Consider the following 57,671-nt stretch of genomic DNA (forward strand, 5'->3'; position numbering starts at 1 on the left):
GAACTGGAATCCCAGTAAGTGTAGGCTTTGCGCCAACAAAAGCTTTGGCAAAAGTAGCGAATAAAATTGCTAGAAAATTTGCCGAAAGAACTCAGAATGTTTACATAATCGATACGGACGAAAAAAGAATCAAAGCGCTAAAGTGGACAAAAATAGAAGATGTTTGGGGAATAGGGAGAAAGCATGCAAAACGTTTAAAAGAAAAAAACATCTTAACAGCGTATCAGTTTACACAACTGTCAGATGCTTGGGTGCGTAAAGAAATGGCAGTAGTTGGACTTCGGTTAAAACATGATTTAGAAGGGAAACCAACACTAGATTTAGAAGGACCTAGAAGTAAAAAGATGATATCGACTACTCGTTCATTTGAAACAAAATATACGACTTATGATGAAATTTCAGAAAGGGTAAGCACTTTTACTGCTTCATGTGCCGAGAAATTAAGACGGCAGAATTGTCATTGCAATATGGTCACAGTTTTTATTCAAACCAACTATTTAGCAAACGATCAATCGCAATATTCACGTAGTATTACCATAAATACAGATTTTCCCACCAACTCAACTATTGAACTGAATCAAGCTGCACAAAAAGGATTAAAAGAAATTTACAAAGCAGGATATTCATATAAAAAGGCAGGAGTCGTTGTTATGGGCTTAACGCCAAATAACGAAACGCAACTTAATTTATTCAGTACATCCAATCCAAAACACCAGCCCTTAATGAGTGTTATCGACAAAATGAATTTAAGCTACGGAGATAACAAAGTTAAATTTGGAGTGCAATCATTAGGCAGACAATGGAAGATGAAGCAAGAGCGATTATCTCCAAAATTTTCAACTAAACTTAAAGAAGTTATTACGATAGAAGTCTAACAGGGATTTCTTGTTTATCTAAAGGGGACGCGGATGACGCGGATCTCTAAAAGTTATTTATAAAAGAGGAAAATCCGTTTTTATCCGCGTCATCTGCGTTCCGTTTCATCACAAACTTGTCTTTCTGACGAAGGAAGAATCTTCGCAAGAAACTAACGCAAAGTAACTCCAGATTGTCGAGCTATAAATGGAGATTACTTCGTCTATTCGCTAAGGCTCGGGTCTTTCTTCGTCAGAAAGACAATATTATGGTTAATTCCTTTAAGGAAAATCCGCGTCATCCGCGTTCCGTTTTCAAGTATTACTGTTCAGTACATATAAAATTATCAGTGAAAAAAATATAGTGTATCTTTGATACTTCAAAATATCAGATGATTTCAAAAACGCACATATTGCTTTTTATTTTCTTGCTTGGCTTCTTTTTTACGCCAACGCAAGTAGAAGCATGTAATATGAAATCTGAAAAAAAGAAGCATACCACCGAAAAGGCGCACTCAAAAACAGCTGATAATTGTTGTAATTCTAATGCAAATCAAAAAGGCAAGAAAAATTGTGGCGACAAGTGTAGCCATTCTAATTGTCGTTGCGTTACGATTATTTCATTACTGACTCCAGAAAAATGGGATGATGGCGCATTGAATTGTTTCAACTTTTCGGATAAAGAAGAATCTTTTTATATTCAAACAGCCAGTTTATCTTCAGGCTTTTATACCATCTGGTCTCCTCCAAAAATAAGCTAAATGTTTCTGTTACAGCCATAAGTGCGTCTAATAGAAAAATGGTAACTTTAGGTATTCAAAAAAAATAACATTAATAATGTTCAAGGATTTTTCAATTCTTGAGCTATAAAACATAAAAAAATGAAATCAATAAAAATTTTATTGATAGCAGTCGTTGTATTGCTATCAATTACTTCATGCGATGCAAAAATAAAAAATGCAAAAACGGAGACAGTAAAAATATTTGGCAACTGCGAAATGTGTAAAAAAGTAATTGAAAAAGCAGGAAACGTAAAAAATAGTGCTGAAGTAGATTGGAATGAAAAAACTAAAATGGCAACGCTTACTTACGATGCAACAAAAACAAATAAAGACGAGATCTTAAAACGTATTGCATTAGCGGGATATGATAGTAATGAGTTTCTAGCGCCAAATGATGCTTATGCAAAGCTTCCTGAATGTTGCCAATATGAGCGAAATAACAAAAAAATGGCAATGGTTCTTCCTGCGGAGAAAATGAATCATGATGCGCATTCAAATCATAAAGTATCTTCTTCGGATGTTGATAAGAAAGACAATGTTTTAAATCCTGTTTTTGATGCTTATTTCGGAATCAAAGATGCATTGGTTAAAACAGATGGAGCTACTGCTTCGGCGAAAGCCAAAATATTAGTAACCGCTATTAATGCAGTGAAAATGGAAAGTTTGCCAATGGATGTACATATGGTTTGGATGAAAGTTCTAAAAAACTTAAAAGAGGATGCACAACATATTGCTGATACAAAAGATGCGACGCACCAAAGGGACCATTTTGGAACATTATCTAAAAACATATATGCTTTATTAAAAGTTTCAAAAACAGGAGAGACAACCTATTATCAATTTTGTCCAATGGCAAATAATGGAAAAGGAGCCAACTGGTTGAGTAAAGAAAATACAATTAAAAACCCGTATTATGGTTCAAAAATGATGAGCTGTGGAAGTACTGTAGAAACGATTAAATAAATGAAGTTATACATTAAAAACATGGTTTGCAGTCGCTGTAAAATGGTAGTGAAGTCAGAGTTGGAAAAACTCGGGCTTCATCCTATTTCAGTTGAACTAGGAGAGGTAGAAATACAAGAAGCAACAATAGCTCTCATAAAAGAGGATTTGGTAAATGTTTTGGAGTCTCTAGGCTTTGAACTTATTGGGGATAAAAAAAATAAGATTATCGAGAAAACTAAAACCTTGATTATCGATTTGGTCCACCACAAAAACAATGAACTTACTACCAATTTATCTGATTATTTAGCAAGTGAATTGCAACACGATTATAATTCGTTAAGTAACCTTTTTACGGAAGTAGAAGGTACAACTATTGAAAAATATTTTATTTCTCAAAAAATAGAAAAGGTAAAAGAGCTACTCATATACAATGAGCAAAGCCTGAGTGAAATTGCTTTTCAGCTTCAATATAGTAGTGTAGCACATTTGAGTAATCAGTTTAAAAAGATGACAGGATTTTCTCCAAGTTATTACAAGCAACAAAAGGATAGAAAACGTAAGCCAATAGAGGATTTGTAAATCTTATAAATCATTACCAAAATTGTACAAGCTTTATAGGAGCATTATTATAGAACTTTGTTAAGTTAAAACCCATAAAAAATAAAGCAATGACTCATACTTATACAATAACAGGAATGACTTGTGATGGATGCCGTACTAAAGTAGAAAAAGCACTAAATTCGATTGAAGGAGTTGAAGCAAATGTTAGTTTAGATCCTCCGTTGGCAACTATTGCAATGGAAAAACATATTCCAACAGAGCAATTTCAAGAAGCGTTAACTGCTGTTGGAAAGTACACTATTGAAATGACAATGAATCATGGGCATAAAAAACCTGCTGCTAAATCATGTTGTAGTACTGTTGCTGGTCATGATCATAAAAAAGTAGCTGTACCACATAACAGTGCAGGAGGGAAATATTATTGTCCGATGCATTGTGAAGGGGATAAAATGTATGATAAGGCAGGATTTTGTCCAGTTTGCGGAATGGATTTAATTCAAGAGCTAGCTCCTGTTCAGGTACAACAATATACTTGTCCGATGCATCCAGAAGTGATAACCAATAGACCGGGTTCATGTCCGATTTGTGGAATGGATTTAGTACCAATGGAACCAACAGATTCAAAAGAGAATAAGGTGTATAAAGAGCTGTTGCAAAAAATGAAAGTAGCAATACTCTTTACCGTTCCTATCTTTTTTATTGCCATGATTGAGATGGCACATAATAATCCGTTGTTGAAAATAATGGATGTTGGGAAATGGAATTTAGTACAATTGTTGTTCTCACTTCCAGTTATGTTTTATGCAGGTTGGATGTTCTTTGTTCGCGCATGGAAATCAATAGTAACATGGAACTTAAATATGTTTACCCTTATCGGAATTGGTACAGGAGTGGCATTTTTATTTAGTATTGTTGGAATGTTTTTTCCAGAAGTGTTTCCCGAAGAGTTTAAATCAGATCACGGAACGATTCACCTTTATTTTGAAGCAGCAACAGTAATTATCACGCTCGTTTTATTAGGGCAATTGTTAGAGGCAAGAGCGCACAGTCAAACAAGTGGAGCGATAAAAGAATTATTAAAATTAGCTCCAACAGAAGCGACTTTAGTTGTTGATGGAGTTGACAAAGTGATTTCGATTCATGATATTAAAAAAGGAGATTTATTACGAGTAAAACCGGGAGACAAAATTCCTGTAGATGGAAAAATTACCGACGGAGAAAGTACGATAGATGAATCTATGATTACTGGCGAACCAATTCCAGTAGATAAAAAAGTGGATGATTCAGTTTCATCAGGAACTATAAATGGGAATAAATCATTTATTATGATTGCCGAAAAAGTAGGATCAGAAACCTTGCTTTCGCAAATTATACAAATGGTTAATAATGCTAGTCGATCAAGAGCTCCAATTCAGAAATTAGCGGATAGTATTGCAAAATATTTCGTTCCAATTGTTGTAATTATCTCTGTGCTTACTTTTTTCATTTGGGCAAATTTTGGTCCAGAACCAGCAATGGTTTACGGATTTATTAATGCTATTGCAGTATTGATAATTGCTTGTCCGTGTGCATTAGGTTTGGCAACGCCAATGTCTGTAATGGTAGGAGTTGGTAAAGGGGCTCAGTCAGGAATTTTGATAAAAAATGCCGAAGCTTTGGAGAATATGGATAAAGTAGATGTTCTAATTACTGATAAAACAGGAACAATTACAGAGGGGAAACCATCGGTAGAAAAAATTGTTGCATTAGAATATTCAGAGCAAGAATTGCTACAATATATTGCTTCTTTAAATCAGTATAGCGAACACCCTTTGGCGGAAGCCGTAGTGAAATTTGCTAAAGCTAAAAATATCTCTTTGACAAAAGTAAATGATTTTGAGAATATTGCTGGAAAAGGAGTTGTTGGTACTGTTGTCGATAAGAAAACAGCTTTAGGGAATAAAAAATTAATGGAGCAAGTAGGAGCAGTTATTTCTGATGCTATTGAAAATAGAGTTATTACGGAACAAAAATTTGGAAAAACAGTTTCTTATATCGCTGTAGATAAAAGTGTAGTAGGATTTGTAACAATAACAGATGCTATAAAAGCTACAAGTGCGGCTGCTATAAAAGAATTAATGCGTCAAGGAGTTGAAGTAATAATGCTAACAGGAGATAATGTAAATACAGCTCAAGCAGTTGCCAATGAGTTGCATTTAACCTCTTTTCAAGCAGGTTGTTTGCCAGAAGACAAATTAAAAGTAATTGAAAAATTGCAAGCCGAAGGAAAAATTGTGGCCATGGCAGGAGATGGTATAAATGATGCGCCAGCTTTAGCACAATCAGATATTGGAATTGCAATGGGAACAGGAACAGATGTTGCAATAGAAAGCGCTAAGATTACTTTGGTAAAAGGGGATTTACAAGGGATTGTAAAAGCAAAAAACCTGAGTCATGCTGTAATGTCAAACATCAAACAAAACCTATTTTTTGCTTTTATATACAACGTATTAGGAGTGCCAGTTGCGGCAGGAGTTTTATATCCGTTTTTTGGAATATTACTTTCTCCTATGATTGCTGCTTTGGCAATGAGTTTTAGTTCTGTATCTGTTATTGTGAATGCATTGCGATTGAGAAGCTTGAAACTTTAAAAGCTAAGAGATGAAAAATTATTTAATACTTATACTATTGCTTTTTGCAATAAGTACAACCGCACAAAAAATAGTGCGGTATGATTTATATGTAAAAGATACGCTGGTAAATTTTACAGGAAAATCCAAAAGAGCAATTGCTGTTAATGGACAGATTCCAATGCCAACGCTCACTTTTACAGAGGGAGATATTGCCGAAATTCATGTGCATAATCAACTAAAGGAAGGGACATCTTTACATTGGCACGGTATATTTTTACCAAATCAAGAAGATGGAGTTCCTTTTCTTACTCAAATGCCAATTGCGCCCGGAACGACACATGTGTATAAATTCCCTGTTATACAAAACGGAACACATTGGTATCATAGCCATAGCGGGATGCAGGAGCAAATCGGAATGTATGGATCTTTAATAATGAAGAAAAAAACAGACGATCCAGAGTTTAGAAAAGGAATTGATGATTTGCCTACAGTTCCAGTTATTTTAAGCGAATGGACCGATTATAATCCTGATAATGTGCATCGAATGTTGCATAATGCATCGGATTGGTTTGCAATAAAAAAAGGAACAACCCAAAGTTATACCGAAGCTATAAAAGCAGGTCATTTTAAAACTAAAGTCAATAACGAATGGAAACGTATGTTGGCAATGGATGTAAGCGATGTGTATTATGATGCATTTTTAATTAATGGGCAAAAAGAAAGTGAATTTCCTGGGCCATTCAAAGCAGGGGATAAAGTTCGTTTGAGAATTTCTAATGGAGGAGCATCTTCTTATTTTTGGTTAACTTATGCTGGAGGAAAAATAACGGTCGTAGCCAATGACGGAAACGATGTCGTTCCTGTAGAAGTAGATAGACTAATTATTGGTGTATCTGAAACTTATGATGTTGTTGTCACAATTCCCGGAGATGATACTGCTTATGAATTTTTGGCAACACCTGAAGACCGAACAAAATCAACTTCTATTTATTTAGGAAATGGAATAAAACAATTAACCAGTCCATTGCCAAAACTTAATTATTTCGAAGGAATGAAAATGATGAATGGCATGATGAACATGGATGGAACCATGAACGAGATGGGAATGGGAATGAGTTTGCAAAAGATGGACATGAATGCTGTGATGTATCCTGAAATAACTGGAGGCGGATCTAAAGAAATGAAACATACTGCCGCTGGACCTATGAAAATGGAAGGTGATGAAAAAATGGATCATTCAAAACATCAAATGGGGAGTCCGACAGATATTGTAACCCTAAATTACAGTATGCTTAAATCACCAACCGTAACCACATTGCCAAAAGATGCTCCAGTTAGGGAATTACGTTTTGAATTAACGGGGAATATGAATCGGTATTTGTGGAGTATGGATAATAAAGTACTGTCAGAGTCAGATAAGATTTTAATAAAAAAAGGAGAGACTTTACGAATTGTACTGTATAATAATTCGATGATGCGACACCCAATGCATCTGCATGGTCATGATTTTAGAGTATTAAATGGTCAGGGAGAATATTCGCCACTAAAAAATGTTTTAGATATTATGCCAATGGAAACCGATACGATTGAGTTTAGTGCAAATGCCGATGGAGATTGGTTTTTTCATTGTCACATTTTGTATCATATGATGGCGGGAATGAACCGAGTTTTTAGTTATGAAAATGCAGCGCCAAATCCGTTATTGCCAGACAAAGAATGGGCGTATAGAGAATTGCAGAAGGAAAGCAATATGAGTCATATTATGGCTGAAAATGATTTTGCAACAAATGGGAATGACGGTAGAGCAATGGTTCAAAACGCACGTTGGAGCTTTGGTACCGAATGGAGATTAGGATACAATGACAAACATGGTTATGAAACCGAAACTCATATTGGACGTTATATTGGAAAAAACCAATGGTTCATGCCATTTATAGGATTTGATTGGCGCTATAGAAAGTTTGGACATGATGAGGTCGAAAAAAACATGTTCGGACAAAAGAATACCAAAGACAATCGTTCGGTATTAAGTATTGGTGCCGATTATACTTTGCCTTGGTTAGTTATAGCTCAAGCCGAAGTTTTTACAGACGGAAAAGTGAGAATGCAATTATCGAGAGAAGATATTCCAATTTCGCCAAGAATACGAATGGCTTTTATGGTCAATACAGACAAAGAATATATGGGAGGATTAAAATATATTCTAACCAAGAATTCAGGAATCTCCACACATTATGATAGTGATATGGGCTGGGGATTTGGTTTAACGCTTAATTATTAGAATAAAAAAACGACATTCAGAAATTACTTCCGAATGTCGTTTTTTATTTGTGTTGCTTTTTTTTCGCAAGCAATTCCACAATATTGTAAAGTTACTATTTAGTTATTCTCCGTGATTGCTTCTACGCAAAACAACCCCAAACTTGTCTTTCTGAGGAACGAAGAACCTCCACAAGAAATTCCATAATCTTCGTCAAGCTACGATTAAAATCATTCTAATCATTTTAATCTGTGGCTAAAAGCAACATTATAACTTATACAAATAGCTTTTCTTACGCATAATTTTTCCGTTCTCGGTTTCTTTAAATTGAGGAACAAAAATAATTTCTTTAGGTTTTTGATATTTATCGAGACTATCAAAAATAGCATCATCAATAGGTTGTTTTTCTCCTTCAATAACCAAAACTAATTTCTCGCCAAGAGCGGTATCAGGAACACCAGTAACAAAATAGCGAGCATTAATTTTTCCAGAAAGCTTTTCTTCAATTTGCTCAGGAATCAATTTTATTCCTCCGCTATTAATAACGTTGTCAATTCTTCCTAAAAAGACAAACTGGTTATCGTTTACAATTTCTACTATATCATTAGTGACGATCGTTTCATCAGAAATAGTTGGAGCATTAATAACGAGGCAATTTCTGTCGTCTTGAGTTATTTTTATATGAGGTAAAACCGTAAAAGCTTTTTCACCCACTTGTTTAGCTGCGATGTGTGTAATAGTTTCGGTCATGCCGTAAGTTTCATACACTTTAGTTTTTAGTTTTGATACACTTTCTATGAGCGTAGCATCCATTGCAGCGCCACCTACAATAAGTTTTTTTACATTTTTAAGAGCGGTTAAAGAGTTTTGAACCTGTAAAGGAACCATTGCAACAAAATCGTATTTGGTGTTGTTATTTGTAAGCGGATGAAGACTAGGCGCAACAAAGTCAACATCTAAACCTAGAACTAAACTTCTTACGATCATCATTTTTCCAGCAATATACTGAGTAGGTAAGCAATGTAATGCTTTGTTTCCAGGATGTAAATCAAAGAAATCTCCCGTAGCAAGAGCCGACTCAATCATGGCTTGTTTTTGAAGTTTAATTACTTTTGGAGCTCCAGTAGTTCCCGAAGTTGTTATCTCGATATAAGATTTATTATCAAACCAATCTAGGATAAATTCTCCAATAGCTCTTTCATAGGCTTGACCTTCTTTAACGAAGCTATACGCTATCTGTGATAAGTCTTCTCCATTAAAATGATCTCCATTTAATTTGAAGAAATTGTGGACGTTTTTATATGTTATTTTTGACATTGTGAGTTTGGTTATAGTTTAATTCTTTTTAGACTTAATTTTTAATTACGATTTCACCCGTTAGTTTTTCTTTCCAATTCGTCCAGTTATATTTTTTGCTAAAAACAAATAACAGGATAGGATAAATGATAAGTACTGGTAAAATAACATCAATACCCGCAGAAGGTTCAGAAATATCTTTAAAAACAGAATGTGTTTGGAATACTGACCAATCCGAGGTAACCAATAGCGCTCCCACTAAATTATTGGCAGCATGAAAGCCAAGTGCTAGCTCTATTCCTTCGTCCATTAAAGTGATGATTCCTAAAAATAAGCCCGTACCAATGTAGTAGATCATAATAATATATCCCATTTTAGAAACTTCGGGATTAAAAATGTGCATCATTCCAAATATAATAGAAGTCATTAGGAGCGGAAACCATTTGTTTCGAGCCAAATTTGCAAATCCCTGCATTAAATAACCACGAAAAACATATTCTTCGGTACTCGTTTGAATAGGGATTAAAATAGTTGCAATAACAAATAAAATAGCAAACGGAATAGGCTTGAAATTAATTACAAAATCGTCAGGACTTAGGTAATAAAACAAAACAGTAAGTACTGCGGTAAAAGTGCCCCAAAGTCCAAATGAAAACAAGATGCGATTCCAATCGACTTTTGGTCTAGATGTTGTTACCGATAAAAAAGTTTGATGATGTATATAACGCACGGCAAAGTAAACACCTGCCAAAGCAAATACAAACGAAATCAAGATTAGAAACAAAGTTATATTAGACTCAAAAATCGTCATTATTCCTGCTTCGCTAGCTGGATATGGCATTTTATTGACAATAGTTTCGTATGCTATAGCAAGCGTAAGCGGAATTTGACCAACAAAGGATGCTGTTATTATAAAAACAGAACCTAGTAAATATTTCCAAAATTTATTTTCGTTTTTAACTCCTTGCTCTAGAAACATGTATTTAAATTTAAAATAGTACTTCGATTTATTGCATAAATCTTATTTTTGCTTGCACTAATTTACCTTTTTTTATTTCAAATAGCTTTACTTCTTTAAAAAAATAAATATGATACAAATATATCACAACCCACGTTGCGGGAAATCAAGAAATTGCCTGGCTTTTATCGAAAACACAAAACAAGAATTTGAGATAATCCCTTACCTTGTTGACACGCCTTCATTTGATGCGTTAAAAGAATTGCTTCAAAAATTAAGTTTAAAGCCAATAGAATTAGTTCGTACCAAAGAAAAAATATGGATCGATAATTTTAAAAATAAAACAATGACTGATGCCGAAATTATTCAAGCAATGGCCGATAATCCTATTTTAATCGAGCGTCCAATTGTCGTTAAAGATGGCAAAGCAATCATAGGAAGAGATTTAGAATTGGTAAAACCTTTTTTAGAAACATTCTAAAGAAGCCCATTAACATATTATTATGATTTTTCATTTTAAACCTCCAGTTACATTTGCAGTCTAAAAGCCAAATAGAAACTACCCAAAATGAAAAAGAATCAATTAATCATGCTTGTATTACTTTTTACAAGTATTTTCAGTTTTGCCCAAGAACCTGGAGCACAAAGACTGAAAGTTAAAGTTACCGGTAAGGTTGTCGAGAAAACAACTAACCAACCACTTGAATATGCTACAATTACTTTGGTGAATACCAAAAATCCAAAAGCACTTGCAGGAGGAATTACCAATAATAAAGGAGAATTTAGTGTAGATGCTAGCCCAGGTGTTTATGATATTAAAATTGAATTTATTTCGTTTAAGGTAATCGAAATTAAACAAAAGAAAATTACAGAGAATACCAATTTAGGGCAACTTGCTTTATCAGAAGATGCTAATCAACTTAACGAAGTTGTCATTCGTGCAGAGAAATCTACAGTTGAAATTAAACTAGACAAAAAAGTATATAACGTAGGTCAGGATATGATTGTAAAGGGCGGAACAGTAAGTGATGTTCTTGATAATGTACCCTCAGTTTCTGTTGATACAGAAGGAAATGTAAGTTTAAGAGGAAGTGATAACATCCGAATCTTGATCGACGGAAGGCCATCAAACGCGATAAACGTTGCCGAAGCATTACGACAAATTCCTGCCGATGCAATTGATAAAGTTGAGGTAATTACAAATCCCTCAGCTCGTTATGATGCCGAAGGAGGATCTGGATTAATTAATATTATCCTTAAAAAAGGAAAAAACCAAGGTTTTAACGGGACTTTTATTGCTTCAACAGGAATTCCAGAAACGTACGGAGTAAGCGCAAATGCAAATTATAAAACCGAAAAAATAAACTATTTCACGACAGCTGGATACAATTACAGAACTAATGAAGGAGGAGGTTTAACAAATACTCAATATTTTAATCCTGACGGAACTACTAAAAGTTTTTTAGATGAAAGTAGAGATACTGAAAGAATTAGAAAAAATTTCAACGCAAGAGCAGGAGTAGAGTGGATAATTAATCCAACCACTTTTTGGACAAATGCTATAAATTACCAAAAGAATTCAGGAGACGATACCGATTTAATCAATTATAATGAATTTGATGCTAATCGTAACTTTACAAATGCAACATACCGTTTAAATGATGGTGTTACAGCTAGTGAAAACATAGAATACACCTCTAATTTGATTAAAAATTTTAATGATAAAGGGCATAAACTTACTGTAGATGCATCGATTTCACGAAATACAGATGATAATGATGGTGTAATTACAGGAACTCGAGGAGGTAATAATACGTTAAATAACCAGATTCAAAAGCAAGTACAATTGCAAGCAGACTATGTACTTCCGATAAGTGAAGGAAGTAGATTTGAAGCTGGATACAAAGGGAGCTTTGGTGATCTAAACAATAAATATCTCGTTTTAGATGCGTTAGGTGATAGAATAGATACTTTAGAATATAAAGAAAATATAAACGCATTTTACACTCAATTTGGGGCTAAAATTAAGGACTCCAAATTTTCTTATCTTTTAGGATTGCGTTGGGAGGATACTAATATTCAAGTCAATTTATTAGATACAAAAGATTTCAATACTAAAAAATACAGCAACTTGTTTCCAAGTGCATTTCTAAGTTATGAAATATCAGATCAAAGTAATTTTACAGCTAGTTACAGTAAACGTGTTTCAAGACCAAGAGGACGTTTTATGAACCCAGCGTCTAACTACTCAAGTAATATTAATATTTTTCAAGGTAATCCAGATTTAGATCCTTCGTTAACTGATAAATATGATATAGGATATATCAAGCGTTGGGATAAAGTAACGTTTAATACGTCGGCTTATTTTGAAAATACAAAAGACGTGTTTAGTTTCGTTCGATCTCCTACAGGTGAAGTTGTAACTCCAGATGGTGAGGTCGTAACTCCTACGCCAGGTAATCCAGCAGTTGGAATTCCAGTTATCTTAAGCAGGCCAATTAACTTAGGAAAAGAGCAAAAATTTGGTTTCGAATTCACGCTAAATTATACACCGTTTAAATGGTGGAGAATAAACAGTAACTTCAATTTTTATAACGTAGAAACTACAGGAGAAAATAGATATATTGATGCAAACAATGTTGAGGTTGTACAAAATCTTGACAATAAAGCTAATTCTTGGTATGCAAGAATCAATTCAAAATTGACATTACCATACAAAATAGATTGGCAGTTAACAGCTATGTATAACGGAGAGCAAAAAACGGCTCAAGGTAAAAACCTTGATATGTTCGGTATGAATACTGCTTTTAGTAAAGATATCCTTAAAGATAAAGCTACGGTTGCATTTAATATAAGCGATATTTTCAATTCTAGAAAAATGAGATCTTATACCTATTTAGAGAATCAAACTTCATACGGAGAAATGCAATTCCGTAAGCGACAGTTTAATGTTTCATTTACATATAGATTCAATAAGCCTAAAAACGAAAGAGAAAAAGGTCCTAAGAATGATGGTGAAGGTGGTGGAGGAGAATTTCCAGGATAAGGAAATGACAGTATATAGAAAAGGACTCGTATTTACGAGTCCTTTTTTTATATCCAGTAATCAGATTTATTCTGCTAGGAAAATAATGTTGTTGTGTAAAAAATAATAATAACTAAGCTCTTAGATTGTAATAATTAAATGATAGTTCACAAAAATTGATCTACGGAGAAAAGTGAAGTTATAAAAGTGAATTTACTGAAAAAGCAAAAAAAAGGACTCGTATTTACGAGTCCTTTTTTATGTAGTAATCAAATTAGTTTTAAATTGATTGCTCTTTCTTTGCTTTTCTTTCTTTGTACATTTCCCATAAAGCTCCACCAATCCAATATTGAACGAAACCTACAAGAAAAAACATTAACCAAAATCCTATAGTAAGAATGGTTAAGAAAAGTAAAAAGCCTAAATACTGTGAAAATTCAAACATGTTTTCCGGAATTTTTGAATGTAGCCACAAATGTATGCCTAATATTTTTTCTTACCAATAAAAAACCAAATCAATTTTTATAAAATAGTAATTATCCGTATTTTTGAGGTCAATTTAAAATGAATATGCCTAGAGTTTACCTCTGGAGCTATTTCCAGCTGTTCGTTATATCTTTTTTTGGCTAAAAAGCCTTAAAAAAAGGATGCCACTTCCATCTGGGCTAGAGATTACCGTTACCAAATAGGAGATTTTTATATAATAACACACATAAATACACTAAAATGAAATTTAGAATAGAAAAAGACACCATGGGAGAGGTGCAAGTTCCTGCAGAAAAATATTGGGGTGCACAAACAGAACGTTCTCGTAATAATTTCAAAATTGGAGCTTCGGCATCAATGCCAAAAGAGATCGTAGAAGGATTTGCTTACTTAAAAAAAGCAGCAGCTTTTGCAAACCATGATTTAGGTGTTTTACCAGTAGAAAAAAGAGATGCTATTGCTGCAGTATGCGACGAAATATTAGCAGGTAAATTAGACGATCAATTCCCGTTGGTAATTTGGCAAACAGGTTCAGGTACGCAAAGTAACATGAACGTAAACGAAGTAATTGCAAACCGCGCACAAGTTCTTAAAGGATTTGAAATTGGCGAAGGTGAGCAATTCATAAAAGCAAATGATGATGTAAACAAATCGCAATCATCAAACGATACATTTCCAACAGGAATGCACATTGCAGCTTACAAAGCAGTTGTAGAAATTACAATTCCAGGAGTTGAAAAATTAAGAGACACACTTCATGCAAAAGCAGTTGAATATAAAAATGTTGTAAAAATTGGACGTACGCACCTTATGGATGCAACTCCACTTACTTTAGGACAAGAACTTTCAGGATATGCTGCACAATTAACCTATGGTTTAAAAGCGCTTAAAAACACTTTAGCACACTTATCAGAAGTTGCTTTAGGAGGAACAGCAGTAGGTACAGGATTAAATACACCAGCAGGATACGATGTAAAAGTAGCGGCATATATTGCTGAGTTCACAGGACATCCATTTGTAACAGCTGAAAATAAATTTGAAGCACTTGCAGCTCACGATGCAATCGTAGAATCACATGGAGCATTAAAGCAATTAGCAGTTTCATTAAACAAAATTGCAAATGACGTTCGTATGTTAGCTTCAGGGCCACGTTCTGGAATTGGAGAAATCATTATTCCAGAAAATGAGCCAGGTTCATCTATTATGCCAGGAAAAGTAAACCCAACACAATGCGAAGCATTAACAATGGTTTGTGCTCAGGTTATGGGTAACGATGTAGCTATTTCAGTAGGAGGAATGCAAGGACATTATGAATTAAATGTTTTTAAACCAGTAATGGCAGCAAACTTCTTGCAATCGGCACGTTTATTAGGAGATGCTTGTGTTTCTTTTGATGAGCATTGTGCACAAGGTATTGAGCCAAACTACAAACGTATTAAAGAATTAGTAGATAATTCATTAATGTTAGTAACAGCTTTAAATACTAAAATTGGATATTACAAATCAGCAGAAATAGCTCAAACAGCACACAAAAATGGAACAACTCTTAAAGAAGAAGCAGTTCGTTTAGGTTATGTAACACCAGAAGATTTTGATGCTTGGGTAAAACCAGAAGATATGGTTGGAACTCTTAAATAATTAATTATTAATTATGGATTGTTAATTGTTAATGATACTTGATAAAAAACCGTCGCGGTCGTGGTTTACAGTCTCAGTTTGCAGTCTCAGTTTGCAGTCTCAGTCTCAGTTTGCAGTCTCAGTCTCAGTCACGGTAATCAGTAACAGTTTATAGTCACAGTTGCAGTGTTTCTCTGAGTGTATACGAAGAGTAGTAACTGTTAATTGTTAGTTATAAATTATTAATTGTTAATCATTCATAATAAATGAAAAAACCCTGTAATGTACAAACGTTGCAGGGTTTCGTTTTATATGTCTGTTTTGTCAGTAAAAAAAGTGACATAATCAGCGATTGATAATTAACCATCACTCATTAATTGTTTAATTATAAAATGTTAATGATGCGTAATAAATAAACAGTCGCAGTGACAGTAATCAGTCTCAGCATCACCCATTAATTGTTAATCATTCATAATAAATGAAAAACCCTGCAATGTACAAACGTTGCAGGGTTTAGTTTTATATACTATCTATTGTCTTCCTGAGCGGAGTCGAAGGATTATGGATCTAGTGTTCAGTCTTAGTTTACAGTTTCAGTTTACAGTTTCAGTTTACAGTCTCAGTCTCAGTCTCAGTCTCAGTCTCAGTTTACAGTTACAGTCTCAGTCGGAGAGTATTAATAATTAATCATCAACAATCAATCATCAACAATCAACCATTAATAACTAATCATCAACAATTTATAATTAAGAATTAATTATTTTCCATCAACATAATCCTGTAAATAACTAAAACGAGGCGTTAGCTTACCGTTTTCTGTTATTTTGGCTCTTTGTAAGATACCATCTTTATCGCCGTTAAAAAAGGCTGGAATTACGTGTTCCATAAAAAGTTCTCCAAAACCTTCGCTGGCATCCTTAGGAATTTCGCAAGGTAAATTGTCAACAGCCATAACTACAACTGCAGCAGGATGAAAAACATCAACCTCTTTGTTCTCGCCAGGGAAATAACCATATAAAGGCTCTTCGATAGTCGATGAGCGAAGCGTACAGGCAATAGGACCATCAATGTCGCATGAAATATCGGCAACAACTTTTATTTTGCAATCTTTAGACTGAAGCATTTCTCTAGTCAAAATCATTGGTGCATCATTTGCGTGAAAGTGCCCAGCAAAATAAACATCAGTTACTCGAGTGAATCTTTCAAAATCAGAAACGTATTCTTGAGGATGCTCGTAAAAATCAGTATAATCTAAAAGTTGACCGTCTTTACGTTTGTTGTAATCCAAAACATCAAGTTGAACATAAACCGCTTGAGTGTAATTTTTAGTTAGGTAATTGTCAATTGTTACCTCTTTTATTTTAATAGCATCAAGAATCTCTTTAGCACCGCTACCAACTTTTCCGGTTCCAGTAATAACAAATTTTAATGGAGGAAGCGTAATTCGTTTTAAATGAGCAATTAAAGCCTCTTTGCCAGATAAAGTTTCAGCTTTAGGTAATTTAAACAATTCAAATTTAATTCCGAAAGCACGAATACCATTATATACACCAACAATACCAGCGTATCTTCCAAAACCAATAAGTCTTTGGTTGTGAGAATTTACAATAGTTTCATGATCGTATAACTCGATGTTTTTTTCTAAAATTGCTTGTAGCAATTTTCGATTATAAGGTTGTTTCTTGATGGTATGAGAAAAGAAAAAATAAGCTTTATCAGAAATTAAATTCTCGATAGGAACTTCTTTTACTCCAAATAATACATCGCAATCCGAAACATCATCCGTTACAGTTATGCCCAAGCTTTTGTATTGAATATCGGTAAAAATACGAATATCCGAACTTTCTACCGCAACAGTAGCTTCATGATAAAGTTGTTTCAATCGAGCCAGTTCATTAGGAGCAAATACAACCCTTCTGTCTGGTGGGCTTTTTCTTTCTTTTATAATTCCAAATTTCATTTATCGGTGTTTAGATTTTTATAAATATAACTTTATCGGTCGAATTTGTTTTAAATATAACAAATATAGTTAAAGTTTTGTTGTTTTTTTTTAATAATATCAAAGCTGATTTTATTATGACCTGATGTTCAGTGGTCTGGTAAAAGTAAAGCTTAAGACTGTGTTAAATTACGAGAATTCATCTCAAAAAGACAAATAAACAAAAGTATTCAATTCTATATATTTGTTTCCCTAGAATCCAACTCATGAATTTCATTAAAAAAGCAAATATACCACAAATCCTTTTCCTTATTTTAGTTTTAAGCTCTTGTGGAAAAGATAAAAATACAAATGCAGTAGATAGCGAAACTGTAGAAGATACACTCCCTAAAATGAAGCCATTGCTTCATGAAAAAAAACTACCTGCAAATTATGTAGCGACAATAAAAAACAAAGTTGATTCTTTTTACAACAAGAACTGGCCTAATAATTCTATGAACGGAAGTTTTTTGGTAGCAAGAAACGGCCAGATTATCTATGAAAAATACGAAGGATATGCGAATAAGAATCAAAAAACAGAGATTGATGTAAACACACCGTTGCACATAGCATCGGTTAGTAAAGTACTTACAGCAACAGCCATTTTAAAATTGGTAAATGCAGGCAAATTTGATTTAGATCAGAAAGTAAATACCATTTTAAAAACATTTCCTTATGAAGATATCACAGTAAGAATGTTATTAAACCACAGAAGTGGAATGCGTAATTATGCTTATTTTACAGATAAGGACAAAACAATTTGGGACAGACACAATCAATTAACAAATCAGGATATTTTAAATATCATGGCTACAAAAGATATTGGTTTAGAGTATAAACCCAACACTCGTTTTACCTATTGTAATACCAATTATGCGATGTTGGCATTAATTATAGAAAAAATAACAGGACTAAGTTATAAAGAGGCAATGAGCCAAATGATTTTTAAGCCTTTGGGAATGACTCATACTTACGTTTTTGATATCGATAAAGACAGAAAAACAGCGGTTCCTTCTTATAAAGGAAATAATGTTGAAATTGGAATAGATTATCTAGATGCTGTTTATGGAGATAAAAATATCTATTCAACTCCTAGAGATTTATTAAAATTTGATAGAGCCAGAAATGCGCCAGATTTCTTAAAACCTAATTTGCTTAAGCAAGTGTATGAAGGATATAGCAATGAGCGTAAAGGGGAGAAAAACTACGGATTAGGCATCCGAATGATAAATTGGTATTCTGGTCAGCATTTTTATTTTCATAACGGTTGGTGGCACGGAAATACGTCAGCGTATATTACACTTCAAAAAGAAAATGTTACTATAATTGCCTTGTCAAATAAATTTACTCGTAACACATACGCAGTTCGTAAATTGGCACCATTATTTGGAGATTATCCTTTTGTTTTTAAAGATATCGACTAATATTTTCGGTAAATAATTAAGGTTAAAAATAGAATTGAATATTTTTTGAAAAATTATTTCAATTGATGGTTCAAAAAGCGTAATTTTGCAATCTCAATTTTTAGTTGAAAAAATGGGGTCGACTGGTTTTGACAGCAAGTCGAATTGAACAGTAAGCACGTCGAGCATTGAGACCTTGCTCGTAAATATAAGATCTCAACACTTTTACACGGCGAAAATAACTACGCTTTAGCTGCATAATCCGAATTATAGTACGATTAGCCACGTTCCTATCAGATAGGAAAGCTGGATTCTCCTTGAAAGCCTTGGTTTGTGGCGGTCAATACAGGGGAACCGTAAAAATAAACCTAGATTTCCATTAGCTTCGAGTGGATTTCGAAATTAAGAAGATAAGTATTGTGTGGCTGTTCCTGGCCGAGCACAATATCGAAAATCCAATCAGGAAATAAGCGTGTAGAAAGCTCTTTAGTTGCTTGTTTGGACCCGAGTTCGATTCTCGGCGACTCCACGAAAAACCCTGTAAGTATTTGATTTACAGGGTTTTTTATTTCGAGTTGCCGTTTTTGTTGCCGTTTATTACCTGCTGATAACTTTTTTTATTGTAATAAATGCATTACCTGTAAGCTCTATAAATTATATTTATTAGAAAGAACTAATCTTTGTTCATAAGTTTGATTTTATTAAATCAAATTCTACAATAGATACAAACAGCTGTTACTAGTAGTTATTTTTCGTCAATATTCACGTATATTGTTTGAGATGTAAATTCGATTGATATTTCGTACTTTAAATACCAAGTTCTAAATATTCCGTTTAGTTCATTTCTAAAAGTATATAAATCATTTTGATTAAATTCTTTTAGATAAACAAATCTTCTCCTAATGCCCAAATCTTTTAGCAAGTGTTATGCGTTCGTGCTTATGTTCTCATTTAATCCAAAATCTTTTCTTAAAATTTCCGAGTTTATAGTAATTAATCCAATCGTTTCAAATATCTCTTTTTCATGAGCTTTTAACAAGATAATTAACTCTTTAGTTTTATCTATTATAGTGTTGTAAATACTTACACATTCAGAAGTTAATAATCCAAGTTCAACATGATTATCACTCATTTTCTTTTGTTTGACAAAATTGTAGTTGTCACAAAAAATACTAATTGGCAACATTAAAGTATTATTGAGACCTATTAAATCTGGTGATGCGAATTGAGAAATATTTGGGCTCATATATGGATGAATCTGTTTCATTAATTCATTAAAAGATTCAATTTCGGTTGTTCTAAATTCTTCTAAAACAATCGACAATAAATCAATGACTTTAGGAATAATATCGGCAATTCTCTTTTTTCCATCCATTTCAATGTCATATTTTTCCTGAAGTTCTGCGGGAATTTGTTTAAACATTCCATCCAACATAGTAAATGAATTAAATATATTTTTGAATTGTATAACAGAAGCTTTTCTATTTTCGGGATAGTAATTTGTATAAGCAATTAGATATTCTTCAAGATTTAAAACATCAGTTATTATTTTTAAATTATGCATAGGAGATTGAACCATTAGAACAAGTTCAATCGGACTTTTAGAAGTTTGTTTAATTAGATTTTTTAGATTATTATATTGCTCTAAAGAATTTTCTAATGCATATTCCACTATTATAGTGAAATAGAAAAGTTTATTTATTCTTTCTTCATTTTTTTTGGTTTCATCTTTTTCTTTATCAATTCTGTTTTGTTTAACAAAATAATAATAAGCAAAGTATGCTCCTGAAATTGCTATTATGATTGGTAAAATGAAATCTTTCAAACAATTATATAATAATGAATCTTGTACTTTTAAGTATGTAAAGAAATATATTATCGAAATCACTTGTTTAATTATTTCCATTTTTAAAACTAAATTTTATTTTCTGTGTGTTTTTTCAGAATGATGTATCACGAGTGTTGTGTGTTCATGCTTATTTATTACAATTATTCAAGCAATTTCAATGCTTTTTGTAAAATATCCGCTTTTTTCTTTTTAATTTCTAAATCAATATAATTTTTGCTTGTGTAAATTCTAATTTTAGAAATAGTATTTTGTGTTAATAATTGATATTGCTCATTACTAATATTATAAATGACATTAATACCTTGTGATTGAGAACCATTAAAACCAGTAGACCCACAACCAACACAAGTTGTTGTATATTTAATATTTTTTAGAGTTACGATTTCTTCATTTATAAGTTTCAGCATTAACTCGTCATTTTCATTTATGGAAAAGTAAACATCGCCCAGCATTATTTTAAGTTGTATGAAATATTGATTATCAATTTTACTGAATCTATAACTAGTAACTGCTTTCATTTCAAATGTTAATCCTTCCCAATTCGTTCTTTTAACGTGGTTTTTAGTAAACTCGTCAATATGGTCTTCGGATATTTTTTGAGCATTACAGTATGCAGTTAATAGTGCAAATAAAATTAAAAATAGGTTTTTCATAAGGTTGTTTTTTGGTAGCATGACGCATAACTTATTTATTGGAGCTATACATTGACTCAAGTAACACCATTTTTAATAGGCTTTATACCTTAAGTTAGTGTTTTTTTTAAGCTAATATAGGAAATATCATTATTAATTTATTCACTATAGTAAATATAAATTATACTAATTATTTATATAGTATATATTAAATTAAGCACATTTTTTTAGATGGTACATAGGTAGAACCAATTAAGAAACGATAAATGAAACATTCATTAAAAAGTCCGAAAAAGAGTTGCTTTAAAAATTTGACGACAAAAAAAATCCTACCGAAGCAGGATTTAAAATTTGGTTACTTAAAGTATAACCCTAGAATCATAATTGCCAAAACAATAAACAAGCTAATAAAACATTTGAGCATATCTGTTTTTATATCAGATAAAACCTTTGCTAAATCTTCTTTTGTTGCCATATGCATAGTATTATACTCTACCTCTTTGTCAATTTTTGATTCAATATAAGTAGTTAAACTTTCTGCGGTTTCTTTTCCAACTTTTTCACATAATATAGCGAACAGTTCTATTAGGGTTATCTTGCTCATGTTTTTTTTAAGTTTTCACGTTATTTTACATCTCTCGAGCTCGTCCCTGGTTCTTGTTTTAACGTTGTTTTAGTTCCTGCAGAAAAGATCCGGAATAGGTTTTCACGTTATTTATCTACGTAAACAATTATTATAACTGTAAAGACTTCTAAAAAAGAAAAGAAAATCCTGTACTGTTTTTTTGATTAATCTGCTTTTCATATTTATCAATTTCATTTGATAAAAATTGCTTATACTCATTCTGCATAAAATTTCTAAAAATTGAAATGTCTTCATTTTTTCGAGTTTCCACTAAAGTATTTATATAATCCTGTTTATTTTCACTATTTACGATAGCTAGAGGTAAATTATAATAAGCTTGAATATAATTCATTAATAAACGGGATGTTCTTCCGTTTCCATCATAAAAAGGATGGATACTAACAAGATTAAAATGTGCATCAAATGATAAATTTAACTGATCATCAACAGATAAGTTATTACCAATCTTTTCATTGAGAAGTTCTACCAAATTGTTTGTTAACTTTTCAACTTTATCATAATTAGGGAAATAAGAAATCCCTGCAGATACATTCCCTTTACGTAGCATTCCTTTACTAGCATCGACTTCCCCCAAAATAGTATTATATAAGTTTCCAGTGCTCTTCATCACTTTAGCATTAATTTCTTTAATAAGTTCAAATGAAATAGGTCTTTTATTCTGTGCTTCTTTAAGAACAAAAGTTAAAGCCTGATAATGATCTGTAAGCATTAAAGAGTGAATGAGGGGTTTTCCTTTAGGAGTTAAGCCATTGTTTATTAGTACTTGTGTTTCAATTTCAGTAAGAGTAGAACCTTCAATTCGAGTAGAATGATGACTAATGGAAATCATATTAAATTTCTCATAATCTAAAATATCTTCTAGATTTAAACTTTTATATTTTTCAATCAGATTTTCCATATTTTTTTAATCAATAAATTCTATTTTATTCTAAAACTACTGTAAAGATAAATTATACTAATTATTTATATAGTATAATTTTTAAATTAAACCATTTTTTAATAGTGTGCACAGGTAGAACTATCACGAAAGATAAAAACGAAATATTCATAAAAAAGTCCAAAAAAGAGTTGCTTTAAAAGTTAGAATTAAAAAATCCTACCGAAGCAGGATTTAAAATTTAGTTACTTAAAGTATAACTCCGTTCCTTAAAGTCTTCTTAAAACTCTAATTGTTTTTCGCTAATATTTATTTCTGTAAACTCAAATCCTTTAAATTAATGCTTCCACAAGGTATTTCTTTATCACTTGATTTATGGTTGCTATTTGTGCCATCCACTTTTATTCTATAAAAAAGATTTCCCTCATTTAGGTTGAGTTCTGTTCTCAAAGTTCCGTGCGCTCCTTCACTCAAGCAAAGCATTACAATATAAAAACCACTTGATTCTTTGGAGTTAATTGTTCTTTCTAACGTTGATTCTTTATGAAGATTATTGTCTAAAAAGGGTTTTAAATTCGATATGCCGTAAAGAAACATAGGTGCTTTTTCAATTGTCATTGTATCGGAAGGAATCAATATTTTATAGTATTTATTAGGCAATGACGGAACTTCATAAGAATCTAAAGGGAAATTAATTTTCAGTTCAAGAGATTTATCTGTTTCGTTTGTTATCCGAGTCCAAAATACTGCATAACTATATACTTCGCCATTTATATCTGTGTATTTCAATCCTCCTTTTGGTAAATTATTCTGTATAGTTATGCTTCCACCTTTAGAATCTGTATATTTATTTTTGGTATAAATGTCTTTATCATTTATTTTTTGACTTTGTCCGATTTTTTCTGGTGTTGATTTGCTGTTTTGATTGCAAGAAAAAAGACAAAATGTTGCCAAAATCAATATTGTTATATTTTGTTTCATTTTAAAAATTAGGTTAGATTCTCTTATTCAGCGGTAAGCAAGTGCACAAGATACTTGAACTAGGCATAAAATGGCTACAATAATAATAGATCGGATTAGCTTTATATGATATGTTTGTGTTTTTTTTAGACGAATATAGAAAATATCCTTGATTAATTATGCGATGCGTTTTAGCTTATTTTTCGGTATCGGAATCGGTGTATTCTAGATAAAGAATCTGTCTAATCTGTGTCAAATCATCTGGTTTTGGAATTGAACCCAACGAGTTAACATAGAAATAGAGCATTTAATTGTAATCTCAGGTAATTCACATAAAAAAATCCTGTAAACATTGTTTACAGGATTTTTTATTTTTCTAAGTCGTGAGTGATTTGTAGGGTTTTATTATAGAGGAGTGTATCGAATAGTATTCTTTATCTTCATATTAAACCAATAGGCATTCATTGTTAGTGCAAATTTGAAGTTGCTAGTATTAAACTACTGTAACTTCTACTGCATTTTTGCCTTTTTTTCCGTCAACTATTTCAAATTGAACAGAGTCATTTTCACTAATTTGATCTTTTAAGCCTGATGCATGAACAAATACGTCTTGTCCTGTACCTTCTTCAGTAATGAATCCAAATCCTTTTGCTTCATTGTAAAATTTTACTACTCCTGTTTTCATAATTTATTTTAAATTTATTAGTAAATGTAGAAGAAAAATAAATTTAAGTTGCTGATTATTAGTTTTTATTTTAAAAAATATTTTTATATATTTTAACGTTTCGTTAAGGAATGTCAGAATTAGCCTTTAATTTTGAACGCTAAATCAATTTTGAATCGTATTAGATAGCTGATAATGACTTATAAATCCCTAGCCCAGATCGTAGTGGCATCCTTTTTATCTTCTTTTTTTGAAGATAAAAAGATATAGCGAAGAGCTGGAAAATGCTCCTAAAAAGAAAACCACCCGATAAGAGTGGTTTTGATCTTTTAGAAAATATGTTTTAAACAGTTTGATCGTCTGTAGTTGCAGTAGGCGCATTTGTCTTTACAGATTCGATTCCGTTGTCTCTAGCAGCAACGCTTTCATACATTTCGCTAGTTCCGATAATCTGACCGTTGGTTGCTTTTAGATTAAAATAAGGTTTTCCGTTTTTAGCTGTTTCTCTTGCGAATTTAGAATCGTCTTGTGAGTTGGTCTTTACAGATTCGATTCCGTTTAAGCAACCTGCTTTTGCCGAATATCCTTCGCTTGCAAGAATCGTTTGTCCGTTGTTTGCTTTTAAATTAAATTGAAATTCTCCGTTTGCTCTTTTTGTGATAACAAATTTTCCCATTTTAGTTTTGGTTAAGATTAAATAATAGTTTTAATAGACACTTAATTTCATAAAAATACAAAAGAAAAAGAATTTAAGATAATGGGAAACAGTAAATTATTTAATTTTTAAACTAATATTCAAAAAAAAACGAGAACTTAATTTTACTTAGGTTCTCGTTATTATATAATGAATTTTTTTTTTAGAATTTAAATCCTAAGCTAATATTCGAAACAGCCGTTTTTACTTTTGCGTTAGATGCATCAATATCGGTTATTCCGCCTAGGTACCTGTAATCTAATGTTAATTTCCATAGATCAACGCCTACACCACCTATAAAACTATTATTGTTTTTTACAATATCTATGTAGTTTAGATTGTTGCTAGTGTCTATGCTAGAGTAATTTTTCCAGTTGTAACCGCCAAATATTCTAACATTTCCGAGTTTGCCTAATGGAACAATTTTGTAACCTACAATTAATGACGCTTCGGTTCCTGATAATTTATAATCTGTATTGACAAGACCAGTCTCTGAGATCGTAAATTTAGATTGTGCGTATCCAAATTCGGCTTGTCCATAAAGCATCAATAGATTTACTCTTGCAAAACCTCCAAAACCTACTGAATTGCCTGAGCTATCCGAGTGGTAGTCATTTGTTGAGATTGAAGTTATATTAGTTGATACGATAGGACCGAATTGTAGCAATTGGGCAAATGAATTTGCACTGATACATAATAGTGTAATCAAAAAAATCTTTTTCATGGGTGTAAATTATTAAGGGGGGATATAATTAAGCTATTAAAATTAACTATTATTAGTCGGAATCGAAAGACATATTTTGTTTATTTTTTATTGACTTTAGAAGTGTCATTTTTATTTATTTGGACTTTAATAGGATGAGATTTCTTTAGGAAAGTTTTAAAAGGGAAAGTTGATTGTGTTGTTGGATTTTATATAGGTTAATTCTGTGAAATAAAATAAGTAAAGAGCTATTTAAGTTGAAGTTTGTAATGTTATAAGAGGGATAAAATAATTAATTCTAAATTTGGTTTCTTAGCTAATTAAAAAGAATAACGATGACAATCAAAGAAATTCCTGCCGAAGCAACTTGGGCAATTCGGCATAAAGTGATGTGGCCTGAGATGCCTTTTGAATTTGTACAGTTAGAGGAAGATGATTTAGGGATTCATTTTGGATTATATAATGAATCGAAACTAGTTGCTATTGTTTCTTGTTTTGATGATCATAACGAAATGCAATTTAGAAAATTAGCCACTTTGACCGAGGAGCAAGGAAAAGGTTTTGCAACACTATTGCTAAATTATATTTTTCAACAAGCTAAGGATAAGGGAATAAAGCGAATTTGGTGCAATGCAAGAGTAAATAAAAAATCATTTTATGAGAAATTGGGTTTAATAGATACGAAGGTTACTTTTTTTAAATCGGGACAAGAGTTTGTAATAATGGAACTGTGTTTATAAATTTTGATTGTTTAATTAATAATGTATATCTGGTTCATATATAGTTGTTTAATGATTGTGGAACGCTATTTGTGTAGATTAAAGCTTATATTTCTGTGAGTTATAAATTTTTATTAATAAATTATCCTTTATACTTCACTAAAAAAACTATTTTTGAATTCTGTATAAATTAAGATTGAAATGCATAAAAATCAGCACGTAATACTATTTTTTTTATTTTTTATTTTTTTAGGGTGGAGTGGAAGTGCTCAAGAAAAATCACGATATCCTAAGAACGAATTTAGAGGCGTTTGGATCGCTACCGTTGTTAATATTGACTGGCCAAAAAGCAAAGTTGATAATGTTGAAAAGGAAAAAGCAGATTACCTCGAAATTTTAGAGACTTATAAAAAATTGAATTTTAATGCAGTAATTGTACAGATACGAAGTGTTGGAGACGCTATTTACCCTACAAAACTAGCTCCTTGGTCACGTTTTGTGACTGGAAAAGAAGGACAAGAACCAAAGCCTTATTATGATGTTTTGGCTTGGATGATCGAACAGGCGCATAACAGAGGATTTGAGTTTCATGCTTGGATGAATCCATACAGAGCCACATTTGATTTAAAAAAAGATAGTTTGAGTCCAAATCATGATGCAATTAAGCATCCGGAATGGATGATTGAATATGGAGGGAAAATATATTACGATCCTGCTTTGCCAGAAGTTCAGGAGCATTTAACATCTATTGTTGAAGAGGTTGTCGAGAATTATGATATTGATGCAATTCATTTTGATGATTATTTTTATCCTTATGCTGTACCAGGAAAACAATTTAACGATACAGCTTCTTATAAAAAATACGGAAGTGGTCTTAGTTTAGCCGATTGGCGCAGAGCCAATGTGAGTAATTTTGTAGAATCGATTTCGACTACTATAAAAGCGTGTAAACCTTGGGTTCAATTCGGAATTAGCCCTTTTGGTGTTTGGCGTAATAAATCAAAAGATCCTAAAGGTTCAGATACACAATCGACATCTAATTATGATGATTTATATGCAGATCCTATTTTGTGGATGGATCAAAAATGGATTGATTATATCCTGCCACAATTGTATTGGAGTATGAACAATACGAGGGCTTCTTATACAAAACTAGTAAAATGGTGGTCAGAAAACTCAAATAACACCGCTATTTACATCGGACACAGTCCTTATAAAATTAGAGCCGACAGTGATAAAAGTTGGAATTTGCCAACAGAAATTCCAAATCAGGTAGATTTTGCCAGAGGATTTAAAAACGTGACAGGGAGCGCTTATTTTAGTGCTAAATTATTGATTAATAAGAATCAAGATGTTGTGCGTCTTTTGGCTGAAAACCAATACAAATACCCAGCACTTCCGGCAGCAGTTCCAAATCTTAAGAAGGTGGTTGTTGATGTTCCTGTGGTAAATGAATTTGCAAAGGATAGTATCAATTATTCGTTCAATGTTAAATATCCATTGAATACCAAGGTACGTTATATGGTTGTTTATGGTGCAACGAGTGAAGCTAAAATTGATATCAATGATCCTTCTCAAATTATTGATAAATTAACAGTTCACGAAATAGATGGTGCTATTTACTTTGTGCTTTCAGAAAAAACAATGAAAAAATATAAAGCGTGTGCAATCACTTTTATTGATTATTATGCAAACGAAAGTGCTCCGACTAGTATCGATTTAAAAAAAGGATTTAAAGTAAACGTAGCTGAAATAACAGATGAAAACAGAAAATAATAAACCTTGGTTTTGGATACCATTATTGAATTTCGCATCAGGATTTCCTTATATAGTAATTATCTCAGTCTCTGTATTGATGTATAAAAACTTAGGAATCACCAACGAAGACATTGGTCTCTATACGAGTTTATTATATCTGCCTTGGGTTATTAAACCTTTGTGGAGCCCTTTTATCGATTTGCACGGTACGAAGCGAAAATGGTTTTTGGCGATGCAATTGGTCATTTCAATTGCCTTTTTAATTGTTGGACTTACAATTCCGCTACATAATTTCTTCATATTAACCTTAGCTATATTTTGGGTTGCGGCTTTCGCTTCCGCATCGAATGATATTGCCAGTGATGGATTCTATTTGTTGGTTTTACCAAAAGAGCAACAGTCCTTTTTCTTAGGAATCAGAAGTACATTTTACAGAATTTCAATGCTTGCCGGAAATGGATTAATCGTGCTTTTGGCAGGGTATCTAGAGCATAAATATGGTGATAATCGCAAAGCGTGGTCCTATACCATGATTTTTGTTGGTTTGCTAATGGCTGTTATAACGACTTATAATTATTTTTCTACACCTAAAACAGAAAGTACCGCAACAGGAACTCCCAAAGAAATTGCAGATCAAAGTTTTGGTTCTGTTTTTGCAAGCTTCTTCAGAAAAAAGCAAATCGTTTTAATACTTGCTTTTATCTTGTTGTTTCGTTTGGGTGAATCACAACTGATGAAAATGCTAACCCCATTTTTGGTAGATCCGATAAAATATGAATTAGTCGAATCAAGTTCGGATGAAGGTCAAGCGAAAGCATTGGCTGTTTATAATTCAAAAGTTGCTAACGGAGAGAAATTATCTGATTTAGAGTTGCAATTACTTTATTCAAAATTGCCTATAGCGGCTCAAATGGCAAATACTAAAAAAACTTTGCTAGAGGTTGAAAATAAAGATCCAAAAGAATATAAAAACCTGAACAAAGCCAGAATTAACTTTGTTGATCAGCTAGTTTTAAACAAAGGAGCTCAAAAAGAGGTTCTAAAAGGTGGAATGGGATTGGATACCGAAGATATCGGTTTGATTTACGGAACCTTTGGATTAATTGCTCTAATGCTCGGAGGAGTTTTAGGTGGAATCGCTATTTCAAGACATGGTCTTACTAAATGGATGCTTCCGATGATTTTAACCATGCACCTACCAATTATTGGCTTTGTCTTGTTGTCTTACTTTCATCCTTCATCTGTATATTATATTTATGCTGTGGTAATTCTTGAACAGTTTGGTTACGGTTTTGGTTTTGCTGCCTTTATGATGTATTTAATTTATGTTGCCGAAGGAGAATCAAAAACGTCACATTATGCCATTGCTACAGGATTTATGGCTATGGGAATGATGTTGCCAGGAATGGTAAGTGGATATATTCAGGAATATTTAGGATACGCAAATTTCTTTGTTTGGGTATTCTTAGCTACAATTCCTGGAGTAATACTTTCTAGATTTTTAATTTTCCCACAAGATTTCGGTAAGAAGATAGAATAAGATTTAATTAGAATATAACGCCCATGGAAATCAATGAAAACATACAGGTTGAACGTAACCTGAAAGCAATTGAATTTGAAAAAGAAGGTGAGATTGAGAAAGCAATTGCGTTATACGAAGAAAATAGTAATGAAGGTTTTAAAGGAAATCACTCTTATGACCGTCTGGCTACCATTTATAAAAATCAGAATGATATTGACAACGAAATTCGAATATTAGAAAAAGCGATTCTGATTTACGAAGTAATTACACTTGAAGACAGACTTGAAGGAATGCCAAAGCTCTTTCGATTTAAAAATAGACTTGAAAAAGCCTTACATACCAAAACGCTATTAGCGAAAAAGAAGAAGAGCAAGCTTAAGTGAAATAATTTATAAGTATCTGATCGTATGATTACGCTAAAAAGAACCAATTCAGAAGATATCGACTTTAAAAACTTGGTAGTTTTATTAAATCAAGATTTAAAAATTAGAGATGGAGCCGATCATGATTTTTACAATCAATTTAATGGGATAGATACAATAAAGCATGCAATTGTAATTTATGAAGATGAAGTAGCTATTGGCTGTGGCGCTTTTAGAGAAAAAGAAAATGACGTTGCCGAAATCAAGCGTATGTTTGTGCATCCTGATTATCGTAAAAGAGGAATTGCATCAGCTGTATTGAAGGAGTTAGAAAAATGGGCAACCGAAGTAGATTATAAATATACCCTATTAGAAACAGGAGTTAACCAACCAGAAGCGATTGCATTATATAAAAAACAAGATTATGCTGTAATTCCAAATTATCCACCTTATGATGTGATGGATAATAGTGTATGCATGAAAAAAAAGCTATAACCCAATGAACAAAATACCACAAACACTACAACAAAAAGTAGGACAGTTTTTCTTTCCTGCAGTTTTTATAAACGATACCGAAGAAAATATTCAGGAAACCGAACGTTTAATTCGAGAATATAATATTGGCGGACTTACCTTTTTTCATAGTCGTGCCAGTGCAGCTACAAATTACGAAGGCAATAAAAAAATTGTGTTCAATGATGATAGTTATAAACAGTTAAAAGAGCGTATCGAGCGATTCCAGAAATGTGCAACGACGCCGCTTTTAATTAGTATCGATGCCGAATGGGGATTGGCAATGCGTGTCGAAAAAACACCACAATATCCTTATGCAATTACACTTGGCGCTTTACCAGAAAGTGAATCACATTTGGTTTACGAAGTAGGGAAGCAAATAGGTTTGGATTTAAAATCAGTTGGAATTCAATACAATCTTTCGCCATTGGCAGACGTCAATAACAATCCTAATAATCCTGTTATTGGTTACCGTTCCTTTGGAGAGGATAAAGAAAAGGTAGCGCATTTTGCTTTAGAATATTTAAGAGGAATGTCAGATGTTGGTGTTTTAGGTTGTTTGAAGCATTTTCCGGGACACGGAAACACTAATGTCGATTCGCATTTAGGATTACCAGTATTAAAAGAAACTTTAGAAGAATTATTAGAAAACGAATTATACCCATTTATAAAAGGAATCGAAGATAATGTCGATTCGATTATGATTGGTCACTTAGCAGTTCCAGCTTTAAATTCAGGAAAAGATACCTCGGCAACCTTATCAAAATCAATTATCCAAACGTTGTTGCGTGAACAATTAGGGTATGATGGTTTAGTTATCTCTGATGCTTTGAACATGCATAGCGTGTCTAAACTGTATGATGTAAAAGGACAATTAGAATGGGAAGCTTTTAATGCAGGAAACGATGTTTTGTGTTTTGCAGAAAATGTACCAGAAGGAATTCAGGCAATTCTTGAAAAAGCAACACCAGAACGTATCGAAGAAAGTTTTAATAGAATATTGAAGTGCAAAGAGAAAGCAGGAATTCTTAATGAAGCAGCAATAGGCTCAGGAGTTTTAGATTTTGAGAGAACAGCGTTATTAAATGAAAAAATTGCACAAAAGAGTATCACTAAGCTAATTGATAACTCCAATTCTGAAACTGTTTTTGAAGCACATAAAAACAATACGCTTGCAAAATTAAGTTTGTATAAAAATGTAGATAATGATTTCTTCAAAACATTAAACTCCCATTTGTCAAGTCCTGAGTTTGCAATTAATGCAGGAGATATTACTATTGCTTCTGTTGAAAAAGACTTAGCTGCTTTTGATACTATAATCATTTCTTTATTTGTGCCAAAAGCAAAACCACTAAATAATTTTGATATCGAAGAATCGGTTTTGGAATTATTAGGGAAGTTGTTGACTTCAAAAAAATGTATTCTTTATGTTTTTGGAAATCCATATGCTTTGCCAATTATTCCAAACGGAAAACAGGCTTTAGGACTTATTGAAGTGTATCAAGATTTTGTTGAGTTTCAAAAAAATGCCGCAATTCAAATTATTGAAAATAAAAAATGTGTTGGAAAATTACCTGTAAATATTGACTTACAATAGGTTACAGATTTTGGAATATTTAATATAGGTAAATGTTATTGATCGATAAATTTTTATAATCGTATCCTATTGCTTCTAGGTTGATTTATGCACTATTTTTGCACCAAATAAATAATTAACTTAAAAAGCGAAAGATATGTCTTTAGTAGGAAAAAAATTCCCAAGTATTGCAGTAGATGCTATCTCAGAAATGGGAGACAATTTGAAAATCAATATTTTTGAAGAAGCAGTAAACAATAACAAAAAAGTACTTTTGTTTTGGTACCCAAAAGATTTTACTTTTGTATGTCCAACAGAATTACATGCTTTTCAAGCTGCTTTACCAGAATTTGAAAAAAGAAATACAATTGTAATAGGAGCTTCATGTGATACAAACGAAGTACACTTTGCTTGGTTAAACACTCCAAAAAACAATGGTGGAATCGAAGGAGTTACTTACCCAATCTTAGCTGATACAAACCGTAATTTATCTAACATTTTAGGAATTTTAGATATTGATTCTACAGAGTACAGCGAAGAAACAGATTCAGTTATCATCGAAGGTTCTAATGTAACTTACAGAGCTACTTACCTAATTGATGAAACTGGAAAAATTTTCCACGAAAGTGTTAACGATATGCCATTAGGTCGTAACGTAAACGAATACTTACGTATGGTTGATGCTTACACTCATATCCAAGAAAAAGGAGAAGTTTGTCCTGCAAACTGGGAAGCTGGAAAAGAAGCAATGAGCGCAGATAGATTAAGTACAGCTGAGTATTTAAGCGCAAACTAATTAAATATAAGGTACAAAGGTTCATAGGTACAGAGTAACAAAGTTTTTTGTTGCAACTATTTACACAGTGTAAAATTTTGTCCTTTTGAACCTTTGTAACTAATATAAAAACTAGAAATAAAAACTTTGCAACTTTGCGTCTTTGCAACTTTGCATCTCAAAAATATATTGATATGTTAATCGAATTAAATGAAGATACTTTAGCAGATTTAGTTGCTAAAAATGAGAAAGTTGTCGTGCAATATTCGGCTTCATGGTGTGGAAATTGTCGTATAATGAAACCGAAATTCAAAAAATTAGCGGCAGAAAAAGAAGATTTGACTTTTGTTTTAGTTGATGCTGAAAATTCACCAGAATCAAGAAAATTAGCCAATGTTACAAATTTACCAACATTTGCCACTTTCGTAAATGGTAAACTGGTTAATGAGACACAAACTAATAAACAAGAAGTTTTAATCGAGTTAGTAAATGAAATTGCTTAAATAAGATAGGTTAGACTGATTTATACTTTTGGACTTCTGGTAAAGTGGTCTAAATTTTCAAGAAAGTCTAAAGAGTCTAAGAATGTCTAAAAATCTAAGAAGTATAAAATATGAAATTACCAGTAATAAAACAATTAACGCAGTTTATAGAAGAAAATGATCAAGATTACATCATTGAAACTATTGAGGTTTTGGAAGCAATGACCGAAATTCCATCTTTAAAAGATGAAGAATTAGATGTAATTGGTGAATTAATTTCTAATATGTACGGTGCATTAGAAGTACATAAAATGGTAGTTCAAGGAACTGATAAAAAAGAAGCTTTGAATACGTTTATGAAACGTGTTTTGGGGTCAATCGATAAATAGTTGATTTAGCTTAAATAGTTAGAAAAACAGTGGTTATCTAAAAACGCATTCTTTACGGGGTGCGTTTTTTTTATGTCCAATTTTATCATGTTTAGCCAAGTAGAAGCATCATATAAGAGATGGTACAATCAAGATTAAAAAGGTTGAAATTACATGGGGTACATTCTCAGTATTGTCAAGCTGAGCGGAGTCGAAGCGTCACATAAAAACAAAATAAAATTTGCCCAACAAGCATTTTTTTTCTTTTGTCAGAAAGGTATTAAATAGCCAGAAAGCCTGTAGAAATCTATTTTATGACAATAAAATCCCTAATAATTAGTTGTTTTAAAACTCGACTAATTCTTCCCATAACCCGTAACAAAATTCTTTTAGATTCGAATTTTAATCATTACTTTTGAACCTCACAAAAAATCAAACATCATGGCATCAATAACATTAGGAGGAAATCCAATTCATACTTCAGGCGAATTACCAAAAGTTGGTTCACAACTAGCTGATTTTAAATTAGTACAGAGCGACTTATCAGTTGCTTCATTAAGTGATTTTGCAGGTAAGAAATTAGTTTTAAACATCTTTCCAAGTATCGATACTGGAACTTGCGCAACTTCAGTTAGAAAATTTAATGAAAATGCAAGTAATCTTGAGAACACTACAGTTTTATGTATTTCTAGAGATTTACCTTTTGCTCAAAAACGTTTTTGTGGTGCTGAAGGATTAGAAAATGTAGTTAATTTATCTGATTTTCAAGCTGGAGCTTTCGGTAAAGCAAATGGATTAGAAATCGTTGATGGACCTTTAACTGGTTTACACTCAAGAGTAATTATTGTTGTAGATGAAAACGGAAAAGTTACGCATACAGAACAAGTAGCTGAAATTGCAAACGAACCAAATTACGAAGCGGCACTAGCTGCACTATAAATTCTAGAAATGGAGTTTCAAAAAGATACTACTTTTTTAAAAGGAAGATTAAAAAGCGTTACTTATGCCTATAAAGGTGCTTTAAAGTTAATAAGCACGGAGCATAGTGTTATGGTGCAATTTTCATTAGGAGTTATAATGACTATTGCAGGTTTTTATTTTCAAATAACAAGTACGGAATGGCTTTTTCAAATTTTAGCAATAGGATTAGTATTAAGTGTGGAAGGATTAAATACGGCTATAGAAAAAGTAGCCGATTTTGTTCATCCAGATTATCATGAAAGAATCGGTTTTATCAAAGATATTGCTGCGGGCGCAGTATTTTTTGCAGCAATGACCGCAATAGCAATCGGATTAACAATATATATACCATATATAAAAAATATATAAGCGATTAGCACCCAAAATAAGAATGGCAAAAACAACAAAAAAAGAAACGGTAGACAATAAAAATAAATCAAAGTCTGGGACTATTGCGTCTTGGAAAATGACCAAACAGCATAATTTTGTTTTGGGATGCCTTTTGGTGTTATTTTCAGTTGCATTATTAGTTGCTTTTATTTCCTTTTATATCTACGGACAAACAGATCAGAGTGCTTTAGCTGCGCTTACTGATCGAAGCGAACCTGTGCAAAATTGGCTCGGAAAATTTGGAGCTTATCTGGCAGATTTATTGGTTTATCAAGGATTTGGTTTAGCAGCATTTATATTTGTTCGCCTATTTTTCTTAACAGGAATGTTTTTGATATTGGAGCTTTCCACAAGTAAGCTTAAGAATATCTGGTTTTGGGATTTGTTTGTAATAATTATTATATCTGTATTGTTTGGCTTTTTTGCCACATCGGCTCCTGAATTAGGTGGAACGATAGGGTATGAGCTAAATTTGTTTTTACAAGATTATATTGGTAAAACAGGAACTTTATTGAGCTTGCTTTTTGGATTGATTATTTATTTGATTTTTAAAATGAAAATATCTCCAGACAAGATTCAGTCGTTCTTTGATAATACAAAAAAAGAAATTCGCTCAGATTTAAATGCGGCTAATCCTTTAAATAAAGAGAAAGGGGCTTATAATTTAGAAGAATTCGCAATTAAAGAGAATGAAGAATTAGACGATATTCATTTAAAAACTCCGGATACTCAATTTGAAATTAATAAAGAGGCGCTAAAGCCTACTATTACTCATTCATCTGAAATTAATTTAGATCCAGGAGCAAAGGCTATAAAAATGGATGTTACTCCTGTATCAAAAGTTGTAGTGCCACATACAGAGTCGTTTGTAATAGAGCAAGCTCCAGAAGAAGATATAGTCGAAGAGAATTTGGCTTCGCGACTAGTTGCAGATTTCGGATTGTTTGATCCTACGTTGGATTTATCCAATTATAAGTTTCCAACAATCGACTTATTAAAAGAATATTCTACTGGAGGAATTACAATCAATCAGGAAGAATTAGAAGAGAATAAAAATAAAATTGTAGACACACTTCGAAACTATAAAATCGAAATCGCTCAAATTAAAGCTACGGTAGGTCCATCGGTAACACTGTATGAGATTGTACCAGAAGCAGGTATTCGTATTTCGAAAATTAAAAGTCTTGAAGATGATATTGCTTTGTCATTATCAGCATTGGGAATTCGTATTATTGCGCCAATTCCAGGAAAAGGAACTATTGGTATTGAGGTTCCAAATAAGAACCCAACAATGGTTTCGATGAAAAGCGTTATCGGTTCAGCTAAGTTTCAAGAAGCTGAAATGGAATTGCCAATTGCTTTGGGTAAAACAATTTCAAATGAAACATTTGTTGTCGATTTAGCCAAAATGCCTCACTTATTGATGGCAGGAGCTACAGGACAAGGAAAATCGGTGGGTTTAAATGCGGTCTTAACTTCTTTGTTGTACAAAAAACACCCAGCCGAAGTAAAATTTGTTTTAGTAGATCCTAAAAAAGTAGAGTTAACACTATTTAATAAAATCGAAAGACATTATTTGGCTAAATTACCAGATATTGAAGATGCTATTATTACAGATAATGCAAAAGTTGTAAATACATTAAATTCACTTTGTGTTGAAATGGACAATCGTTACTCTTTGTTAAAAGATGCAATGGTTCGAAATATCAAAGAATACAATGATAAATTTAAAGGAAGAAAATTAAATCCAGAAGCAGGACACCGATTTTTGCCTTATATTATTTTGGTAGTCGATGAGTTTGCCGATTTAATTATGACTGCAGGAAAAGAGGTAGAGGTTCCTATTGCGCGTTTGGCACAATTAGCGCGTGCAATTGGAATACATTTAATTATTGCAACGCAACGTCCATCGGTAAACGTAATTACAGGTTTGATAAAAGCGAATTTCCCTGCGAGAATTGCTTTTAGAGTTACCTCAAAAATAGATTCACGTACTATTTTGGATACGCAAGGTGCAGATCAGTTAATTGGACGAGGAGATTTACTGTATTCAAATGGTAATGATGTTATTCGTGTGCAATGTGCATTTGTAGATACACCCGAAGTAGAGAAAATTACTGATTTTATAGGTTCGCAAAAAGCATATGCAACAGCTTATTTGCTTCCAGAGGTTATTGGAGAAGAAAGTGGCATTAATCTTGATGTGGATATCTCCGAAAGAGATACTTTATTTAGAGAAGCTGCTGAGATAATTGTTAATGCGCAACAAGGTTCGGCTTCATTATTACAAAGAAAATTAAAACTTGGCTACAACCGTGCTGGTCGATTGATAGATCAATTAGAAGCGGCAGGGATTGTTGGTCCTTTTGAAGGTAGTAAGGCTAGAAGTGTGAATATTTTAGATTTAAGTTCTCTTGATCAATTTTTTAACAATGAACAAAACTAATTAAATCATGAAATCAACTATTCTAAACTTTAAAAAGAACAATGTAAACAGCCTGACTAAGAGGGTTCTTCAAATTGTTTTTTTATTCCTTGTTACTTTTTCTACTCAGGCTCAAGATAAAAAAGCCAAAGAATTACTGGATCAAGTTACAGCAAAGGTAAAAAGCTACGATAATATTGTTATTGATTTTAAATACAGTCTGAATAATAGTAAAGAGAATATTAATCAGGATAGTAAAGGAAATGTTACCATAAAAGGAAATCAGTTTGTGCTGAATTTTATGGGTGTTACAAAGATTTTTGATGGTCAGAAAACATATACAATCGTTCCAGAAGATGAAGAAATTACAATTTCTAAAGTCAATGAGAAAGATGATAATGCGATTACGCCTTCAAAAATGTTGACTTTCTTTAATTCAGGTTATAAATATACAATGGATATTGTTCAGAATGTAAAAGGAAGAAAAATCCAATACATTAAATTAATCCCAACAAGTGCTAAGGATCAGCGTAAAGAAATCCTTTTAGGGATCGATGTGCAAACAAAGCATATTTATAATTTAATCGAAATGGGAAAGAACGGAACAAAAACTACATTAACCGTTAATTCTTTTAAAACCAATCAGCCATTATCAAAAAATCAGTTTACCTTTGTGCAAAGTAAATATCCAAATTATTATATCAATAAACTAGATTAATTACGGGTTGAAAATATTAGACAAATACTTATTAAAGACTTTCCTTCTTACATTTACTACGGTATTTGTAATTCTATTTTTTATATTCATTCTTCAAACCGTTTGGCTGTTTATAGCCGAATTGGCGGGTAAAGATTTGGATTTAATTCTTGTTGTTAAATTCTTACTGTTTTCGATGCCACGAATTATTCCGTTGGTATTGCCGTTATCTGTTTTATTGGCTTCGATTATGACCTTTGGGAATTTAGCCGAAAACTATGAATTTGCTGCAATGAAAGCATCAGGGATTTCGCTACAGCGAGCCATGAGAGGTTTATTTGTATTCATATGTTTTTTGAGTATAGTAGCATTCCTTTTTGCAAACAATGTTATTCCGTACGCTGAATATAAGTTTATAAACTTCCGAAAAAGTATCGCGCAAGCTAAGCCTGCAATGGCTATAGCCGAAGGACAATTTAGCGATGTTGGGTTTTACAATATTAAAGTAAATAAAAAGTCTGGTCCAAATGGAAATCATCTTACAGGGGTGACTATTCATGAAAAGGCAAATAATAGCGGTGAGAATAAAACGGTTATTAAATCTAAAACAGGTGAATTAATAAGTAATGATAAATCTAGTATTTTACAGTTAGTACTTAATGATGGATATTATTACCAAGATGTAACCCCCAAGAAATACGAAGATAGAAGCAAAATGCCTTTTATTAAAGCGTCATTTAAAAAGGAAATCATCAACATAGATTTATCTGAATTAAACAAAGTTGAGGATAATCAAGAAGTAGGTAATACCAATGGAATGCTTAATGCTAGCGAATTACGCTATACTTTGGACTCCTTGACTAAAAATCTAAATACCGAAATTCTTTCTTTTTCAGAAAACATCAATCAAAAGGTTGGAATTGCAAAAGGAATACCAACGGTTAAGCTTGATAAAAAGAAAAAGCCATTGCCAAATGATCTTTTATCGCTTTATACCAATGAAAAAAAGGTAGAAATACTAAAAGTAGCGAATAGCAATCTTACAAGCACAATGTATTCTATCGAAAGTACAAAGAATGAATTAAAAGAAAAACAGCGAAATATTAACCGACATTTGATGGCGCTTTACGAGAAATACGTAATTGCTTTTGCTTGTTTTTTGATGTTTTTTATTGGTGCACCACTTGGAGCAATTATTAGAAAAGGAGGACTTGGATTACCAATAGTCTTTGCGGTTTTGATATTTATTACATTCCACTTTATCAATACTTTCGGAAAAAGAATCTCACAAGAAGATGGACTGACTCCTTTTATGGGGGCATGGATGTCTACTTTTATACTTACGCCATTAGCAGTTTTATTAACGTATCGCGCTACTAACGATATTGGGTTAATAAGCATGGATGCTATTTTGACGCCAATAAATAAGTTATTTAAAAAATTCTCTGAGAGGTTTATTTCTTCTCAAAACAAAACCTAACTATGTCAACAAATAAAATACAACTTAATACTATTGAAGAGGCTATTGAAGCTATTCGTCAAGGTGAAGTAATTATTGTAGTAGATGATGAAGATCGTGAAAATGAAGGTGATTTTCTTGCCGCGGCAGAAAAAGTAACTCCAGAAATGATTAATTTCATGGCAACACATGGTCGTGGATTAATTTGTGCACCATTAACAGAAAGTCGTTGTAAAGAATTGGACTTAAGGCCAATGGTTACTAATAATACGGATCATATGGAAACTGCATTTACGGTTTCAATTGATTTAAAAGGGAATGGAGTAACTACAGGTATTTCTGCTTCTGATAGATCGCAAACGGTATTAGCATTAACAGATTCTAATACAAAACCGCATGAGTTAGCAAGACCAGGGCATATTTTTCCATTGGTAGCAAAACAGGGTGGCGTATTAAGAAGAACTGGACATACAGAAGCAGCTATTGATTTTGCTAGATTAGCAGGGTTTAAACCAGCAGGTGTAATTTGTGAGATTTTAAATGAAGACGGAACAATGTCTCGTTTGCCACAATTAGTAGAAGTTGCAAAAAGATTTAACTTGAAGTTGGTTTCTATAGAGGATTTAGTTGCTTATAGAATGAAGCATGATAGTTTAATTGTAAAGAAAGAAGATTTTGATCTAGAGACTCGTTTCGGAACCTTCCGTTTAAGAGCTTATGAGCAAACTACCAATAAGCAAATTCATATTGCATTAACAAAAGGAAATTGGAGCTTAGGAGAATCAATCCTTACGAGAATTAATTCTTCGCAGGTAAATAATGATTTATTAGGTACATTAACTAATAATCCAGAGCAACAATTAGATGATATGTTTAAGGTGATTAATGAGAACGGAAAAGGAGCAGTATTGTTTATCAATCAAGATATGCAAGCTGTGAATTTATTAAGTCGAATTACAGAGCTTAAAGTATTGCAATCGCAAGGAATAATGAAAGCACCAAAAGTGATCATTGATAGTAAGGATTATGGTATAGGAGCGCAGATTTTACATGATATTGATATTTCTAAAATCCGATTAGTATCAAATACAGAACAAACAAAACGTGTTGGGATGATAGGTTATGGACTTGAAATAACAGAATACGTAAGTTACTAATGAATATGGGGACATTAGAAGAAAGAATTTTAAAATCAGAGACGCATATTTTTAAAGCAGTTTTTCCGAATACTACGAATCATTATGATACATTATTTGGAGGAACGGCATTACAACTTATGGATGAAGTTTCTTTTATCTGTGCTACAAGATTCAGTCGAAAGAAAGTGGTAACAATATCTACAGGACAAATTGATTTCAGAAAAGCGATACCTGCGGGAACGTTAATCGAATTAGTTGCCAAAGTAATCAGTGTTGGAAGAACAAGCTGTAAAATTCACGTGGATATCTTCATGGAACAAATGTATTCAGAACTTCGTGAAACGGTGGTTTCAGGGACTTTTTCGTTTGTTGCTGTTGATGAAAACAAGAAACCAGTATCAATTTTGGATAATTCCGAAGTATAAAAGTTAAAAGGTTTTTCTCGTAAATACTGATAATTAGATACTTGAAAAAAGTGTGAAAAAATATATAAAAAAAGCGCTTAAAAAGTTTTTATAATCGAAAAAGCGTCCTATATTTGCACTCGCAATCAGATAACGAAAGCGACATACTGGAGAAATGGCAGAGCGGTCGAATGCGGCAGTCTTGAAAACTGTTGACTGTCACAGGTCCGGGGGTTCGAATCCCTCTTTCTCCGCGAAAAGCACCTCATTGAGGTGCTTTTTTTGTTTAACCTCAATTTTGTTTTTTCTGAGGAACGAACATTTTCAAAAGAAGTTAATACAAAGTGATTTTAGATTGTCGAGCTACTAACGGAGACTCTTCGTTTCTCAGAGTGACAAGTTTGCGCTTGTTTCAGAATCTCCGCAAGAAACTAACGTAAAATATTCCTGTATTGTCGCGCCACTAAAGAGGGTGCTATCAAGAAGTTTTTTTTTAACCACAATCTTGTCTTTCTGAGGCACGAAGAATCTCCGCAAGAAACTAACACAAAGTATTCCTGTATTGTCGAGCTGCTAACGAAGACTCTTCGTTCCTCAGAGTGACAAGTTTGCGATTGTTTGAGAATCTCCGCAAGAAACTAATACAAAGTATTCCTGTATTGTTGAGCTTCTCACGAAGACGCTTTATTCCTCAGAGTGACAAGCTTGCGTTTGTTTAATTTACTATAATTAAGAAATGAAAAATAAGCGTTGCTATTTTTGTGGATGTTGATTTGATACGTTTAAGGTGTCTCTAACTCTCGGTCTCCTTTGTTCTGGTTGCAAATTTTTAAGTTCGCTTTCTTCGGCAAAAGTGGTATCCTCTTTGAATTTACCAGTAGAAATTTCAAAATCATCTGCGGTACCTGTAATTTTCATCGGAATATTAATAAAACCCATCGGTGGTAGCCCTAGTCGGAAACCTATATTCAATTTACCATCCATAGTAACTTGACCTTCTAATTTACCTCTAAAACCAGCCATTTTCATAATGGTAGGTGTAATGCTCATTACGTTGTTTTTGATGGTAGAATGAATGTCAATTTTATTAAAAGAGGCTTTTTCTAAGTCTGCCGCATCAGCTTTTTTTGCAACATGGTTTAAAAGCTTAAAATTTTTAAATTTAATATCTTCAAGCGTCAATGTTCCTTCACCGTTAATAGATTTAAAATCAATATCCATGTTTTGATCAATACTTCCAGCAAGTTGATAGTCTACCGAAACCAAACCATAGGCATCTTTGGCCATATTAACCATTTTTGCAAAAATCGGAATTTCTGCATATGCGCGTTGAATATCAAAATTACTAGCTTTAAAATTAGCATTATATTTAGCTAAAAGACGATGTTGGGCTTTGTAATCTCCTGTCATCTCTATTTTGGTACCAGCCATATTAAAAGCGGCCTGAGTTATTTGAACCTTTCGGTCGTTAACGATTAGGTTTCCATTAAAATCATTAATCTTGTAGGTGTCGAATTCAAGTTGTTTAACTTTTGCAGTGATTTTTAGATCTGCCGTCTTTGGAATTCTAATTACATAGTTTTTATTTTTGTCTTTGTTATTTTTATAGGTATTGTTTACGGTTGTAGAATCCGTTTTTTGTGTTGCTTCTTCTTCGGCTTTTTGATCTGTATAGAGTGCGATCATATCAAAAAATTCCTTTGCGTTGATATGATTACTAGAAAGATCTATATCAGCTTTCAGTTTTTCATTATTTTGATACAGATACTTTTTGTTAAAAAGATATCTTAAAACGTTATGGATAGAGCCATTCAATACAATGTCGGATTTACCATATGAGGCATTGAAATCTTCAAACCGCATCTTATCTTTAAAAAATTTGAATGTTCCTTTAGAAATTTGAAAGGTCTCTGGGAACAAAACGCTCTTTATAGTTATGTTTTTGGCCTGGAGTTTTCCGCCATTTTTAATATTGTCGTAATTTTTGGCATCTAAATCTTTTTTAGAGCCTTTTGCGATAAGATTAGCTTCGATTAAGCCTGAGATGCTAACATCTTTAATGGGGAATATTTTAGTTAATTTGCCAATATCTAAAGTTCCTTGCGTTTTGATGTTGTAAACTAAATCGTTAAGATTAGTAATTTCTCCTTCTATTTTAAAAGGGGAGCCTGCTAAAAGGAATTCCAAAGGTTGTACTTTTACGTTTAAATCCTGTGCAGTGCCTTTGATGCTTGTTATGGCTGTGCTAACGTTTATATTCTCGATGGGAATATTTGGGAATTTAAGTGATTTTAAATATCCGTTTTTAATAGTTATAATTGTTTTTGATGAGGGGTATTTTTTTTCTTTACGGTTTAAAACGCCACTTAGTTTTACTTTTGCATTCAATTCCCCTTTAACTTCCAGGCTGTCTAATGGGTAGAATTTGTGTATTGAAGCTAGGTTGATTTTAGAATCTAATTCGGTGTCTACCGTAAAAGGATATAATTTACGTAATTCAAAGCGGCCACGAATAAAATTGTCAAGAGCCTCAGCGTTCAAATTGGCAATTTTACCTGAGATATTACGTAAAATACTGTCTTTTGCAGTTAAGCTTAAATCTAAATTGATGTTTTTTATGGCTTCAGTTTTGGCTTTATTTTTTAAATAACCATTTTTTAAACTGATCTTCAAATCAAATTTCGGAATACTTTTTATTATGGTATCCATTTTATTTAAACGGGTGCTAAAGCCCAAGTCTCTAAAAAACACACCATCGGCTTTTAAGTCTACAACGATTTGTCCGCGAATATCGTGCTGGTTTAGGTTTAAAGCTTCTTTAAATTTTGCCGCGTCTAAATGAGTATTTACAGCAGTTTTAATTTTTAATTTTTTAAAACCTTCTGAATGAAAATTAATGACAGTTTTCTTTTTGTCCAGATTAAAAGACAAGTTTTCTAAATCAAATTTTAATTTATTGATGTCTAAATCTCTAATCAAAGCTTTAGCATTGATATTGATGTCTTTTACAGGCTCTTTAATTTTTTTATAAGCAATAGTCCCTTTGTTGATTTGTAAATCTGCAGAAACAACTGGTTTTTCTGATTGGTCTTGCATGTATTTTCCTCGAGCAAAAATCCTGAAATTGATATTACCAGTAATGAGCATCTGTTCGCGCCACTTGTCGTAAGCGGGTGGCATGATTGAAAGCATTTCTTCTAATGTTGAATTTTTTGACTGCATTCGTAAGTCAAAATCATATCCTCCTTTTATGAATGCAAAATGGCCATTAAAAGAAAAAGGGAAATTTTTAATACGAACAGTATTTCGTTCGAATTTGAATTTAAGGGCTTTCGTATCTATGTCGGTAATAATTTCGGCATTTATAGGTTTATTTCGGACATAATCTATGCCGTTTACGTTGAAATCAAATGACTTTATTTTTACGGTAGAAGTAAGATCAAAATAAGCAGCACTTAAATCACCTGTTCCTTTATAGCTTAGGTCTTGAACTTTAAATTTTAAGACAGCACTTTTATCGTTATAGGAGATGTTTGTTTTGTTTATGATAACCCGTTTAATTTTAAATTCAGTCTGGGTAGTATCTGCAACAGCGTCAGAGGGCTTTACGATATCAAAATTTGACTTTCCTTTAGTATCGATTTCAAGATTTAAATTGGCGTCATCCAGATAAACAGCATCTAAAACAATTTTACCTTTTAATAAACTATAAAAATTGACTCCAACTGCAGCTGTTTTGGCGCTGACAACATTTTGTGCAGTTAGTTGAAAATCTTTGTTTACCACAGTGACATTTTTCGCATAAAGAATCAATGCTGGAAAATGTTTAAAAGCAGATAGTCCGATTTCGTCGAAACGCAGTTGTGCATTTAGATTTTCATTAGCTACATTTTCTATTTTAGCTCTGATTTCATCTTTAAAAATATAAGGAACAATTGTGAGAACAATTACTAAAAATATAAATAAGGTTAGAATAATGATTGCAACCTTTTTGAAGAACTTCTTAGTCATTTTTTATAACGTGGGGTTTGTAATTTTTTAAAAATAGATATTTAAGTAGGTATGAAAAAATCTAGATTGTGATATTAACTAAAAAATAACAATCCTAAATGAATTTGGGTTATTCATGTAAGTATAATCGAATAAATCAATTTTAACAATTTGTTTAAAGGTGTGTTTCATGTATATATGTCTCTTTTTTATGTGCTATTATTTTATTTTAAAATAGTTTAAAAAAAAGTTGTTATAATCCAAAAAAGCTTCTTATATTTGCACTCGCAATCCGATAACGAAAGCGACATACTGGAGAAATGGCAGAGCGGTCGAATGCGGCAGTCTTGAAAACTGTTGACTGTCACAGGTCCGGGGGTTCGAATCCCTCTTTCTCCGCGAAAAGCACCTCATTGAGGTGCTTTTTACATTTCAATACTTTTCTTACTTTACAAAATCCAAATTTTACAGGATCGGGTGCAAAAGTTGGGGATTATGCAAAAATATTGGATAATCTGAATAAAAAAAAATGGATCAGATAGTAAACGTGTTCATGGAAAAACACTTTTAAATGTTGATATTTCTTTACCTTGTCTTCTAGAGCAAATAAAAATTGTCAATTTTCTTTCTATTATTAATGATAAAATTAATAATTGTCAGTTACAAATTGAAAAAATGTAGGCTTGGAAAAAAGGATTATTGCAACAAATATTTGCGTAAATAAAAGTTAAAATAATAAGCCTATAAGTTGATTGTATGGAAATAGTTAATATATTTGCAATCGTTGAGAAGACATTATTAGCCATTCAATTTGGGCAGAATGACTGTGATGAATTTACGTTAGCATTCAGGAATTGGAACGATACAGAGTATTTAGAAGATTTTTTTGAAAATAATAAAACTGATTTGCAATCAGGTTTTTACGGAACTATATCAATTGAAAAAGCTATTTTTTCAACAATAGAGGAAGCAATAATCTTTGAAGAAACAATCAGGAGAATTGCAAAAATTGGAAAATTTGAAACAAATGATTCATTGCAAGATTTAGTTTTTTATCCATTACACAAAAATGACCAAACTTATATACTACAAGAATCTAAGGCATATGGAACGGGAAATTCATCTTGGCTTCGCATTTATGCCGTGCGTATTAATCCCGAATGCTTCGTTGTCTCAGGAAGCGCAATAAAGCTCACGGGAGCAATGGATGAGCAAGACCACACCGAAATAGAATTATCAAAACTAAAAATTACAGCATCATATTTAAAAGAAAATGGACTATTAGAGGAAGACGACTTCGGATACATAGACATCATTACCTAAAACTACCATTATGAAAAATCAAGACCTGAGTAACAAATTAGAAGTATTAGTTTCTAAAGCTCCTAGCAAATGGATAGAAGAAAGCAACAAAAGATTTGAGGACAAAGAAGGTTTACGTTATTCTCAACAAGTTGCAGTTCGTATTTTAAGAATACTTAGAGAGAGAAAATTATCGCAAAAAGACTTAGCTAATCTCCTTGATGTATCACCACAGACAGTTAACAAATGGGTTAAAGGTTCTGAAAATATTGGTTTATTTACAATAGGAAGAATTGACAAAGCATTAGGAATTGAATTAATACACGTTAATGAAAATAACAATTGTCTTACTATTGACTGTAGTAATATGACAACAATGAGTAGACAAATTCATTCACATCTGAATAAAATTGAGAAGACTATTGAAGGCGAAAAAGAAACAAAAGTAATTCCTTTAGGTACTTATATTACGGATAAAGAATGTCCAGAAGTAAATTATTATGAATAACAAAATGGAGACAAAAAAAAATATTGCCTTTAGGTTACTAAACATAGTTACAGAACAATTCGCAACATTTGAAGTTGAAAATGTCCCGAATGAAAACGATTTACAATCAGATTTGCAATTTTCAATTAATCCTGATGATAGAATTATTGCTTGCAAAATGAAATTTCAATTTCTTCATTCTGGTCAACCAATTGTCGTATTAACCGTAATTTGTAATTTTGATATTGAGCAAGAATCATGGAATAAAAACATACTTTCAAACAAGAAAGTTACTTTTCCTAAACACTTTTTAGAACATCTTTGTGTGATTACAGTGGGAACAGCAAGAGGAATATTACATGCAAAAACAGAAAACACTTCTTTTAACAAATTTATCATACCTACTTTAAATGTATCTAATTTAGTAGAAAAAGATGTTGTTTTTGATATAAAATAAATACAATCATATTGTGATTACCTTGCTAGTTAGCAAGATTTTCTTAAGTATTTTCTTTACAAGATTACGGGTTAAGTAGATTCGATGAAAAAACGGTTTTGTGTTAGTAATTAGTTGCCATTACTTCGTTTTTTAGAAAGACAAGTTTACTGCTGTTTCTGTATTGGTCTTTTTAAAGCCCCTTATTTTCTAAAGACCAGTATATCATTCCGTTTTCTGTCTTTAATTGGGAGAAATTAAACTTAGTAAGTAGATTGATTGAGCTTGTGTTTTCTGTCAAACAGCTTGCAGTAATTTCTTTTATAATTTCATTGGAGAAAGCCCAATTTATAATTTCTTTTACAGCCTCTTCAGCAAATCCTTTTCGTCTTTCTTCTTTAATTATTCCGTAACCAAGATCAATATTATTCCCTTTAGGATTAAATCCTTTGAAACCTAAATCCCCAATTATTTCTGAAGTATCTTTTTTAATTATCATCCAAGATTCAAAACCTGTTGGAGCAGTAACCTTTAGTAGATTAGTAATTATTCTGGGTAGCGTTTCGATAACATCATTGTCAGGCCAACTTTTGCCTTTTTTTAAATTCAGACGCTCCAAATCGCTATAATCATCATTTAATACATTCTTGCAAATCTGGATTGTAAATGGGATAAGTAATAATCTTTCGGTTGTTAACTGCTTAATTTTTAAGGATTCAACTTTCATTATTTGTAACTGTTTATATATGGCTTCTTATTGGTTTTATTGCATCTAAAAATAACACTTTTAGGATTTAATTCAAAATGATGAGATGAATGTAAAAAGTCCTTTTTATCTTTTTTTGTAACCCTTTTTTTAACGAAACGGTTTTTTTTGTTTGTCTGTTCAAACGTTTTTTATCTGCAATCTTTTCATTTTGAGGAGCGAAAAAACATCAAATAATTCTTGTGAAACAGGCCTGTTTTATGCCTATTACATTATTAAAACGAAAGACATTTGCCATTTTTTAGAACTAAATTCGTAACCGTTTAGCGTATTAATTTGCTTTTAATCGATATTTTAAAGAGAAAAAACAATATTAATACATATATTCGCAGAAAAATTTTTTGAATGAAAATTCTATTACGCTTATTACTATTTAGTTCTTTTCTTAATTTTAGTATATATGCTCAAAATGAGACTAATATCACTTACGGATTAAAACTTGGAGGAATCTTTTCTAAAATCAGCAATTTACCTGAAAGTATAAAAGGTAGAGATAACACACTTGATAATAGTGAATTGGAAACCAAAGGAGGGTATGGTGTAGAAGGTGGATTCTTTTTAAATTTCAAACTTCGCGATACCCGTGTTGCAATTCAGCCGGAACTGTTATTTAGACAATCTTCTCAAACAGTCAATTATCACGACACTACGGGCAAGGAGTTTGAATTGGGATTGCATTATTCTTATCTGCAAATAGGAGCCTTGTATAAAGTATATCCCTACGAAGGTCTGAATTTAGGATTTGGTGCTTTTTATGGCGTCAGTTTATCTCCCAATAATGTTACTTACAAATCTAACGAGGCAGGTGGTATGTACGATGTTGCTACCAGACAATTCTATCAGGATGGTCTCGACGGAACCGATGATTTCTCATTGTGTTTTGCATTAGGATATGAATTACATCAGAGTATTCATTTTGATTTGCGCTATTATTTAGGCGTAAAAGATGTAGTTAACAGTAGTTCATCCTCTTTTCAGTTTATAGAGAATCAAAACAAAAGTGGTGTTCTTTCTTTTTCGTTAGGCTATAGTTTTCACGAATGGTAATTTCAATAAAAAACATGAAAAAAATTATTTTGCTACTAGTATTAGTGAGCACAACATCGCTATTTGCACAAGGTGACAGAGAAATAACGTACGGCTTTTTTGGTGGGGGTATCTATTCTAAAATGTCAAATCTTCCCGATGTAATTGTTCCAAAAGGAATTTTCAATGGGTATACTTTAAAAGAAGAAGGTAAGTTTGGAGGCACGGCAGGACTGGTAATCAATTGGAAATATCCTTATGCGAGAGTAAGTATCCAAACAGAAATGTCCTATTCGGGTCAAAGTACCGATTTGAATTATAAAGACGCTAAGGGATTGAAATACAAAATGACTTTTGGGTATAATTACCTTAATGTTGGAGCGCAATTTAAATATTATCCTGTTGAAGGATTTTATATAGGTGCAGGTCCGTATGTAGGATTTAATCTCACGGGAGACAATATAAAATACAGCTCAAACAGTCAAGAAGTATTCGGTAATTCTGGTGTTTATTTTGAGCCAGATGCCACAGTTCAAAAAGGATTGAAAGGAGCATTAACGGGAAAGAATTATTTTTACGGGATGCTTTCTGCAGGTTATGAATTCAGTTCCAATTTATCTATTGGAGCCCGATATACTTTAGGTCTTACAGATGCTTTGACTACAGAAGAAAACGGATTTCGCTACAGCGAAAATAAAAACAAGATCAATAGTTTTTCATTGGTCATAGGATATTCCTTTAATTTTGATGATTTGGCCAATTTCTAAAAATCCATCTTCATTCTAAAAAATAGGCAATTATGAACAGAAAGATATTTTTAGCATTGGTTTTTATCATGTTATCAAAAAGTAATCTGGTTTTCTCTCAGCAAAAAGTGTTGCCAGGAGCGGTAGAAGATCCGTCTTTTTGGATAAAAACCCGCAATAGTGGTGAGGCTTATTATTGGGAAAGCCTGACGACAAAAGAAGGAAAGATTTCTGGTAGAAAACATACCGGAACAACCTTTAATTTTAATCCCAGTATTATTTTTGATACAGCTCAGGACTCTCTGATTTTACCCTTGGGTATAGCGCGTAAAAGACAACAGACTTTATTTATGGTTTATAAAGTAAAAGATAGTTTGAAAGAACAATTTTTATGGACGATAAACGATCCCCAAAAAACACTTTCTGTAGCGACCAACAAACGCTTGGTCGATTTAAAAAGATACTCGTACCAGACGTATCAGGAAAAAATAAAACCGCATAAAGCGAATATTCATTTTTTTCAGCAGAATATAACCGATAGTGTAGCAAAATCATCACTATTAACCATTGGACAAAAATCTAAATTAAATAAATTACCACCAGAAGAATTTAAAGGTAACATTAGTGAAATCCTAGTTTACAATAGAGTTTTATCTGGAAGGGAAACTCAAAAAGTAATGAGCTACTTGGGGATTAAATACGGAATTTCCCTATCTCAATTCGAGAATAAAAATTACGTTAACAGTTTAGGCGAAACCATCTGGGACATTGACCAACATAAAAAATTTGACGGTTCAATTACTGGAGTTGGAAGAGATGATGCGAGTGGCTTATTGCAACTAAAAAGTAGTAATATGATCGATGAAGGACTTTTGACCCTAGCACTCAAAAGCAAATCGAATAAAATCCCTAATAATTATTTTACTTTTTGGAGTGACAACGGAAAAAATCTTCTGGTAAAAAAACAGGAGCAGGGCGAACCAATCGGAATAGCAAGACAATGGCAATTGGATTTTACAAACCCAGGGGATCTTAGTCTTAATTGGACATTAAATCCAAACTTCATAAAAGGAACGCTACCCGCAGATACTTATTATTGGTTGTTAGTAGATTATTCAGGTAAAGGAACGTATGACGAAAAAGACTCTGAATATGTTCGTTTGGGAAGTACGTCTTCCAAAGAAAAATTAACGTTGACAGATTTCAACTGGGACAAGCAAAAAACAGGGAAAACCAAGTTTACAATAAAAATTGCACCCAAAATGTTCAGCAGAGTTTGGATTACCGAAGCGACTTGTGGTCTTTTGGGGTCTGGTCAGTTAAATTACACCATTGAGGGAGGAGAAGCTCCATTTACGGTTACCGTAAAAAAAGAAGGAAGTGATGTTGTAGAAAAACAATGGAGCCAAACGGCCAAAAGTACAACAGGATTGCAACTTTCATCAGGTACGTATGATTATATCGTACGTGATACAAGAGGAAATATCTACACAGAAACTGTTTTTGTAGCTGATAAACAAGGAACTGTTCCTAACTTAAAATCAGATTATTTGTTAACCAATGGAAATGCTTTAACGCTGGATGCGAGCAAGGATCTTCCGGCAGGAAATTACGAATACCAATGGTTTTATGAAGGAGATTTTATAGACAATAATCCAAAAATCTTTTTAGATCAAGCGGGTAGCTATGAATTAAGACTAGTAAACGATCAGGGCTGTAAGACTTCGACAAAAATTGCCGTTGCAACAGATGGAAAAGAAATAACAGAATCGACTGTCGTTATTTTGTATCCAAACCCAACTCCAGATGGTCGTTTTTCTGTGGCTATGCAGTTTCCTCACAAAACAAACGCAACCATTACGGTATATTCTCCGACTGGTGCGCTTGTAAAACAACAACAGTTACAACAAATAGAAACGTATTTGCATGATGATGTGATAAAAGGATCAAGCGGTATGTATTTGGTGACAGTAAATTCAGAATTTGGAACTAAAACGTTCAAAGTTATTGTGAAATAGTATGTTGCGTGCAATTACTTTGTCAATTTGCTTCGCTCGGGTCGCAAAATGACATGTAACGGCTAGTGCTAATTTCTCGTGACTAATCATGAAATTAATTGCACCCAACGGCTTGTGAAATAATTTAAAAATAAACGATTGCCCCATAATAGATTAACCTACTTTATGAAAAATAAAATTATAGTATTGGTATTTTTACTAGGTTCTTTTTTGTTTGCTGCCAATTTTGGTCCGTACAAAATAGTTGCTTTTTTTACCAAAAATACTTCTGAAGAAAAAGCATTGACTGTTGCTACAATAGATTCGATGGCTATTCTTAAAAACGAAACTAAGAGTACAAAGTCATTTAGCGCAGATATTGCACAAGGAATTATAGGTATTACAAATGCGGATGATATAGATGATGCTTATGATAACGTTTTTCATCTTAAAGTAGATGCTTTACCATCAAATGAAGAAAACGCGTATTTAGAATATGAACTATATGGATATGATCAGGCTGCATCAATTTCGAGAAGTTTAAATAACCAGCCCAGTATAGGAGGGCAATTTTTATCACATAATAAAAACTGGACCAAACAATCGGAATTACTTTCAGAAAAAGCATTGCGTGCCGGAGATAACGTATTGTTATTTACTGCTCCCGAAGGTATTTCGAATTCGTATAAAGTAAAAAATGTTCGCATTGTTTACAAAACAGCTATTGCTTCGAGTCATTTTACCTTACTACAATCGGAGGATAAACGATACATTAAAGGAACTAATTTTCCGTCTCAAATAAAGAGAATGAATATTGGCGGAATCGAAATTGACGTTAATCAGCCAGAATTTGAATTGGTTTTCGATGCCAAAGAAACAGGGAATTCTATTTTAGTAACCAAGGAAACTACTTCGGGGGTACTTATAAATGAAAAAATAGAGGCAAAGCAATTTTTAAAAGTCAATAGTTTCAGGGCATTAGAAAATGCTAAAGAACGTACCTTCAAAACGATTCAATTTGAAACAGAAAATAAATTAGCTTATAAAAAATTCCAAGCTGTTTTTCCGATTGGAGCCTTAAAAAAAAATGTATCGGTTTCGGTAAGCGGACTCCGAAAAATTGATATTGCCCCGCTAAACTCGGCGATGGTAAATGTTACAGGAACTAATGCTGGATTTAGGCTATTACCACACGGAACTATTTTTGAAAAAGCGGTAACCTTATCAGTACCATATGATAAAAAAATAATTCCCGAAGGATATACTGAGAAAGATATTGATGTATTTTATTTTGATGAAAACAAACGATTGTGGCAGAAAGTAACTAGGGATTCCTTAGAAATTAAGCAAGGAATCATTAAGGCAAAAACGACCCACTTTACAGATTTTATAGCTGGAATTATCAAAATGCCCGAATCTCCAGAAACTTCGAGTTATACACCCACGAGTATCAAGGATTTAAAAGCGGCGAGTCCGTTGATAGGCATACAGTCTATTGCGCCACCAACTGCAAACGGAAGAGGAACAGCAAGCACAGGATTCGGAATTGCGATTCCAAACGGAAGAGGAGGGATGCAACCTTCGTTTAATTTGCAGTACGATTCAGACGGAGGACACAGCTGGGCAGGAACAGGATGGGACGTTTCGGCGCCGGCCGTAAGTATTGAAACCCGTTGGGGAGCACCTCGATACGATACAAATCTAGAAACAGAAACGTATTCGATTGCAGGCGAAGCTTTGATTCCGAATTCGCATAGAGCCGAATGGGTTGGAAGAACAACCGATAAACAATTTTATCCAAGACGCGAAGGCGCTTTTCAGCAGATTATCCGAAAAGGAAATTCGCCTAAAAACTATTATTGGGTTGTAAAAGACAAAAGCGGTGTGGCGAGTTATTACGGAGGAACTGCTTCGGGGCTTGCAACTTCAGGGATTTTACAGGATGCATCTGGGAATATTGGCCATTGGGCGCTTTGTCTTCAGGTGGATTTAAAAGGAAATACGGTTGAGTATGAATACGATAAAAAAGATGGTGAACTCTATCTTAAAAAAGTATATTACACAGGTTTTGGCACTCAAAAAGGAAATTACAACATTACTTTTGTAAAAAACGGAGACTTAGGAGAAGCCAATCGCCTTGACGTTCAAGTTTCGGCACGATTAGGATTCAAGCAACTGAACAATCAATTATTACGAAAAATAGAAGTCCGTTATAAAGACCAAATGGTGCGCAGTTACGAGCTGCAATATACCGAAGGTGCCTTTAAGAAAACATTACTTAAATCGGTTTCAGAGTATGATTCCGAATCTAAATTGTTTTATACCAATACGCTAGATTATTTCGATGATGTTCGTGATGCCTCGGGTAAATACAATCCGTTTGGCCCAGAGCAACGATGGAATGTGCCTAGTGATAATATTAAACAAGGTTTTTCTGGAATTAAGGATTTTGAAAGTAATCATACATTAGCGGGAAGTACTAATGCAACAAGTTCAGGAGTTAGCTATCGTGTGGGAGTTGGTTTTGGAATAGGGAGTTACAAAAATAATACAATTGGTGCCCACGGGGGTAATAGTTGGGGGAACTCTGAAACTTCAATCTCATTAATAGACCTAGATGGGGATTCTTATCCTGATAAAGTTTTTAAAATAGGTAATGCTATTTATTATCGAAAAAACTTGCATGCAACGCTACCTAATACATTTGGAGAGGCGAAAAAAATAGAAGGAATTGATAATTTAGGAATCAATAAAAGTAAAACTTTTAGTTGGGGGGTTGATGCTATAGTAGGATTTTCAAAGGCAACAGCAAATATTGGTTACGATGAACAACGTACAACTACTTGGACAGTCAGTTATTTTATGGATTTTAACAATGATGGTCTACCCGATTTTGTAAAAGACGGTAAAGTGTATTACAACCGTATTGTAGCTGGTGTTCCTACCTTTTTAGTCTCTAGTTTACAAACTCCAGCCCCAGTTTTAGGAGGAGGTTCCATAATTTTAGAAAAGCCAGATACGACTGCTGAACTTGCAGAATTGCTAGAAAAAAATCCATTGCATGATGTAGTAAGAATGTGGCAAGCTCCCGTAAAAGGGACAATTTTGGTAACACAGAATTATCAGTTGATAGAAGATACATCAAACGAAAGAAAAGAATATGTAACACGTAACGGTGTAGATAAGGCAGATGGAGTGCATTTGTATTTTCAAAAAAATAATACTTTATTATGGGAAGATAAAATTACGTCGACAGATTATAACGTAAAATATAAGCCAACTCAGACTTTACAGGTTGAAAAAGGGGAACGTCTGTATTTTAGAGTAAGCGCTGTTAAAGATGGTAATTTTGATCAAATAAGTTGGGATCCTTCTATCGAATATTCTGTAGTAGAAACTAAAAAAGGAAATTCTAATCTATTGGTACCAATTACAAGTGATGCAAAAGAAGCAAATGGTATTTCTTTGAAAAGTTTTCAGGCATCTATCGATTTTTTTGCTAGTCAGGCGAATCCAATCATAGTTCCTAAAGCGGGTTTAATTGCATTTTCTGGTAATTTTAAAAAGGCTGTTACTTCGGATCATGTTATTTTAAAAATTACTCAAAATGTAATTGGAGCTACAATTGCAGAAACGGTTCTTTATGAAAAACGGTTTTTAGCTTCAGAGACTGTAGACTTTGATTTAAGTGCTTTAAGTTTTCCTATTACAGAAGAAAATGCTTTTATAACCATTAATTTAGTGTCCCCAACTAATATAGATGTTAAATCACTCTATTTTGATGGAACAATGATTTTACCTGCTGAAGCTAATATTCCTGCAGCAGATAACATGAGGAAAATTGATATTGGACATCGTTTTTATTCTAAAATAGATGGAAATTATATAATTAGTGGTATTGTACCTACTATTGGTGGTAAATTAAAATTATTTACTAAGCCCGAGAATTTTGTTTTGGGAATCCCATTAGCAGACAAAAGAAAATATAACGGAAATGTTCTTATAACTGCGAAACAAAATGGGAAACTCGTTGGTAGAGTTAATTATAAAATGGAACAGAGTATTTTATCTTTAGATAATTCACCTTTTGATTCTTCTTATAATTATCCTGATGTAGAAAAAGATATTCCGATAGATTTAGAGATTTATGTTAGTAATCCTATTCTTAATGAGATTATAAAGGCGTACCCAAAGAATAATAATTTCATTATAAATTATGAGGTTACAGACGAGGTGACAAATCCAAATCAACCGATATCTTGGGAGATGACTACGGACGAATTTAGTGTCTATTCTGATTTGAATGACAGTGCAAAAGAGGTTTCGCTTCAATATAAAAACTGGGGACGCTTTATTATTAATGGTAATCTTGCAAGTAGTTTGATCGATCAAACCAAGTTACAGTTTAATAACAATAGTGGAGCTACAGATAGTAATTTTCCAGACTTTGACTCTTTAGACCCTGATGCAATGCCAGAGGGTTTTGATACCAGCAAGGAATATTTTATTCCTATGAGTGCTGTTTACTCTGACGGTATTTTATATGGAGGAGAAAAAGCCAGTTTTATTCAAAAAGAATTGATGGGTACAAGTCGTTTAGGAGAAGATGATTTTGCAGATTATATTGATTTTACTTCTTCAGGAACTAGTTTTGATTTTGGAGAAACAGAAGCTTTTAATATGATCTCTAAAAGTAAAAGCAGAAGTATTGGAGGCGGAGCTGGAGTAGATGTAGGTACAAACTTAGGTGGTGGGCTTACACGCTCAAAAGGAGATTCTTATGTTCTGCAAACCATGAGTGATTTTAATGGTGATGGTTTTCCGGATTATATTCGCGATACCGAGATACAATTTACCACACCATTAGGAAGTAAAAGTTCTCATAAAGCTACAATTGGTGATTTTAGCCAATCTAAAATAACGAGTACTGGTGGTAGTCTGACTGCTAGCTATAGCCACGGGGGGGCTCAAAGTTCTTTACAAATGTCGATTAATAAAGGTAAGGTTAAGTTTTATGCAGGGACTCATGCTAGTATTGGAGAAGCAATAAAAGTTGGAGGTACTGTTAGTTTAGGTGGTAATATTGCAAAGACAAAAGACAGTTCAGAACAAGTTTATACGGATATAAACGGCGATGGTCTAGCCGATAAAATTGAAACAAACGGTACAATATCCTTAAATACTGGATATGGATTTTTACCAGCAGAGCCTTTCCCTAATATGAACATGATCAATGCAGGGGCTTCTTTAGATATAGGGGCTAGTGGAGGTTATAGTGTGCTTAATGGATCTTTCTCTGGAGGATTAAATTTTTCTAAATCAATAGCAGATAACAGTAATTCATTCTTAGATATCAATGGAGATGGCTTAGCCGACAAGATTACGTATAGAGATTCAGATTTGCAAATTGAGCTTAATATGGGGAACTATTTTGCTTCTCCAATTACTTACCCTCGTTATGAGGCTATGACACGTAATACTTCTGTAAGTTATGGGGGGAATGTTGGAATTTCTTATGAATTTCCTGTGTTTTGGGGATTAAAAGTTGCAACTTCTATCGGAGGAAATGT

Annotated in this window: 48 protein-coding genes, 2 tRNA genes and 1 other RNA gene (2 of these 51 only partly in view); 37 read left to right on the plus strand and 14 right to left on the minus strand. The window is 32.8% G+C overall.

Annotated elements, in window-relative coordinates:
* The 6 genes from QWY99_RS04710 to QWY99_RS04735 all read left to right on the plus strand — a co-directional run.
* Positions 1–875: the 3' portion of a Y-family DNA polymerase gene (locus QWY99_RS04710; protein WP_290262106.1), read on the plus strand. It extends 385 nt beyond the left edge of the window; 875 of the gene's 1,260 nt are visible here — the last part of the coding sequence; the start codon falls outside the window, past its left edge; it ends in the stop codon at positions 873–875.
* Positions 876–1,246: 371 nt separating this feature from the next.
* Complete coding sequence (locus tag QWY99_RS04715; RefSeq protein WP_290262109.1) at positions 1,247–1,615, plus strand: hypothetical protein; 369 nt, start codon at positions 1,247–1,249, stop codon at positions 1,613–1,615.
* Between the two features lie 120 nt (positions 1,616–1,735).
* Positions 1,736–2,599 (plus strand): DUF3347 domain-containing protein, encoded by an 864-nt coding sequence (locus QWY99_RS04720; RefSeq protein WP_290262113.1) that lies wholly within the window; start codon positions 1,736–1,738, stop codon positions 2,597–2,599.
* Entirely contained in the window at positions 2,600–3,160 is a 561-nt protein-coding gene (locus QWY99_RS04725) for an AraC family transcriptional regulator (protein WP_290262116.1), read from the plus strand. It abuts the gene before it with no gap.
* A gap of 89 nt (positions 3,161–3,249) precedes the next feature.
* Entirely contained in the window at positions 3,250–5,772 is a 2,523-nt protein-coding gene (locus QWY99_RS04730) for a heavy metal translocating P-type ATPase (RefSeq protein ID WP_290262119.1), read from the plus strand.
* A gap of 10 nt (positions 5,773–5,782) precedes the next feature.
* Complete coding sequence (locus QWY99_RS04735; RefSeq protein ID WP_290262122.1) at positions 5,783–8,035, plus strand: multicopper oxidase domain-containing protein; 2,253 nt, start codon at positions 5,783–5,785, stop codon at positions 8,033–8,035.
* A gap of 246 nt (positions 8,036–8,281) precedes the next feature.
* Here the strand turns inward: QWY99_RS04735 and QWY99_RS04740 are convergent, their stop codons facing one another.
* Positions 8,282–9,331: an AMP-binding protein gene (locus QWY99_RS04740; RefSeq protein ID WP_290262125.1), complete on the minus strand. Its 1,050-nt coding sequence runs from the start codon at positions 9,329–9,331 to the stop codon at positions 8,282–8,284.
* Between the two features lie 34 nt (positions 9,332–9,365).
* Positions 9,366–10,289, minus strand: coding sequence for a CPBP family intramembrane glutamic endopeptidase (locus QWY99_RS04745; protein ID WP_290262128.1), 924 nt, complete (start codon positions 10,287–10,289; stop codon positions 9,366–9,368).
* Between the two features lie 109 nt (positions 10,290–10,398).
* On the opposite strand from QWY99_RS04745, the gene QWY99_RS04750 reads away from it, so the two are divergent.
* The gene (locus QWY99_RS04750; protein WP_290262130.1) at positions 10,399–10,749 is read left to right on the plus strand and encodes an arsenate reductase family protein; all 351 of its coding nucleotides are present in this window, start codon (positions 10,399–10,401) and stop codon (positions 10,747–10,749) included.
* Positions 10,750–10,836: 87 nt separating this feature from the next.
* Complete coding sequence (locus tag QWY99_RS04755; RefSeq protein ID WP_290262133.1) at positions 10,837–13,314, plus strand: TonB-dependent receptor; 2,478 nt, start codon at positions 10,837–10,839, stop codon at positions 13,312–13,314.
* 259 nt (positions 13,315–13,573) lie between these two features.
* Here the strand turns inward: QWY99_RS04755 and QWY99_RS04760 are convergent, their stop codons facing one another.
* Positions 13,574–13,738, minus strand: coding sequence for a hypothetical protein (locus tag QWY99_RS04760; protein WP_035621077.1), 165 nt, complete (start codon positions 13,736–13,738; stop codon positions 13,574–13,576).
* 281 nt (positions 13,739–14,019) lie between these two features.
* Here QWY99_RS04760 and fumC point away from each other — a divergent pair, with 281 nt between their 5' ends.
* Positions 14,020–15,417: a class II fumarate hydratase gene (gene fumC, locus QWY99_RS04765; protein ID WP_290262145.1), complete on the plus strand. Its 1,398-nt coding sequence runs from the start codon at positions 14,020–14,022 to the stop codon at positions 15,415–15,417.
* Between the two features lie 736 nt (positions 15,418–16,153).
* Here fumC and QWY99_RS04770 read toward each other — a convergent pair.
* Positions 16,154–17,356: an NAD(P)-dependent oxidoreductase gene (locus QWY99_RS04770; RefSeq protein WP_290262148.1), complete on the minus strand. Its 1,203-nt coding sequence runs from the start codon at positions 17,354–17,356 to the stop codon at positions 16,154–16,156.
* Positions 17,357–17,601: 245 nt separating this feature from the next.
* Here QWY99_RS04770 and QWY99_RS04775 point away from each other — a divergent pair, with 245 nt between their 5' ends.
* Together QWY99_RS04775 and ssrA are read left to right on the plus strand one after the other, a co-directional pair.
* Positions 17,602–18,798 (plus strand): serine hydrolase domain-containing protein, encoded by a 1,197-nt coding sequence (locus tag QWY99_RS04775; protein WP_290262152.1) that lies wholly within the window; start codon positions 17,602–17,604, stop codon positions 18,796–18,798.
* A gap of 114 nt (positions 18,799–18,912) precedes the next feature.
* Positions 18,913–19,309: a transfer-messenger RNA gene (ssrA, locus tag QWY99_RS04780) on the plus strand.
* A gap of 393 nt (positions 19,310–19,702) precedes the next feature.
* Here ssrA and QWY99_RS04785 read toward each other — a convergent pair.
* From QWY99_RS04785 to QWY99_RS04820, 8 genes are all read right to left on the minus strand, one after another.
* Positions 19,703–20,683 (minus strand): hypothetical protein, encoded by a 981-nt coding sequence (locus QWY99_RS04785; protein ID WP_290262155.1) that lies wholly within the window; start codon positions 20,681–20,683, stop codon positions 19,703–19,705.
* 83 nt (positions 20,684–20,766) lie between these two features.
* The gene (locus QWY99_RS04790) at positions 20,767–21,279 is read right to left on the minus strand and encodes a hypothetical protein (RefSeq protein ID WP_290262158.1); all 513 of its coding nucleotides are present in this window, start codon (positions 21,277–21,279) and stop codon (positions 20,767–20,769) included.
* A 334-nt stretch (positions 21,280–21,613) separates the two neighbouring features.
* Positions 21,614–21,862 (minus strand): hypothetical protein, encoded by a 249-nt coding sequence (locus QWY99_RS04795; protein WP_290262160.1) that lies wholly within the window; start codon positions 21,860–21,862, stop codon positions 21,614–21,616.
* A 148-nt stretch (positions 21,863–22,010) separates the two neighbouring features.
* On the minus strand, positions 22,011–22,802 hold the full coding sequence (locus tag QWY99_RS04800) for a Fic family protein (RefSeq protein ID WP_290262163.1): 792 nt from the start codon (positions 22,800–22,802) through the stop codon (positions 22,011–22,013).
* Between the two features lie 288 nt (positions 22,803–23,090).
* Positions 23,091–23,762, minus strand: coding sequence for a hypothetical protein (locus QWY99_RS04805; RefSeq protein WP_290262166.1), 672 nt, complete (start codon positions 23,760–23,762; stop codon positions 23,091–23,093).
* A gap of 472 nt (positions 23,763–24,234) precedes the next feature.
* Positions 24,235–24,426, minus strand: a complete 192-nt coding sequence (locus QWY99_RS04810; RefSeq protein ID WP_290262168.1) for a cold-shock protein — start codon at positions 24,424–24,426, stop codon at positions 24,235–24,237.
* A 322-nt stretch (positions 24,427–24,748) separates the two neighbouring features.
* The gene (locus QWY99_RS04815) at positions 24,749–25,081 is read right to left on the minus strand and encodes a YegP family protein (protein ID WP_290262171.1); all 333 of its coding nucleotides are present in this window, start codon (positions 25,079–25,081) and stop codon (positions 24,749–24,751) included.
* A gap of 181 nt (positions 25,082–25,262) precedes the next feature.
* A complete protein-coding gene (locus tag QWY99_RS04820; protein ID WP_290262174.1) occupies positions 25,263–25,823 on the minus strand; it encodes a putative outer membrane beta-barrel protein in 561 nt (186 codons plus the stop codon).
* 314 nt (positions 25,824–26,137) lie between these two features.
* On the opposite strand from QWY99_RS04820, the gene QWY99_RS04825 reads away from it, so the two are divergent.
* From QWY99_RS04825 to QWY99_RS04905, 17 genes are all read left to right on the plus strand, one after another.
* Positions 26,138–26,542: a GNAT family N-acetyltransferase gene (locus QWY99_RS04825; protein WP_290262178.1), complete on the plus strand. Its 405-nt coding sequence runs from the start codon at positions 26,138–26,140 to the stop codon at positions 26,540–26,542.
* Between the two features lie 180 nt (positions 26,543–26,722).
* Entirely contained in the window at positions 26,723–28,297 is a 1,575-nt protein-coding gene (locus QWY99_RS04830; RefSeq protein WP_290262181.1) for a glycoside hydrolase family 10-like protein, read from the plus strand.
* Positions 28,281–29,819, plus strand: a complete 1,539-nt coding sequence (locus QWY99_RS04835; RefSeq protein ID WP_290262184.1) for an MFS transporter — start codon at positions 28,281–28,283, stop codon at positions 29,817–29,819. Before QWY99_RS04830 ends, QWY99_RS04835 begins: the two co-directional genes overlap by 17 nt.
* A gap of 23 nt (positions 29,820–29,842) precedes the next feature.
* Positions 29,843–30,184: a hypothetical protein gene (locus QWY99_RS04840; RefSeq protein WP_290262187.1), complete on the plus strand. Its 342-nt coding sequence runs from the start codon at positions 29,843–29,845 to the stop codon at positions 30,182–30,184.
* A 24-nt stretch (positions 30,185–30,208) separates the two neighbouring features.
* Positions 30,209–30,658: a GNAT family N-acetyltransferase gene (locus QWY99_RS04845; protein WP_290262190.1), complete on the plus strand. Its 450-nt coding sequence runs from the start codon at positions 30,209–30,211 to the stop codon at positions 30,656–30,658.
* A 4-nt stretch (positions 30,659–30,662) separates the two neighbouring features.
* Complete coding sequence (locus tag QWY99_RS04850; protein ID WP_290262195.1) at positions 30,663–32,273, plus strand: glycoside hydrolase family 3 protein; 1,611 nt, start codon at positions 30,663–30,665, stop codon at positions 32,271–32,273.
* A gap of 136 nt (positions 32,274–32,409) precedes the next feature.
* Complete coding sequence (locus tag QWY99_RS04855) at positions 32,410–33,048, plus strand: peroxiredoxin (RefSeq protein WP_041519144.1); 639 nt, start codon at positions 32,410–32,412, stop codon at positions 33,046–33,048.
* Between the two features lie 173 nt (positions 33,049–33,221).
* The gene (locus QWY99_RS04860; protein ID WP_290262208.1) at positions 33,222–33,530 is read left to right on the plus strand and encodes a thioredoxin family protein; all 309 of its coding nucleotides are present in this window, start codon (positions 33,222–33,224) and stop codon (positions 33,528–33,530) included.
* Between the two features lie 110 nt (positions 33,531–33,640).
* Positions 33,641–33,898 carry a DUF6952 family protein gene (locus QWY99_RS04865; RefSeq protein ID WP_035621165.1) on the plus strand — a complete coding sequence of 86 codons (258 nt, stop codon included), beginning with the start codon at positions 33,641–33,643 and terminating at the stop codon, positions 33,896–33,898.
* 420 nt (positions 33,899–34,318) lie between these two features.
* Positions 34,319–34,816: a thiol peroxidase gene (tpx, locus tag QWY99_RS04870; protein ID WP_290262215.1), complete on the plus strand. Its 498-nt coding sequence runs from the start codon at positions 34,319–34,321 to the stop codon at positions 34,814–34,816.
* 9 nt (positions 34,817–34,825) lie between these two features.
* The gene (locus QWY99_RS04875) at positions 34,826–35,206 is read left to right on the plus strand and encodes a diacylglycerol kinase (RefSeq protein ID WP_290262216.1); all 381 of its coding nucleotides are present in this window, start codon (positions 34,826–34,828) and stop codon (positions 35,204–35,206) included.
* Positions 35,207–35,228: 22 nt separating this feature from the next.
* The gene (locus tag QWY99_RS04880; RefSeq protein WP_290262218.1) at positions 35,229–37,673 is read left to right on the plus strand and encodes a DNA translocase FtsK; all 2,445 of its coding nucleotides are present in this window, start codon (positions 35,229–35,231) and stop codon (positions 37,671–37,673) included.
* Between the two features lie 7 nt (positions 37,674–37,680).
* Positions 37,681–38,370: an outer membrane lipoprotein periplasmic chaperone LolA1 gene (gene lolA1 / locus QWY99_RS04885; protein ID WP_290262220.1), complete on the plus strand. Its 690-nt coding sequence runs from the start codon at positions 37,681–37,683 to the stop codon at positions 38,368–38,370.
* A 7-nt stretch (positions 38,371–38,377) separates the two neighbouring features.
* A complete protein-coding gene (locus tag QWY99_RS04890; RefSeq protein ID WP_290262222.1) occupies positions 38,378–39,829 on the plus strand; it encodes an LptF/LptG family permease in 1,452 nt (483 codons plus the stop codon).
* Positions 39,830–39,831: 2 nt separating this feature from the next.
* Positions 39,832–40,965: a 3,4-dihydroxy-2-butanone-4-phosphate synthase gene (gene ribB / locus QWY99_RS04895; RefSeq protein ID WP_290262225.1), complete on the plus strand. Its 1,134-nt coding sequence runs from the start codon at positions 39,832–39,834 to the stop codon at positions 40,963–40,965.
* Between the two features lie 5 nt (positions 40,966–40,970).
* Complete coding sequence (locus QWY99_RS04900; protein WP_290262227.1) at positions 40,971–41,372, plus strand: acyl-CoA thioesterase; 402 nt, start codon at positions 40,971–40,973, stop codon at positions 41,370–41,372.
* A gap of 148 nt (positions 41,373–41,520) precedes the next feature.
* Positions 41,521–41,605 (plus strand) — tRNA-Ser (locus tag QWY99_RS04905).
* A 499-nt stretch (positions 41,606–42,104) separates the two neighbouring features.
* Here QWY99_RS04905 and QWY99_RS04910 read toward each other — a convergent pair.
* Positions 42,105–45,362 (minus strand): AsmA family protein, encoded by a 3,258-nt coding sequence (locus QWY99_RS04910; protein ID WP_290262230.1) that lies wholly within the window; start codon positions 45,360–45,362, stop codon positions 42,105–42,107.
* A gap of 293 nt (positions 45,363–45,655) precedes the next feature.
* On the opposite strand from QWY99_RS04910, the gene QWY99_RS04915 reads away from it, so the two are divergent.
* From QWY99_RS04915 to QWY99_RS04930, 5 genes are all read left to right on the plus strand, one after another.
* Positions 45,656–45,740, plus strand: a tRNA-Ser gene (locus tag QWY99_RS04915).
* A 120-nt stretch (positions 45,741–45,860) separates the two neighbouring features.
* Positions 45,861–46,022 (plus strand): restriction endonuclease subunit S, encoded by a 162-nt coding sequence (locus tag QWY99_RS22225; protein ID WP_353960576.1) that lies wholly within the window; start codon positions 45,861–45,863, stop codon positions 46,020–46,022.
* Between the two features lie 75 nt (positions 46,023–46,097).
* Positions 46,098–46,664, plus strand: coding sequence for a hypothetical protein (locus QWY99_RS04920; RefSeq protein ID WP_290262234.1), 567 nt, complete (start codon positions 46,098–46,100; stop codon positions 46,662–46,664).
* Positions 46,665–46,674: 10 nt separating this feature from the next.
* A complete protein-coding gene (locus tag QWY99_RS04925; protein ID WP_290262236.1) occupies positions 46,675–47,151 on the plus strand; it encodes a helix-turn-helix domain-containing protein in 477 nt (158 codons plus the stop codon).
* Positions 47,152–47,155: 4 nt separating this feature from the next.
* Complete coding sequence (locus tag QWY99_RS04930) at positions 47,156–47,587, plus strand: hypothetical protein (RefSeq protein WP_290262239.1); 432 nt, start codon at positions 47,156–47,158, stop codon at positions 47,585–47,587.
* A 172-nt stretch (positions 47,588–47,759) separates the two neighbouring features.
* On the opposite strand, the gene QWY99_RS04935 is transcribed toward QWY99_RS04930, so the two are convergent.
* The gene (locus tag QWY99_RS04935; protein ID WP_290262241.1) at positions 47,760–48,293 is read right to left on the minus strand and encodes a GNAT family N-acetyltransferase; all 534 of its coding nucleotides are present in this window, start codon (positions 48,291–48,293) and stop codon (positions 47,760–47,762) included.
* Positions 48,294–48,677: 384 nt separating this feature from the next.
* Here QWY99_RS04935 and QWY99_RS04940 point away from each other — a divergent pair, with 384 nt between their 5' ends.
* The 4 genes from QWY99_RS04940 to QWY99_RS04955 form a co-directional block, all read left to right on the plus strand.
* Positions 48,678–49,379, plus strand: coding sequence for an outer membrane beta-barrel protein (locus QWY99_RS04940; protein WP_290262243.1), 702 nt, complete (start codon positions 48,678–48,680; stop codon positions 49,377–49,379).
* Between the two features lie 14 nt (positions 49,380–49,393).
* Positions 49,394–50,125, plus strand: coding sequence for an outer membrane beta-barrel protein (locus QWY99_RS04945; protein ID WP_290262246.1), 732 nt, complete (start codon positions 49,394–49,396; stop codon positions 50,123–50,125).
* A gap of 32 nt (positions 50,126–50,157) precedes the next feature.
* A complete protein-coding gene (locus QWY99_RS04950) occupies positions 50,158–52,122 on the plus strand; it encodes a T9SS type A sorting domain-containing protein (protein WP_290262247.1) in 1,965 nt (654 codons plus the stop codon).
* Positions 52,123–52,287: 165 nt separating this feature from the next.
* On the plus strand, positions 52,288–57,671 hold the 5' portion of the coding sequence (locus QWY99_RS04955; RefSeq protein WP_290262250.1) for a Tle-like phospholipase domain-containing protein. It continues 4,429 nt past the right edge of the window; the window shows 5,384 of its 9,813 coding nt (coding positions 1–5,384); it begins with the start codon at positions 52,288–52,290; its stop codon lies off the right edge, out of view.

Origin of the sequence: Flavobacterium branchiarum (assembly GCF_030409845.1) — a bacterium.
GTDB classification, from domain to species: domain Bacteria; phylum Bacteroidota; class Bacteroidia; order Flavobacteriales; family Flavobacteriaceae; genus Flavobacterium; species Flavobacterium branchiarum.

Bases quoted from the DNA above. Each gene is read 5' to 3' on its own strand.
- QWY99_RS04745 (WP_290262128.1), bottom strand. From the start codon at position 10,289: ATGTTTCTAGAGCAAGGAGTTAAAAACGAAAATAAATTTTGGAAATAT.
- QWY99_RS04835 (WP_290262184.1), top strand. From the start codon at position 28,281: ATGAAAACAGAAAATAATAAACCTTGGTTTTGGATACCATTATTGAAT.
- tpx (WP_290262215.1), top strand. From the start codon at position 34,319: ATGGCATCAATAACATTAGGAGGAAATCCAATTCATACTTCAGGCGAA.
- QWY99_RS04830 (WP_290262181.1), top strand. From the start codon at position 26,723: ATGCATAAAAATCAGCACGTAATACTATTTTTTTTATTTTTTATTTTT.
- QWY99_RS04725 (WP_290262116.1), top strand. From the start codon at position 2,600: ATGAAGTTATACATTAAAAACATGGTTTGCAGTCGCTGTAAAATGGTA.
- QWY99_RS04805 (WP_290262166.1), bottom strand. From the start codon at position 23,762: ATGAAACAAAATATAACAATATTGATTTTGGCAACATTTTGTCTTTTT.
- QWY99_RS04735 (WP_290262122.1), top strand. From the start codon at position 5,783: ATGAAAAATTATTTAATACTTATACTATTGCTTTTTGCAATAAGTACA.
- QWY99_RS04900 (WP_290262227.1), top strand. From the start codon at position 40,971: ATGGGGACATTAGAAGAAAGAATTTTAAAATCAGAGACGCATATTTTT.
- QWY99_RS04875 (WP_290262216.1), top strand. From the start codon at position 34,826: ATGGAGTTTCAAAAAGATACTACTTTTTTAAAAGGAAGATTAAAAAGC.
- QWY99_RS04880 (WP_290262218.1), top strand. From the start codon at position 35,229: ATGGCAAAAACAACAAAAAAAGAAACGGTAGACAATAAAAATAAATCA.
- QWY99_RS04795 (WP_290262160.1), bottom strand. From the start codon at position 21,862: ATGAGCAAGATAACCCTAATAGAACTGTTCGCTATATTATGTGAAAAA.
- QWY99_RS04825 (WP_290262178.1), top strand. From the start codon at position 26,138: ATGACAATCAAAGAAATTCCTGCCGAAGCAACTTGGGCAATTCGGCAT.
- QWY99_RS04850 (WP_290262195.1), top strand. From the start codon at position 30,663: ATGAACAAAATACCACAAACACTACAACAAAAAGTAGGACAGTTTTTC.
- QWY99_RS04785 (WP_290262155.1), bottom strand. From the start codon at position 20,683: ATGGAAATAATTAAACAAGTGATTTCGATAATATATTTCTTTACATAC.
- QWY99_RS04860 (WP_290262208.1), top strand. From the start codon at position 33,222: ATGTTAATCGAATTAAATGAAGATACTTTAGCAGATTTAGTTGCTAAA.
- QWY99_RS04910 (WP_290262230.1), bottom strand. From the start codon at position 45,362: ATGACTAAGAAGTTCTTCAAAAAGGTTGCAATCATTATTCTAACCTTA.
- QWY99_RS04820 (WP_290262174.1), bottom strand. From the start codon at position 25,823: ATGAAAAAGATTTTTTTGATTACACTATTATGTATCAGTGCAAATTCA.
- QWY99_RS04720 (WP_290262113.1), top strand. From the start codon at position 1,736: ATGAAATCAATAAAAATTTTATTGATAGCAGTCGTTGTATTGCTATCA.
- QWY99_RS04760 (WP_035621077.1), bottom strand. From the start codon at position 13,738: ATGTTTGAATTTTCACAGTATTTAGGCTTTTTACTTTTCTTAACCATT.
- QWY99_RS04715 (WP_290262109.1), top strand. From the start codon at position 1,247: ATGATTTCAAAAACGCACATATTGCTTTTTATTTTCTTGCTTGGCTTC.
- QWY99_RS04950 (WP_290262247.1), top strand. From the start codon at position 50,158: ATGAACAGAAAGATATTTTTAGCATTGGTTTTTATCATGTTATCAAAA.
- lolA1 (WP_290262220.1), top strand. From the start codon at position 37,681: ATGAAATCAACTATTCTAAACTTTAAAAAGAACAATGTAAACAGCCTG.
- QWY99_RS04750 (WP_290262130.1), top strand. From the start codon at position 10,399: ATGATACAAATATATCACAACCCACGTTGCGGGAAATCAAGAAATTGC.
- QWY99_RS04790 (WP_290262158.1), bottom strand. From the start codon at position 21,279: ATGAAAAACCTATTTTTAATTTTATTTGCACTATTAACTGCATACTGT.
- QWY99_RS04930 (WP_290262239.1), top strand. From the start codon at position 47,156: ATGGAGACAAAAAAAAATATTGCCTTTAGGTTACTAAACATAGTTACA.
- QWY99_RS04845 (WP_290262190.1), top strand. From the start codon at position 30,209: ATGATTACGCTAAAAAGAACCAATTCAGAAGATATCGACTTTAAAAAC.
- QWY99_RS04730 (WP_290262119.1), top strand. From the start codon at position 3,250: ATGACTCATACTTATACAATAACAGGAATGACTTGTGATGGATGCCGT.
- fumC (WP_290262145.1), top strand. From the start codon at position 14,020: ATGAAATTTAGAATAGAAAAAGACACCATGGGAGAGGTGCAAGTTCCT.
- QWY99_RS04945 (WP_290262246.1), top strand. From the start codon at position 49,394: ATGAAAAAAATTATTTTGCTACTAGTATTAGTGAGCACAACATCGCTA.
- QWY99_RS04865 (WP_035621165.1), top strand. From the start codon at position 33,641: ATGAAATTACCAGTAATAAAACAATTAACGCAGTTTATAGAAGAAAAT.
- QWY99_RS04755 (WP_290262133.1), top strand. From the start codon at position 10,837: ATGAAAAAGAATCAATTAATCATGCTTGTATTACTTTTTACAAGTATT.
- QWY99_RS04935 (WP_290262241.1), bottom strand. From the start codon at position 48,293: ATGAAAGTTGAATCCTTAAAAATTAAGCAGTTAACAACCGAAAGATTA.
- QWY99_RS04775 (WP_290262152.1), top strand. From the start codon at position 17,602: ATGAATTTCATTAAAAAAGCAAATATACCACAAATCCTTTTCCTTATT.
- QWY99_RS04855 (WP_041519144.1), top strand. From the start codon at position 32,410: ATGTCTTTAGTAGGAAAAAAATTCCCAAGTATTGCAGTAGATGCTATC.
- QWY99_RS04810 (WP_290262168.1), bottom strand. From the start codon at position 24,426: ATGAAAACAGGAGTAGTAAAATTTTACAATGAAGCAAAAGGATTTGGA.
- QWY99_RS04840 (WP_290262187.1), top strand. From the start codon at position 29,843: ATGGAAATCAATGAAAACATACAGGTTGAACGTAACCTGAAAGCAATT.
- QWY99_RS04920 (WP_290262234.1), top strand. From the start codon at position 46,098: ATGGAAATAGTTAATATATTTGCAATCGTTGAGAAGACATTATTAGCC.
- ribB (WP_290262225.1), top strand. From the start codon at position 39,832: ATGTCAACAAATAAAATACAACTTAATACTATTGAAGAGGCTATTGAA.
- QWY99_RS04740 (WP_290262125.1), bottom strand. From the start codon at position 9,331: ATGTCAAAAATAACATATAAAAACGTCCACAATTTCTTCAAATTAAAT.
- QWY99_RS04925 (WP_290262236.1), top strand. From the start codon at position 46,675: ATGAAAAATCAAGACCTGAGTAACAAATTAGAAGTATTAGTTTCTAAA.
- QWY99_RS04815 (WP_290262171.1), bottom strand. From the start codon at position 25,081: ATGGGAAAATTTGTTATCACAAAAAGAGCAAACGGAGAATTTCAATTT.
- QWY99_RS04770 (WP_290262148.1), bottom strand. From the start codon at position 17,356: ATGAAATTTGGAATTATAAAAGAAAGAAAAAGCCCACCAGACAGAAGG.
- QWY99_RS04800 (WP_290262163.1), bottom strand. From the start codon at position 22,802: ATGGAAAATCTGATTGAAAAATATAAAAGTTTAAATCTAGAAGATATT.
- QWY99_RS04940 (WP_290262243.1), top strand. From the start codon at position 48,678: ATGAAAATTCTATTACGCTTATTACTATTTAGTTCTTTTCTTAATTTT.